Below are 42113 nucleotides of genomic sequence, written 5' to 3' on the forward strand. Positions count from 1 at the left end.
TGGGCCGCCCCCGTTGTTAGGTCCGGTCTCTGTGTGAGTCGTCGGGTTCCATTTCGTGGGTGCAGTGGCGAGCATAGTCGGCCGGGGTGAGGTAGCCCAGCGCCGAGTGGCGTCGCACGGTGTTGTACTCGACTTTCCAGTCGCCGATGACGACCTGGGCGTGCAGCAGTGAGTAGAAGCTGTTGATGTTCAAGCACTCGTCGCGCAGGCGGGAGTTGAACGACTCGACGTAGCCGTTGAGCCACGGCGAGCCGGGCGGGATGTACGACAAGCCGGTGCGGGTGCCGGCCCAGTCGGCGATCGCCTGGCTGATGAACTCGGGCCCGTTGTCGCTTCTGAGGACCGCGGGCGGGCCGTGCAGCTTGACGAGGTCGTCGAGATGGTCGGTGAGACGGTCGGCGGTGATGGAGCGTTCCACGAGGCCGCCGAGGCAGACCCGGGTGTGCTCGTCCACGATCGACGCGATCTTGATCGGACGCCCGGCCTCGTCGACGTCGAACTGGAAGTCGATGGCCCACACCACGTTCGGGGCGCACGCCTTGGGGGCGTCCGCGGTCGAGGAGCCGATGCGCTTACGGCGACGTTGCTGGGGCACGCGTAGGCCTTCCTCGCGCCATAGCCGCTGGATCTTCTTGTGGTTGACCTGCCAGCCCTCGCCGCGGGCGTCGTGGTACGCGCGCCGGTAGCCCCAGCGGGGGTGCTTCTTCGCGTAACCGCGCAGCCATTCACGCAAGGCGGCGTCGGGGTCGGCGACGGTATCGGCCTTGAGGGTGCGCCGGTAGGCGGACCTGGATAGCCCGGTCAGCCGGCACGCCATCCGCTCGCTCACCCGCATCTTCGCGATGAGGTGAGCGACGGCGGCGCGCCTCCTGCCCGGGCCTAGAAGTTTCCCTCTGCCAGCTCCTTCAGCGCCGCCTTCTCCAGCTCTGCTTCAGCGAGCAGACGCTTGAGGGTGGCGTTCTGCTTCTCGAGCTCCTTGAGGCGCTTGGCGTCGTCGGCCTTGAGCCCGCCGTACTGGTTGCGCCACCGGTAGTACGTCTGTTCCGACACGCCCAGCTCGCGGCACACCGCCGCGACGTCCGCGCCATCGGCCAGCATCCGGTCGGCCTGTCCGAGCTTGCGCACGACCTGCTCAGGCGTGTGCCGCTTCCTCGTGTTCGTCATGATGAGACCAGTCTTCCTGCCCGCAGCAGCGAGCATCAAGAGGACTCACACAACGACTGGACCTACATCACGGGGTCAGCCCAGCGAAGCTCGCGAACATCTCGACTCGTGGGATGCCAGAGGTGCCGGTGACTTCTCCGTGCAGCTCTTCGAGGCGGCGGTTGCTCGTGCTCGATGGAACGAGGCCACCGGAGATGCGACAGCGGCTGCGGAGTGGGCAGCCCATGCGCTTGAGCTCGCCGCGGTCGAATCTCCACTGAAGAACGTCCCGGGGCTCGCAGTTCAAGAACTCGATGACGAACTGGGCACCTGGCTGACCGACCTGGCGGGAGGGTCAGTCACGGCCCTATAGTCACTGCGCCATAAACGATCGCTTGCGGCACTTGACAGCGATCGGGGCTGATGCGCTGGAGGCGAACGGTGGCAGATAAGGGATCCTCTTACGGGGAGTCCGGCAGTTCCTCTTGCGAGCTCACGCTTCGACCGAGGCGCCAGCGAACACCGTTCGTCTCGACTTTCAGCGTGGGCATTGGACGTCGGCGGAAGAGGCTGGGTCGATACGTTACCTCGCCTTCGCCCTGCAGGTAGGCGCGCACAAGGTGGGCGAGGTCCCGTAGTTCTGCTTCTTTGTCCGCCTCGTCCTCGCCATAGTCAAAGTTTCTGCGGCTCACGCCCAAGTCAATGACGTGCGCCTCGAACCACTCGTGACTCGCCGCCAGGGAGGCATGGCGTTTCTGGTCGCTAGAAGCTGTGCGGTTGCTCAACCGCATGCCGTAGGCATAAGGGGCTTCATGGTCGTCTTCCTCCCTGACGAACGTGCATTCGTCGAAGATCTCATCCACCACGCGGTGGAGCACTGCTCGCATGTCAATGGGCACGGCTTCAGTATGACCGGCGGGAATCTATCCGGGAGGCCCTCCGGTTGTCCGATCCTCGCCCGGGACGCGAGTCGCCCGGCCAATTCCCATCGCCCGAGAGCGGAGACCGCCATCGAGCGGCGAAGGACTCCCGTCACTCACTGGCGCAAGCCACAAGCCGGTGACCACGAGAGTGATGCTCCGTTGGGGTATACCCCAACCGAACACCCTCTGCCTGTAGGCCGGACGGTTCCGGATAGAGTCCCCGACGGCCACTTTCCGGACACATCTGCTTACCTACCTGAGCCGCCCACCCTTGTAGGACAGAATCGCCCTATGCCCACCACGCAGCGCGTCGCCTACGTCCGAGTGTCCTCCGCTGGCCAGAACCTCGATCGGCAACTCGAGGCCGTCGGCGCCGCCGACAAGACCTACCGCGAGTACCAGTCCGCCGCCACCGCCTCCGAGCGCCCTCAGCTCCGCGAGGCCCTCGACTACGTGCGCGAGGGCGACACTCTCGTCGTCTCCTCGATCGACCGCCTCGCCCGCTCGCTCCGGGACATGCTCGAGATCATGGAGGAGCTCGAGCGGAAGGGCGTCACGGTCGAGTTCATATCCCAGGGCCTCACGATCCGGCCGGACGGGGGTGACCTCACCACGCGCCTCATCCTGCACATCATCACGGCCGTCGCGCAGTCCGAGCGCGAGATGCTCCGTGAGCGACAGGCAGAGGGGATCGCTCTCGCGAAGCAGATCCCCGGCAAGTACCGCGGCCGCGCGCGCAAGCTGTCCAGCGAGCAGATCAAGGAGCTGCGCACTCGGGCCCTCGATGGTGTCCCCAAAGCCCAACTGGCGCGTGAGTACGACATCAGTCGAAGCACGCTGTATTCCTATCTTGAGCAGCCGGCCCTCCCGCTTACGGTGTAGGGGGGGAGGAATTTCGAGATACTGGCCGGGTGGCGACGAATCGACTGTTCTACGGCGACAACCTTCCAGTGCTCCGCGAGCACATCGCGACCGAGTCGGTCGACCTCGTCTACCTCGACCCCCCGTTCAACTCGAATAGGTCGTACTCCGTCATCTTCGGTGAGCACGTCAAGCGGGATGCCGACGCGAACGCGCAGATCCAGGCCTTCGATGACACCTGGCACTGGACCCCCGAGACGGATCGGCTCTACCGCGACATCTTGATCGAGGCTCCCACTTCTGTCGCGGATGCCATGCAGGCGTTCCGGACCCTACTTGGCGAGAACGATGCCATGGCGTACCTCGTGATGATGGCGCCGCGGCTGGTGGAGCTCCACCGCGCACTCAAGCCCACGGGATCGCTGTTCCTACACTGCGATCCCACGATGAGCCACTACTTGAAGGTTCTGCTTGACTCGATCTTCGGTGCGGTCAACAGCCGCAATGAGATCGTCTGGCAGCGCACCGGGGCGAAGGCTCTGCAAACTGTACGTCTGGCCAACAACCACGACGTCATCCTGTACTACGCCAAGTCCGACCATGCGATCTGGAACAGCGATGAGGCGTTCGTTCCTTACGACCTCGATGCTCTCCCGGAGAAGACAGCGAAGAAGTACTCCCACATCGAGCCGGGAACAGGCCGCCGGTATCAGCTGGACAACCTCATCAACCCCAATGCCAACCGCCCGAACCTGACCTACGAGTTCCTCGGCGTGACGAGAGTGTGGCGGTGGACCAAGGAGCGCATGCAGAAGGGCTACGAGGACGGCATCGTGGTCCAGACGGCGCCGGGACGTGTCCCTCGGGTGAAGCGGTACCTGGACGAGCAGCGGGGACTACCGCTGGGTGATGTGTGGACAGATATTTGGCCGCTGAACAGCCAAGCAGCCGAGCGGCTGGGGTATCCCACGCAGAAGCCGCTCGCCCTGCTGGAGCGCATCATCAAGCTCACGACAGAACCGGGGGCCGTGATCCTCGATCCGTTCTGCGGGTGCGGAACGACCGTGGATGCCGCCCAGAAGCTTGGTCGATCGTGGGTTGGTATCGACATCACGTACATCTCGATCGACCTCATCATCAAGCGACTGCAGGCCACCTTCGGGCAGTCCGTGATGGATGACGTCGAGGTCGATGGCATCCCCTACGACATGCAATCCGCGCAGCGGCTGTTCGAGAAGTCCCCGTTCGACTTCGAGCGCTGGGCCGTCTCCATGCTCCACGCGCAGCCGAACGAGAAGCAAGTCGGCGACAAGGGCATCGACGGCGTCCGCCGCTTCATCATCGACTCGCAGAGCGTCGGCAAGGCCCTCGTCTCGGTCAAGGGAGGGAAGAACGTGCCCCCCACCCACGTGCGCGACCTTGCCGGCACCGTCCACAACGCCCGCGACGCGCAGCTCGGCGTGCTCATCACCCTCAACGACTCCCTGACCCGCGGCGCGCAGGAGGTCATCAACACCTCCGGCGTGTGGACTCATCCCGCCAACGGCCAGGACTTCCCCGTCCTCCAGCACATCTCCGTGCGTGACCTCATGGCGGGCCGCCGGCCTAACCTCCCGACCGCCCTGGCCCCGTACATCTCGGCGCAGCGCGGCGTTGAGCTCATCGATCAGGGGAAGCTGTTCGGATAGGGAGGACGTGCACTCGTCGCGCACCCGCGCTGTCTCGCTGGCATGCTGTCACACTCGACGGCTTCCAGCGCGACAACGACTCCCGCGGTCGCTGGGAGGTGCGATGGTGCTGGTGCGCTGTGGCGACGAGTCGGGTACGGCAGGCGCGTGCCCAGCCCCTTCCGTTGGAGAGCGTGGAGCGCGACCTCGGCGTGCCCCTGATCTGCCGAACGAGCAGTGTGGCCGCCGCGCTTGTCGCACCCGCTGCTTAGGGTCATTGCCATGACTGAACGCCTGACGGAGTACGAAGGGTCGCGGGTGGTCCCGCCACTGCTCCGCGGCGCCCACGGGTGGGCGGAAGAGCAGCCGGCAAAGTGCGCCTGTGGGAGTGAGCGGTTCCTGATCGGCTGGGCGGCCTGCTCGTGTCGCACCGACACACACGCCCCGGGCCACCGCACCTGGGAGTGCCGCACGTGCGGCCGACGCATCGCACTTGGCTGCCTGGGGCCGGCAGGGCTCGGTCCAATGGAGGGCTACGGCTGCAGAACCGGCCCGCGGCGCGCAGTAGCAGCGCAACGGCGCGTCCCAGCGCAGAGAGATCCGTGATCGAAGGAGGTGGGGCGTGCGGGGTGCCGTACCCCACGGGCGCGTCCCCGACTCTCAAGGATCGGCCGGCGGCTCCAGCTCGGTCCGGGGTCTGTGGTCCCGAGGGGGAGTGGATGGGGGAGTTGAGATTGCTCTAGGGCGCCCTGTTCTCGAGGTGGTGGCGGTGCTGGCCTGCTTCACGTCTGAGGGAAGAAGGCAGCTCGGCCCGGTGGGTTGACGCCGTGCTGTCCCGCGAGCTGGCGAGGTAGAGCCGGACCTCACCTCGGCCGAGACGGCGTGGCGTGTGGGTCGCCGACGGTAGGGTGGCTCCCCCTCAGGGGGGAGGAGGTGAGCGGGGAGATCGCAGAGGCGCTGGTTGTGGCGGTGGCACTGGTGACGGCGGTGCTGAATCTCGGGACGGCCGTGCTGCGGCTGCTCGAGGCGGAGCGAGGCCGGGTCCGTCGGGGGCGCGGCGGGCGGCACAGTCGATGAGTGAAGCGGGAGGGGGTGGCGAGTGTCGCTCCCTCCCGCTCCGCAGTCAGGGCCGGAAGTTGTCCACAGTCCGGCGCCGGCCCTGGACGACCGGATCGCACGGCAGGCGATCCTGGCAGTCACCATTTACAGAGCGGAGCTGCCATGAACGCCAACGATCCTGACTACGCCCACATCCAGGATGCCGAGGAGACTCTCGCCTGCCGCGAGCTATGGCGTGAGGAAGCGCTGCTGGCGAGGCTCGATCCCGATCAGATCGGCGACGAGCTCCCCGCAGACGTCCCGGCCGGCAGCGAGGGGGAGTGGCGCGAGTTCGTCGCGCTGTACGACATGCTCGAGGCCGGCGGGGAGCTTCCGGCAGCGCGAGCAGCGGAATCGGACCGCTCCGCGGGCTGCCCGTGATTCCTCGAGGCTTCGCCGAGGAATCCGGCGGCACGCCTTCGGCAGTGCCGAGCGGCCTTCGCTCCGCGAAGCACCACCCCTCTAGGGGCGTCCTGCGGGGGTACGTTGATGCGCCAGCTCAGGCGATCGTGTTCGCGACGAAGCTCCCGACCCCGGCAAGCACGGCCTCGAAGTCCTACAGCGTGCTGCGGGCCGTGAAGCCGGAGTCACCGAGAGGCAATTCGAGGAACGGCTGCTCCATGTTCATCGGCCCTGGCCCGTCTCCCTACCCGTGTCGCCGGAGCGCTGCTGCCTGGTGCGGTGATCCAGGCCGTGTTCCCTCAACTTGTTGGGCTGGTACCCGGACCAGAGGTCACCGTCCCTCGTCTGCACCACGGGGGCGGTGATCTTCTCTCCCTCCTTGCCGAGCTGCCGCTTGAACTGCGCGAGCAGCTCGGGGTGATCCTTCAGCGGGATCTCGTCGTACTCGACGCCGGCCTTGTCCAGGGCACGCTTGGTCGCGTAGCACCCGGGGCAGCCGTCGGTGGTGTAGACCGTGACCTCCGCATCGACCTTCGCGGCGGTCTCCGCGACGGCGGCGACCTTCTCGCTCGCCTGCTGCACGGACTCCTGGGCCGCGACCACGCTCTCGCGCCCCTGGTCCGGTCGCATCCCCTCGAGCGCCTGGGTGAGGGTCTGGTTAGCGCTACCGAGGAACTCCCGTGCGGCCTCCGTGTCCTCGGTGATGCTCGCCATCGCGCGACGCACGCTCAGACGCGCCTCCGCAACCTCCTCCATTCCCGTCGGGAGGGCCGCCTCCTTCTCGAGCGCACGGGTCACCACCCCCTGATCCAGGGGCGAGATGCCCGTCGACGCCCGGATGCTCTCAAGGTCGAACTCCGGCACGATCCGAGAGATGTTGCCGAGCTGCCGGCGGACCTCCTCGGGTGAGATCGGGGCTTCCCCGTAGGGGATCGCCGCGCGAGCGATGGCATCGTGGTAGACGCTCTCGAGCTCGTCGCTCCCCGGCGGCATCTCGCCCTCGGCGAAGGCGGAGAGGTTCTCATCCAGCATCTCGATCCACTCGCGCACGCGATCTGGGCGATCGACATCGAGATACGCGCGCACCATCGTCGTGGACTGCACCCAGTCAGAGGCAACGCGGGCGGGATCGATGACCTCGTCCAGAGAGTTCGTCGCCCACTCCGGGCCGTCGCTCGTCGCCTCTGTGCTCGGCGCGGAGACGCCGCTCGCACTCTCCGTCGTCAGCCGCTCGTGCTCCTCGCGCACTCCGCTCAAGGCGACGAACGTCTGCTCCTCCCTGCCGACCAGAGCGCCTGCACGGTCGAGCATGTGGTCGAGGTCTTCCGCGCTGATGCCGAGCCTCTCAGCCGCTATGTCAGCGCCGATCCCTTCCCCGTACGCGCCGTACAGCTGCCCGGACTCGGCGCCGGCCCCCGCCTCGAAGATGACCGGCGGGACCTCCGCGCCGTCCTCGAGCGGCCGGCTGAGTCGCACCTGTGCACGAACCCCCGTGAGCGACCCCTCCACGCCGAGCTCCGACGCGCGCTCGTCCTTCGCCCACTCCTGAGCGAACTGCAGCGCCATCCCCCGCTGCAGGTTCCTCTCCATGTTCTCGAGCTCCTCCAGCCGCGCCTCCGCGCGGGAAGCCTCAGCGGACTCGTTGTTCATCGGCTCGGTCATGATGGTTCCCCTTCGTCCAGTGCCGCTTCTTCTGCGGCCTTCTTCCTGATAGATGCCACCCCTGTGTCCCTCGGATCCTGTCAGGGGTGGCGCGGAGCGCCCTTGACGGGAGCCGAGGGACACAGACACTCGAGCATCAGGAAGACGGTCAACCCCTCACGGAGTCGCCGCCCCACTCTCATCGCTCTGATCGTCCTCGGCGTTCTTCGTCCGCGCCGACGGACGGCGCCGCGGTGCTCGACCGGGCTCCTCGAATGCGAGGTGACCGGTCAGCTCCTTGCGATCCCAGCCGGCCTTCTCCGCCCGCTTGAACGACGCGGCGTACTCGCGCTGTGCCTCCTCGAGCGACGCCCGCGCCTCGTGCAGCGCGCTCGCGCGGTCTGCTAGGTCTCGCGCCGTTCCGAGGCGCTGGTCCATCAGGGAGAGCACCTTCTCATCGATCGGGTGCGACTCCTGGTCCGGGGTGTGATGTGCCTCGCTCATGCCCCCACGCTACCCGCGCGCACGTCACCCTTCAAGCCCCCTACGGGCATGAACAGCCGGAGCAAGATGGGACGTTAGGTGCCCTAACGCGATCTTGCCCTTGCGCTGCGCGCTCGGTTCCCACCACACTGGTGGGAGCGCTCACCGTTGGTGATCCGTTGCACTAGGCCGATAGGAGTCCGCTGTGGCGGGAGATTCGTTCGCTGTCGCGAGACGCGGGATGCGTCGAGCGAACGCCGACGAGCCACGAACCCGGCGGGTCGTGGTGAAGCTGACCGATGCGGAGTTCGCCTTCTTGGAGGCGCTGTCGGAAGCGCAGGGAGTGTCCAAGCCCGCTGTCCTGATGCGTGCAGTACTGACGGGCGGTACGGATGCGGCTGCTCGGTACGAGCAGTTGCTTGAGGCGCTATCGCGGACCCGCTTTCAACTCGGTACGGTCGCGAACAACGTGAACCAGCTGGCCCACCAGGCGAACTCCTTCGCGCGGGGCGCGAACGAGCCCGTCAGGGAAGAAGACGTTCGCGCTGCTCTCGACAGCGTTCGCTCTGTGCTCGATCGCGTCGACGCGATCGCTGTCCAGATTGGCGGCGACGATGATCGGTAAGCACATCGCGGTGGGAACAGGGCCAGGCTCTTTGGTGTCCTATCTCTTCGGCCCGGGACGACACAACGAGCACAGCGACCAGCGACTGATAGCCGGATCACCGATGATCATGGCTGGCTTTGGCGGAGTCGACCTCCGAGGCGATGCGCAGGCCCGTTCCGCCCTGGCGCAGGAGTTCGATGAGGCATGGCGTCGAGTGCGACGCGAGCGCGGACTGCCGTTGATCCCGACCGAGGGAGAGCAGGCCCGGGGAGCCGCCAGGGCGGACCGCGTGTTCCACGCCGTGCTCTCGCTTAGCGAGCGAGAGGGAACGCTGCCCGACGCGAAGTGGGCCGAGCTCGCGCGTGAGTTCGTGGAGCAGATGGACTTCGTCGATTCCAAGAACGGTGGGGACTGCTCGTGGCTCGCAGTGCACCACGGCGCGTCACGCGACGGGAACGACCACCTCCACATTTCCGTGAACCTCGTGCGCTCCGATGGTCGGCGCTGGAACGACCGCCAGTCGAAGCGGCGCACTGCGCAAGCCGCAGCCCGCATCGCGGCCAAGCACTCTCTCGAAGTCACGTTCGACAACGAGATGACTTCCGGTATCGGCAATCTGTCGCGTCCCGAGTGGGAGCGTGCACGAGCACAGAACCGTGAACCCGATCGCCGCGTCGCGCGGCGGATTCTTGAAGGTGCCGCCTTCGTTGCGAAAAGCGAGGCCGACTTCGTGAGGACTGCGCGTGCTGCAGGCCTAGTGGTCTTGCCGCGGCGTGGAACGGCACGGCGGGCCTCCCCGGATGGATACAGCGTCAAGGTGCGTGATTCGAAGGGCGGCATCTTCTACTCACCCTCGAAGATGGACAAGTCACTGGGGCTCGAGGAGCTGCGTGCTCGGTACGGCTGGGGACTCCGCTCGCGTCTCGAGGCGATCGACGTGTGGCATGAGCGCACGTCGCGGCCAGCCGGCAGCGCCTTCCGCCTCCCGGTCGTGGACCAGATCAGCGCTCTGCGTAAGGAGCTGGTGACCGAGGGTACGGACGTGCGCTGGCGCCGAGCAGCTCGAGAGGCATCGACCGTTCTGGGTGCCTGGTCGGTGAATGCCGAAGCACCGCAGGACAAGTATCTGGCGCGTGCCTCCGATGCCCTGCTGAAGGCCGCGCAGCCGCAGCGCTCCAGCCCCCGCGAAGTGGTGGCCGGCGCCGCCCAGACGATGGTGACCGTGACGCAGGCCGCGAGCAAGAACGACACCGCCGCCCGACTGGCGCTGATGATGCAGATGCTTCAGCTGGTCGATGCGATCGCACGGGCTGCCGATGCGGAGCGGGACCTCGTGAAGGCTCGGCAAGAGCTGGGACACGCCTCGGTGAGTCTGCGCGCTGAGCACTCGATTCTTGAGGCGATGCACAAGCGCGAGACCCTGCCTGCTAGCTGGTCGGTCGTCAACGGCGACCCGGTAGCGCGAGTGATCCGAGACCTCCAAGAAGCAGAGCGGCCGTCCCGAGCAGAGGCGAAATCTCCACCGCCGCCGCCGCGCCGGCCCCTCAGTGCCACCGTCCCGAGAACCGTGAAGAACCCGCCACAGACCAGGTCCGACCGTGAGGCCGGACCGGAGAGATAAGGGGAACATCATGACCGAAGCCGAAGACGACATCGTCGGAGACCACTCTCGCGTGATGCGTGGGATGTCCGCGACGGGCATGCGACTGATGGAGATTATCCAGCGCCGCAGAGAGGAACAGCGGCGCCGCGAGGCTGACGGCCAACGCGAGGCAGCCGAGGCGCTGCGCGATCGCCAGCAGGCGCAGCGCGACGCCGCTCGGACGATCGCGGCGCAAGGGCTGGACCCGCAGTGGCGCGAGCGCGCCAGCGACAGCGAGATCGCCACCGCCTACGTGTACGCCGAGGCCTACGCGCAGACGGATCCACTGGCGAAGGTTGCGCACGACCAGCTCAGCGATCACCTGACCGCGCGCCACGAGAACGTGGCCGAGTTTGTGGACTCCAACCTCAGTCAGGGCGACCTCGATCGGGTTCCGGCTCCGGAAGGCACTCCGAGCCCGACACAGCAACGGTGGATGGATGCCGCCCGTGCCGCGGACGCGGCGGACAGGTACGGCGAACAGCTAGAGCAGCTGGAAGCCGCCGGCCCGGAGACTCAGGCGACGTCGGCCGGGGAGATGCCCCGCACGCTGGATGCCGCGGAGCTCGAGCGAATGGCAGATCAGACCATCTCCCAGCTCCTCGGCGAGGACCCCCACACCATGGTTCTCCGCTTCAAGAGCGGCGACCTCAACGAGGAGATGCAGTCCGCGAAGGCCAAGACGGTCATCCTGGACTCGGAGGCCCTGAAGCGATGGTCCGATCAGACCATCGGCGATCTCGCCGGGCCTCGCCCAGACTCGATCGTGGTGATTCCAGACCTTACGGAGCAGCAGCGGCTGCACCGCATCGGCCAACACCTCGCGAGCGTCGGGGACGAGGTCGCGAACCAGTGGGCCGACCTCACCGAGCAGTTCGGCCGCGACCGCGCTGATGCATGGCTGGAGGGCAACCTCACTGAATCTGAGCTGGCCCGCATGACCAAGTGGCAACTGTGGAACGAGGCGCAGCGCGAGATCGCCGAGGGCGCCACCATCCAGGACGCGATGGAGGAACTTGCCGAGAGAGAAGCCGACCTCGGCCTCGACCTTCAGCCGAACGACTACGGCGCCCGTTCCCCCGAGGACCTCGCCGGAGATCTCGCCGAGCATGAGGGTAAGGCGGCGATCGCTCTCGAGCGTGGGGACCTGGAACATGCGGGCCTGGGCCAGTTCGCGCACGAGAGGAGCGTGGGCGACCTCGAGCAGCGTGACCCCCAGGCCGCGAGCGTCCTCAAGGTCACCCAGCCCGGCCGCTCCCAGAGCGCTGCCACCCAAGTCGCGCGCGCGGCGCAGAAGAAGTCCGCAGAGCAGCGCAAGGCGCACACGAACGGCCAGGAACGCGGCCCCGCCCGCGATCACGGACGTAGCCGCTGATCCGGTGACCGGGCAGCGCCCGGATCGCCTATGAGCCCTCGTCGTACTCGGCGAACTCGCCCGCGGCCACGACCCGCTCGTCCGTGAACATGCCCGCAGGTGGAGGATCCGTGAGCCACAGGTGCGTGCTCATGTCTTTGTGCTCCCCGCCGTTGCCGCCCTCGCACATCTCGAAGGGGCCCTTGCTGCGGGTCAGCGACCCCATGGTCGGGTCTGCGAAGTCGCGCCACCAGACCGCCATCGCGTTCGCGTCCGGGCTAACCCGGTGAGCCTCGAAGCTTCGCCACAGCGCATCCAGTCGGGCGTGGGCCTCGGCGTGGCGCCACCACTGCCGACACCACCGAGTCTCCCGATCCAGCCGGCGGATCCAGTTCGGCGTGAGGTAGCTCGTCACGAAGTCGTGCACGTTCGCGAACCACAGCCCCCTCGCAGCTGGGTCATTGGGGTCACTCGCCTCGCCCAGAGCGGCCGCCGATGTCGGGTTTTCGGTCATATCTGCGGTCCCACCTTCTCGAAGTAGCCCTTCGACGCGGTCACCGAGTCTGCGTAGTCCTGCTCCCACCAGGGCGTGAGCTTGACATACGCCGGGGGGTTTCCGGAGCTGAACAACAGTGCGCGACCTTCGGGCAGGGCCCCCAGCTCGGACACCTCGAAGATCGCCTCGGTCTTCAACGACCTCGACGTCGAACGACCACCCTTGCCGGCCGAGACCGACCCGGAGCGGACGTCGCGGTTCCCGATCAGCTCGCGCAGCTCCCGCTGGAACGGGACCTCGCTGACCCCTCGGCCGACCATCTTCACGTTCGCGGCGGACCACATCTTCTTCATGCCCTCCTCGCCCCAGGCCTGGACGCCCTGCGTCCAGGACTGTAGGTACACCGAGAGGATCACGCCCCGGGAGCCGTAGTGCGAGTACAGGTCGGGGAGCTCCGGGATTCGCACGACGTTCGCCGCCTCGTCGAGAGACGCCATCAGCGGGCGGGGCAGCCGCATCCCGGGGGACGCGGCACCGTGCTTGTCTGCTGCATCGAGCACGGCCATCGTCAGGGCCGCGGTGATCGCCCGAGCGCTGCCCTCGCCCTCCTTTGACACCAGGTACAAGGTGTCCGAGGGGGATGCGACGAAGGCCGCCGGGTTGAACTCGGGCCGGGGATCTTCGGGGCCAGTGCGTTGGATCCACGGTAGGTACTTCGGGTTCCGCAGGAACGAAACCCACGGAGCGGCCGTGCCCACTACGCCGTCGCGCTGCTTTTCAGTCAGCTCTACGGTGGCCTGCAGCTGCGAGGCGGCATCCACGTAGCCCGCCTCGCGGAGGAGAGCCACCGGGTCCTGCCCGCCGGGGTCGCTCATCCATGTCAGAACCTTCGTGATCGGCAGCTCGCCCACGGCTGCCGCCAGCAGCAGGCCGGAGAGGTATTGCCGTCCCGCCGGCGAGAAGTACGCGTCCGCCCTCGCATCGCGCGGCGTGTTCGATGCGGCGAAGACCGCGGCGATCCGTTCCGCACTCTCGACGTCCGTGATGAACGACAGGGGATTCCACCACCAGGTGGGTTGCTCTCCCACGAGGTTTTGCACGTCGTGGACCCGCACCAGGCCCCGCTCTGAGCGGGGCCCCCGGGTCGCGTCGACCACGTCCCGCTTGTTGCTGGTCACGATCGCGGGTCCGTGGGTCTCCAGGACCTCCCGAACAACCATCGCGCTGGTCTTCCCCGCCCGGGGGCCCATGATCGCAATTCGCACCTCCTCGAAGCTGGACAGCAGCTCCACGCCACCGTGGACCATCGTCCCGAGCGGTACGCCGTCGCCCGCTCCCGACGCACCCAGTCGGGCTGAGGTCTCTCTCTGCCGGTCAGGATGCATCGCCGCGAGTTCCCGGGGCTGCGCCATGAATCGGGCCTTGTAGTCGTAGCGCGAGGACGTCCGCTGCTGCCGCAGCAGAATGATCGTCCCCAATATCAGCAGCGTGGCCAGCAGCAGCACTCCAACCACGAAGACTGGCCAAGAGAACGCCGATCCGTCCTCCTGGCCAAGCACGGTCGGCTCGCCGCGGCCCGGCGCCAGAGCGACCGCGAGGGCCGCGGCCGCCCCGATCCCGAGGGCTCCAACTACGACCCCGGCGAGGACCAACCCGGCCGAGCCGAGACTTCCTGGCTCCGTTAGCCGGTTCGGTGGCCGCTTCATGCCGCCGCCTCCCCGTCCTCGTTCACCTCGTCCCGCAGCGCGCGGGCTCGCATCTGCCGGAACCTCGACGCGGCCTGCGCCCAGGACCGGTTCGTGTCGTTCACATCGCGTTCCACTGCGGTCAGCACGGTCCGTAGCGGCGTGCCGGGCTTCTTTCCAATCTTCAGCAGGAAGTGCCCCATCCCCGGCGGCGCCGCGGCCTGACCTGTCTCCGGGTCCACTGTGGCCTCACTAGACCAGGAGGTGATCATCTCTTCCTCTGTGGCGGACAGGGCGAACACCGTTGCCAGGTTGCCCATCTCCTTCGCGGCGAGGCCCCCGAGAATCAGCATGCCCGCGCGCTCTACGAGCCCCCAGGCAACCTCGGTGTCCTCGACAGCGGACAGTTTCAGGTCGCTCATCGTGTGCGTGCACATGATCTGCGCGTTACCGATCGTCCGGTTCAGCCGTGAGATGTCGTCGACGAAGTGCACGAGCTTCGGGTCGGACTTCAGCATCCGCCACATCTCGTCCATCACCAGCACGTGATGGACCTCGGGGATTATGCCCGCCCGGGCGAGGCGTCGCGCGGCGGACACCGCGGCCGACCCGTACGCCCAGCACGTCACCTGGACCGCGGCCTGCAGGTCCTTGTCGCTTTGTTCGATCGAGGACAGATCGAAGGCGAACGGCCGGTCCAGCGCGATCGGCACGGTCGTCTGCCGGGAGAACAGATCACCGTACGGGCCGTCCGGACCCAACTTCTGCAGCACGTCCCGCAGATGCTGGGTCCGCTCCCGGAACACCGACTCTTCTCGGCCGTAGGCGTCCGCGGCCTTCACCATGTCCGGGTGCACCCCATCCAGCAGGCGCAGGAGGTCCGGGAACACCGGCTCACGGTCCTCGAGCTCGTCCCAAAGGATCCGCAGAGCCCTCGCGACGATCGTCTCTTCGTTCGGTGTCAATGGACGCCGGCCCGCCTGTTGCAGCAGTGCCATTGCGCTGCTGCGCTGGAACTGCCGCAGGTCCTCCATCGCCATCCGCCGCAGCTCGTCGGGCAGCTGATCCAGCATGCCCGTGAGCGGACCCCGGTCCAGCGGGTTGACCGCGTTGCGGCCTGGACCGACCTCGACCACCAGCCCCTGCTGGGCGCGGATCAGGTCCACATGGTCCGGCTTCAGATCACCGAGGACGAGCGGCAGGTACCCCCACGCCTCGTACACCGCGAGGATCCGCCGGATCACCGTGGACTTCCCCAGTCCTGGACGCCCCAGGATGAACAGGGAAGGGTTCGCGATCAGGTCCGCCAGGAAGTAGCTGATCGGGTCCGCGCAGATCGGGAAGCCCCGCGTCAGATGCAGACCGAGCGGGACACCGACCAGCGGAGAGACCGACCCCGCCGCGAACGGCCAGTAGCCGCAGATCTGCACTGTGGTGCCCAGGGCCTCCGCTGATGGCTCCACCGCCACAGTCCGCCCCGTGCCTCGACCTCGCCATCCGCGCGAGGTCGGGAACTCCAGGGACTCCTCCCGCAGCTCGCGCATCTGTCGCCACCACCCCAAGAAGCCGCGTCGCCCCCGCCGGTCGAGCCGCTTGCTCGCCGCGCGAACCTCCGCCCGGTTCAGCGTGAACCCACTCGAATCCATAGCTGTCCTCCCCTGCTCAGATCAGACCGTCGGTCAAGCTCGCCGGGACCCGGGTGTGCTCGGGCAGGACGATCCCCAACGGGAGTCCCGCGACGAACGCAGAGTCCGAGGAGTTCAGTGCCACGCGGAGCCGCAACCGCGCCTTCGCGGACTGCGAGGTGATCATCTGCCGGGCACCCTTCAGGTCCTCCGCCGTCGCGCGCGACAGGTCCCCGCTGCTGTTCAGGGCCGTGGCCGTGACGACCATTCCGAACAGCACTAGGCCCGCGCCGGCGGCTTCCTCATCGGCGGTCTGCTGGGACGCGCGCGCCGCCGCCGTGTTCGCCCCGCGCTTCGTGCGGCCGGTCGTCGAGACCATCGTCGCGTTCCGCTCTCGACGGTCAACCACCGAGGACGTCCTGGACGCCGGGATCGGCCGGTACAGCAATGTCACCCGCTTGCGCGCCACGCGCTTGTCCGGGGAGAGCATCTGCTTCAGCGACGTGTCATAGAACGTGCCGCGCGGGAGCCCGCCCAGGGTCCAGACCATCGACACTGCCCGGTCGTGGAGGTAGTGATCGAACGCGACCTCATGGAACGCCGGGCCCGCGTCGTGCCACGACAGCCCTGTCCCCTCCCCCGCGCGGGCACGCTCGATGTCGGCTGCGACCGACGGATCGTACGCCGTGCGCACATAGTCCGTGAGGTCCTGCGAGGTCGACGGGCGCACGTGCGAGCCCGCGCCTGTCGCGCCTAGTCCGTCCATGAGCTCTGGCAACCGGTTCGCGATGTCCTCGACCACGGCCGCCTTAGGCCGTGACTTCCCCTCGACCTTCCCGCTGAAGGTGATCGTCACTCGCGTGGAGATCGCCGGCATGCTCGCTCCGAAACCGCCCGCGACCTCGCCGGCCACGGCCTTCCCGAACTCTGACGCTTCGTCATGGACCGGCGTCAGGACACTCCGCCGCAGCCGCAAGCCCGAGTCCACCGAGGTTTCCACTGTGACTGACGCGCCCACGATGCCGTCCTCCTGCCCCAGCAGGGTCAGCCAGGCTGCCCACTGCGCGACCTGGCTGTCCACCACCTGCTGATCCACGACGTCGTTCCCCGTCGGGTGTGCCTCCAGTACCACGCTGTAATGGTCCGTGGACGGGATGCGGACCACCGCGAAGGGCAGACCGAAAGCAGTCAAGTGGTCGCTCACCTCCGACTGTGCGGCAATGCCCGGCAGTCGGAAGGTCCCATCCGCCGTGCGTCCCGCCGGCCCCGCAACCAGACGGTTCGCCCCGCTCGCTCGAGCCCGACGGCCCGCCAGACCCAGCCCCAAGCGCTGGTACAGGGTGCGGCCGTGACGCACCCTGATTGCGGCCGGAGCCATCAGCACCGCACACACCACCCCAGCCAGCAAACCGACCCACCATTCGGCCAGAACGAACAGGAACAGGGTGATCACTAGGGCGGCCAGGCTCGCCAAGAACAACGGTAGAGGGATCCCGAATAGCCCCTGCATGCCCGGGGCCGTGAGGTTGCCGTACCGGATGCGCGTCGTCGTACTCATTTCGTCATGTCCTCCACAGCTGCCCCACTCTTCTCTTCGCCCTCGCCCATCTCAGAGGAGATGGACTGCATGGCCTGCGCTCGTGTTCCCGCTGACCCCGAGTCACCTCCGGAGTTGCTGGCACCCTGAGCTGGGGCACCGTTCGGCGCTGCCGCTTCACTCCCCGATGGCGGCGTGGAGGGTTCACTGCCCGTCGACTGGGCCCCTTCGGCTTCGGCGCCACCTCCCGGCGTGCCCGTGCCCGGAGCGCCGCTCCCGGCCTCCGTGCCCGAGGTAGCCTCCGAAACGCCGCTCGAGTCGATACCTGACCCACTACCCGGCCCGCTGGCACTCGGGGTGCCCGAGGCTCCCTGCGCGGTCTCCTGCGGTGCCGCCGCCGCGACCCCAGAGGCACTGCCCGTGGTGGCGGCCGGCGCCGCAGAGCTGGCGCCCGCAGCCGCGCCACCAGTCCCGGCGCCCGCGGCCGCCGGCGCAGCCGCGCCACCAGTCCCGGCGATCGCCACCACTGCTGCGCCCGTCGCCGCGGCACCTGTTGCGGCCCCCAACGCCGCTCCACCGCTAAACGCGCTGGAGACGCCCCGGCCCGCCGCCGGAGCCACGAACTTCATCAGCGCGGGCAGGGCGACTACCGCCAGGACCAGTGTCATCGTCCCCAGGAGCAGAGCCATCCACTGCTGAGCGGGATCTTCCTGGTCCCCTGCGACCCCCTTCACCATCAGAGTGCCCAGCACGTAGATCACCGCTGCGACCGGCTTGTACACCAGCAGACCGACGATCCACCCCAGAGCCTTCTGGAAGCCCTCGTCACCGGACTTGAACAGCGTCGCGGCTGCTAGAGTCGGCAGGAAGGCGAGAATGATCGCGAGCAGCACATCGCGCAGCAGCAGGAACAGCACCTGTAAAGCCGTAACGACCAGCAGGATGATCGCCATGATCAGCATTGCGCCGATCCCCTGTGTCACCACGAACGGCCCGTTTAGCGCGTACGCCCCCTGCGCCGCCGCGATGAACGGCATCAGCGTGAGGACCGAATAGTCCATCGTCTCGCCCAGCGCAGTCTCCACTAGCCACGGCGAGAACTCGTCCCCCGCGCGAAGCAGGAGCTGGGTGCCCGTCACCGCGATGGCCTGCACGAACATGACGCGCAGGAACATCATGCCGATGTCTTTCACCGGGTCCACCCGCACCATCCACGCCATCCGGCCTGCCGCGATCAGCAGGCCGAGCACCGCGAAGAACGCCATGATCACCGAGGTGTACTCCTGCACCTGCACAATCGCGCCACCCACCGGATCCTCCGCGTCCAGCGACGCAGACGGCGTCCGCAACCAGAACGTCATGAAGTAGACCAAGGTGTCCACCACCCGCTCCAGAATCCCGTTCACCAGCTCCTCGATCTGTCCGGTGACGGCATCGCCCACGGCGCCCGTGGCCCCCTTCACCGCCTTGCATCCCAGCTCAAAGCGGCCGCACTCCTCGTCCATCTCAGCGCTCCCACACGATGAATCCGTCGAGGCTCTCGAGAGCGACAGGATCGGCGGTGTAGGTCTCCGCGGAGACCCGCCAGCGGTCGTCGACCCACTCGAGCACGACGCGCATGGAGACGTGCTGGGTCTGGCCATCAACCGAGACTTCAAGCGCGACATCCTGAACAGCGCGCGTCTCGGTGTACGAGTCGTATCGGAAGCCGACCACTCGGATTGTGGCCGTGCTCTCGCCCTCCGACTCAGTCTCGCCTTCCGCGAGGTCCCATGCCTCCTCGGTCAGCCAGGCTCGAGCGAAGTCGCCATCGGCGGAACTCGCCAGGACGACGTATGGTGCGGCGAATGCGGCGCCGGCGGGTGAGTGCTCGTAGCAGGTCCAGAGCTCACCTTCGCGCGTGTAGGGGCCGTACTCCTCCGAGGTGGGTATGCCGCTGCCGGCCACATCCTCCCAGGCGTCCACCGCGGGTGCTTCAGTCGGCAGCTCCTCATTGCCCTCCTGGACCTTGCACTCCCCGGCGACGATCTCCTCCCCGGAAGACGGATCGGACGAGGGTGCCTCGCCACCGCCGTCGCTGACCTCACCGGTCGGTGCAGGCTCGAGTGTCGGTGTGGGAGCCTCCTCCCCACCGCCGGTGCACGCGGTCGTCGCTACGACCAGGAGGATCGCCGCGACTCCCGTGAGAGCCCCCTTCAGGTGTGTGCTGCGCATGACCAGTCCTCTCCCTCTGCAAGCAGTACCTCAGATGAACGCGCCGACGATGACGCCCGCCGCACCGAGCAGCACCATCGCGACGATGACGACCACCAGGCCCTTGCCGGCCCGGACTTCCTGACCCGTGAACACGCTGAGGGCGAGCCACCCGATCACTGCGAGGAACGCGACGCCGCAGACGATCGCGACGCCCCAGGCGACATAGTTGATGAACGTCGTCAGCCCCGACATGCCCGGGATCGGCTCCGGCGCCGGATCGAAGTCCACGCCGGCGACGGGGTTGGCGAAGGCCGTCCCGGACCACATGAACAGGACCGCCGCGGCGACGATTGCCAAGGCAATCACTGCCCGCCGGGTCCACTGGCTCTGCATGATCATGCTGCTCATTAGCTGTTCTCCTTCTTCTGATGGGTGCCACGATGTGTGGCGTGATGGCGGATACGCGAGAGCGTCCACCTGATCCGTGCTGGCACCGCGACCTCCGAGGGAGGAGCGATCCGCAGGGACTCCTGCCACGGCACATGCCACCCGCGCGGGGACATTGCCGTGAGGGCCTTGATCTCCGTGATCTGTGCCTTCACCAGATGCGGCGCATCATCGACGAGACACACACCCAGCAGCGGCAGCCCCTCGTCATACGCGCCCGCGTGCCAGGAGGTCAGGACTTCACGGAGGGACTCCAGACCGGAGTGGTGAGTACGGGCGAGTAGCAGAACACTCCCGGTCGCGGACTCCGGCACCCAGATCTGGGGGCGGGGCCAAATGTGGCCGGCATCCTCAGCCAGGGCCTCCCCCAGCAGCTCTGCGAGGGTCGACCCGCCGGCACCGCCGTGAGTGCCCACGATTCGCACGGACGCCGTTCCGGCGCTCGTCGACAGCGGCAGCAGCGAGGGCTCCGCCACGGCCCGGCGCGCGAGAGGCTGCTTCGGCCCCGAGGTCTCGACACCCTCGCCAAGCACCACGTCGCGCTCGACCGCAGGCTCGATCGCCTCCGGCGGGGATTCGACCCCCACGCGGTCTATGAACGGGTTGGTACTCAATTGCGGCTTCCCCCTACCAATGCGTCACTATGAGTGTGATGCAAGACTCCCCGACGCCACGTTACGCGACGACCCGGAACCTACCCTAACGTTCTTAGAGCCTAACATGCACTATTGCTCTGCGCTACGCCTACAGAGCGCTAATGGTGTACAGTGTGCCAGGTGAGCACTAGAAGGGGGCTTAGGGGCTCCTCTGTTATCCTTTTTCGCATGTCTGACATGCGCGAGGAGCCCCTGCGGGATCTCCCAGAGGTCCTGACCCCCGAGCAGTGCGCCGAGATTCTGCAGGTCAGCGCAGCCACGATGCGCGCCCTGATCAGTGACGGGACCGTCCCCGCATTCCGCCTGGGACCCCGCACTACTCGCGTATTCCGCGAGGAGCTGATCCGCGCGATTGCGGCCGCCCGAATCCAGGGGGACCCCGATGGACAAGAGCACCGAGAGAGGTAGCCCCTCTCCCGCGACGGGCGGCTTCGACCCCGCCACGGTCCCGCCCTACCCCGTCATCATCCTCACCGGAGCTGACGACCCCGACAACGTCACCGTAGACGGCGCCCCCATCACCGGCACCGACGCCTACGACCGTGCTCTCGCCACTTGCGCGCAACGCGCCACAGAACTCGGCGGTGCCGTCCGTGTCCGCGGCATCTCCGCGGACGGCACGATCTGGCCCATGGTGGTCACCTCTACCGGTGAGCTTCACGACCTCTCCGACCACCCCGACTCCCCGAGCCGCCCCAAAGGTCGTCCCCTCTCCCGCCGCGCCCTCCTCATCGGAGGAGCCGCTCTTCTCCTCGGCGGCGGAACCGTTGCAGGGGTCCTTCGATACCGCACGCTCACCGCGGCGGTGCCGCCCCCACCCCCACCCCTATACCCGGGTGCCGGCGCTAACCTTCCCGTCCTGCCCCCCGCCGGTATCGACACTGTCGCGCAATGGGCCGTGACGATCGAACCCGACGCCACCCCTGTTCAGCTCACCGACGGCAGGATCGTCCTCATCACCTCCGGCGGCGCGCTGGTGATCCTCGACGAACTGACCGGGCAGCTCCAGTGGACCGGAAGGTCCACGGGCCGTCTCGACACCGTCCGCGAGCTCACCGTCGCCGATCATCCCGTCCTAGCCAGCTATAGCACCTCCGAGGCATCGTTCTGGCCGCTGGACAATCCCTCCACGCCCTCACCTCAAACCCTCGCCCTGGAGACCAGCAACGTCGAAGCTCTCATCACCTCCGGGCCGATGCCCGCATGGGTCCTCGAACCTCAGACGGTCACGTTCCTAGCCAGGGACGTCCTCGCGACCGTGGACGTGCCCGTGCCCGCACAGGCCGCCGGAACCCACGACGGCATGGTTGTCGCCGTCGGTCCGACCGGGTGGATCGCCATCACCGATCAGAACGCCGCCAGCACCTCCCCCCTTGCCGGAATCCCCGCCGACTATGAGCTACTGCAGGCGCGCGTCCTCGGTCCCGACCACCTCGCCTCACTCTGGGTCAACGAGAGGGGCGACGTCGCGACCCTCACCCTCCACGAACTGCCCGGTGGCGACCTCGCCGCGCATCTCGAGGACCTCGAAGCGCCCAGCCACAACGACCTCAACGAACCCCGGCGCAGCCCTGACGAATCGACCTGGGTGTGGGGCTACTTCGTCATCCGGCCCAACACCGAGACGCCGCTCGCAGCACTCACCGGATTGCCCGGGCCTGACCCCGAGGACGATCGCCCGGGACCCCTCGAGGTCACCGCGCTCACCAACCTCGCGCTCTGGGGAACCGTCGACCAGACGCCCGCCAGGTACGACCTCGACACGGGCGCCATCACCTATCACGACCTCGACGCGGCTCTCCCCGTCGCCGAATCCACCGACGGCACTCTCGCGTATGTCATCGCGACTCGGCTCGACCAGACCAGCCTCTACGCACTCCCCGCGACCAGCCCTACCGCTTCGGACGGAGGCCAAGGATGATCACTCGCCGCCAGGTCTTCACCACGCTAGCCTTGCTGACCCTCGCGACTAGCTGCAGCCGGCAGCCGGAGCCCGCTCCGAGCCCGCTCCCCACCCCTGTCCGCGGCCCCTCGGACGCGGGAGGCGAGACGGGCGAGAACGACGAGGACCACGTGACGTACGCGGCCGCCCCCACCGACGCGGCGGACAGCCAGAGCGCAGGCGATCACGCGACCGCGACCCTGGAGGCACTCTGGGCGACGGACAAGACCCAGGACCAGTGGTACGCCGATCTCGCTGCGCTAATGACCCCCGAGGGTGGCGAGCCATTCGCTTATACGCAGATCGAGAACATCCTGCCAGGGAGGATCGCCGGCCACGCCGACGTCACCTTCCTCGACGAGGGCAACACTGCCGAGGTCTCCGTGCCCTCGGACCAAGGCACCTGGACCCTCACCTTGTACCGGCAGCCCGACGGGTGGCTGACCGAGTCGATCCGCTTCCCCAAGGAGCGCTGAACGATGAACAAGCCCGTCCTCGCCGCCGTTGCCGTCGTCCTCACGCCACTGCTCGTCATCGTCATCGTCCTCGCCCTCGCGTCCAACAACATCGCTAACGGGCAGCAGTGCGGGATCGGCGCTGTCGGAGAGCGCATCAGCAGCAGCTCTCGTGAGATCGGTCAGTGGAACACCACCCAGGTCTCCAATGCGATCGCCATTATGAACGCTGGCGCCGATCTTGGCATGACCCAACGGGACCAGGAGATCGCCGTGACCACCGCGATCGGGGAATCCACCCTGACCGTCATCGACCACGGCGACGCGGCTGGCCCCGACTCCCGCGGCCTGTTCCAGCAGCGTGACAATGGCGCCTGGGGCACCTATGAAGACCGCATGGACCCCCACACCTCGGCGACGATGTTCTATGAGGCTTTGAAGAAGATCGACAACCGCGACTCTTTGTCGATCACCGAGGCCGCCCACCGGGTCCAGGGCAATGCCGACCCCAACCATTACGCCGCCTATGAGGACGAAGCCCGCGAGCTCATCGCCGCGATCCGCGGGGGCCAGGACCCGGACGATGCCGAGGGCGAGGGCTCCCCCGCCGTCGGCACCGGAACGAACTGTGCTGGCCCTGCTGGCGGCGAGGGCATCCCCGACCAGAACTCCCTCGGCGACCCCTCAACCGACATTGCCTGCCCCGAAGGCACGACTGACCTTGGGGTCCACGACGGAGCCTTCAAGGGGGCGCGCGTCCCGATCCGACTCTGCTCCATCACTGGCACCGTCTGCACAGGCTCCGACTGCCGGGAAGGAGACCTTGGCGGCCTCGCCCGCGGAGAAGTCGTCATCAACGCCCGCTACGCCCCCTACTTCCAGGCATGGCTCGCCACCCTCCGCAGCCAGGGTTACGACCCTGTCTTCTCCAGCAGCTTCCGCTCCTGGGCCTCCCAGGCCAGGATCTCCGGCGGGGGTTCCAACGCAAATGCCGCCGTCAAGGGCAGGAGCCACCACCAGACCGGGGGAGCCGTTGACGTCTCCGGCCTCCCCGGCAGCTACAACAAGAACCAGTGCACCGGGAAGACGTCTGACGGGGCGTGCATGACCAGCGGTGACCTCTGGGCCGCCATGCACGCAGCCGGGCTCCAGCACGGCCTCAGCGTCCATGACCAAGAGTTCTGGCACTTCGAGTTCCTCCTCTCCGGAGAGCACCGAGGCCGCACCAACCCATTCACCACGCTCTGATAACACGCTCTGATAAGGGGAAAAGCACCATGAGTAGCGCCAGCATCACCGTTGACCGCACGGGAACGAACTACCTCTCGATCGATGGATCTCCCTTCACGCCCACCCCGGGCTCCGGCCCTGCCTCTCAGAAGGCCGCGATGGACGCCCTCCGGGATCATGCCGCCCGCACCAATCAGCCCGTCAGACTGCACGTCACCGAACAGGACGGCGCCGTCTTCCACCTCAACATCACTCCCGACGGCCAGATTTGGACCGCCCCCGAGCCCGAACCCGCACCCATCGAAACCCCCACCGGGTCGCAGGAGCCCGAGCCCCTGACCATCCCCCGAATCGACCAGAGCACCCCTTCCGCGGAGCAGGGCTTCCCTGTCGACGAGCACCACACCTTCCGTGAGGTGCAGTCCGACGTCCACTCCTCCATGACTCCTGTCCCGCAGCGCGAGTACCAGCAGGCCACTGAACCCATCACGCCGCCTCCGGCGGTCCCCGCCGCCGAGCCGCAGGCCTCCGATCCCGTCGACGCCGATCCCCGTTGGATCGCGATAGCCCAGGAGCCCGCCACGCGCGGCTTCCGAGGCACCCTCAACGGCATGGGCCTCAAGCTCACCCCCACCGACGCGGAGCTCGCCGAGCGCCGCGAGAGCCTGCGCCAGGAGATCGCTCGCGAAGAGGAGACCCGCCGCGCCGATGAGCAGCTCGCCCAGGAAGAGGCTGTGAAGGAGACCCGCCGTACCGCCCGCGAACGCGCCGCGGCTGAGCAGGACCGTGCCGAGCGCGCGGTCATCCAGACCAACTACGGCGAGCCCAAGACCGTTGGCTTCATGAACGACAAGGGCGGCGTGGGCAAGACCACCGACGCCCTCTGCATCGCCGCGGCCGCCGGCCGGATCCGAGGCGGCGACGTCATCGCCTGGGATGCCAACGAGACCCGCGGCACCATGGGCTTCCGCGCCCTCAAAGATCACCACAGCCGGTCCGTCGTGGACTTCCTGGACCAGGCAGCGACCGAGTTCACCACCGTGGAGGGATCCCGGCGCACCACGCTCTCCCGCTACACGCGCGGCCAGGGCGACAACAAGTTCGCCGTCCTCGCCTCCGACGAGTCCCGCAAGAAGCAGGACCAGGTCGACGGCGAAGCATTCCGCACGGTCCACGAGATCGTCGGCCGGTTCTACTCCTTGATCATCGTCGACACCGGCAACAACCACGAGGTCTCCCACTTCAAGGCCGCCCTCGCAGCAACGGACCAGCTCGTCATCCCCGTCTCCCCCGGTGAAGACGGCGCCTACGCCGCCGAGCTCATGCTCGACAACTTCATCGGCTGGGGCTACGGCGACCTCGTCAAGAACGCAGTCGTCCTCCTCCACGACTCCGCCACCCAGCATGGCGACGCCCGCGCGATCGCCGCGAAGTTCGAGAACCGCGTACGCGCGATCCTCCCTGTCCCCTTCGACCCCATCCTCGACGCCGGCGGCCAGATCGACTTCGACGCACTCGCGCCCGATACCCGCGCCGCCTACCAGACCGCCGCCGCAGCCATCTCCCACGGCCTCGCCGAGCACAGCGACGGAGATAGCCGATGAACCCCCCGACACGCCGCACCGCGTCCGCGTCTTTCAGGAAAGCGCCCCATAGTGTCGTGCCCATGGAGAAGAACCGAGGCGGCCGCCCCAGCAAGGGTCCCCGCGTCTACGTGAACTCGCCGATCGCGAAACCGGCTCATGACCTCCTCGAGCGCTACTTGGAGCTCACCGGAGCTGGGAAGGGTCCGACCGTGGCACGGATCTTCGAAGCCCACCTCGCAGAATTGGAGCAGGAGATCGACGCCCTCGAGGCCGCGGCTGACGCCGACGGAGGGCAGAACCGCATCGATCTGGGCGATCTCAGAAAGTCCGCATAAAGACTTCACCCCCGCAACCTGTTGGCGCAGGTCCGGGGGTGGTGAAAAGTCTTGGGGGCCAGTTGGCGCTGGTGATCCCCGGGGCTGAACGAAAGGAGTTCAAGTGGTACCCCCAGAGTACGGGGGTCGCCTCGCCGTAGGCAAGTACGGCGAGCCCGGCGTGTCTCCGCACACCCCGACGACCCTCCCCCCAGAGACCTCGTGGTCGCTCACCGCTCCCGTCATCGCCGGCCAGCCCCGCATGCGCCTGGCCAAGCCCCAGCGTGAGAACCGCGTCAGCTATCCCGCGAGCACGGAGCGTGCCCTCAGCCCGGCCCTGCCTGCCAAGCCCGCCGCCGTCCGTCTCTACAGTGACGCCGGACAGTGCAACGTCCTCGCCCTCGATTTCGACGCGAAGGACCGCACCACCGAGCAGATCGACGACGTCGCCTACGACGTCTTCCAGGCCGAGGCGCTGCTCGACCAGGCAGGCGCCTGGTTCCTCACCGACCACGCCCACGGCGGCTCTCACGTCTACGTCCTCCTCGAGCACGCCCTTCCCTTCATCGAGGCACGCGAGCTCGTCGAGGCCATGGCCCAGCGCTGGGAGACGCTCGACCCCTCCCCCCACCAGTCGATCGCACGAGGCTGCATCACCGTCCCCGGCAGCGCCCACAAGCTCGGCGGCCACCGACAGCTCACCATCAGTGAACGCTCCCTCCGGGAGCGCATCAACGGGCTCCGCACTCCCGCCCGCGCCGTCCGCCAGCTCCGCCTCAACCTCCGCGACGAGATTCGCCTCGTCCAGGCCAAGCGCGCCGCGACCGTCGCCGCCGAGCCCCACAGCACCCCCGTCGTCTACAACGCCGGCGCCGGCCGCGTCATGGGCCACAAGTACCTCGCCCTCGCGCTCGAGGGCGACTGGGCCGCCTACGGGTACGACAGCCCTTCGGAGGCACGCTGGGCCGTGCTCTGGTCCGCCATGGCCACCGGCCTCAGCCGCGAGGACGTCGCCACGCGTATGAACGACGGCCGCTGGCCCGGTCTCTGGGCACTCCACGCCCACCGTCCCCGCCCCTGGCGAGCCTTCGCCGATGACTGGTCCCGAATGGAGGCCCTGTTCAGAGCCAAGAACGACGAGCAGGAAGACTCCGGCCACACATCTGACACAAGCGCCAACTCTCACACGGGGGAGCCCTCGGTCCACGACAGCCACGGCTCCATCCGCGCCTGGCGCAGCCTCCTGCACGAGGTGGAGACCCGGGAGTTCCCCGGAGCTCGTGGCTGGACCCGCCGGCTCCTCCTCCGCGCCATCGCCAAGCAGTCCCACGAGATCGGCTCCACGCTCACCGCGACCGGTGTCCGCGGTCTCTCCCTCGCCACCGGGCTCAGCATCCAGACGGTTGCGGCCCTCCTCCGCGAGCTCTCCACCCAGCACGACCCCTGGATCACCCTCATCGCCCGCGCCCACGGCCGAGAAGCCGCTGCCTACGCTCTGCGCATCCCCGACCGCTACGCCGACGCGGCTGCCACGGTGCGCTGGATCCGCGGGAAGGCTCACGCTCTCCGCCCCGTCTTCGAACGCCTCGGCGCCCCCGCCGCGCTCACCTACGAAGCGATCGAGCACGGTCACGGCTCCTCCCCCACCACCATCCAGGCCCGCACCGGCCTGTCCCGCACCGCCGTCACCGACGCCCTCGCCACCCTCACCGGATGGAACCTCATTGACGGCAACCCCGACGAGGGGTACTGGCTCACCAGCGACGACACCCACCTCGAGCGCCTTGCCGAACGCCTCGGCGTGACACACGCCCGCGCCACCAAGCTCGCCACCTACCGCGAGCACCGACGCATCTGGTGGGCCTACCTCGCTCGCCACGACATCGCTCTCCACGCCGCCGACCTCGAAGCTGACCGCGAGATCCTCGCGCTCCTCGACGAGATGCGCCTCAACGACCTCGACCCACCTCCACACTCTGCCAGCACGCCAGCACGCCAGCAGCCGTTGCAAGGAGTCGCATGACCACCCGCCAGGCAGGCAAGCTTCGCGCTCACGTCGCACGTCGTCGGGTGAGCATCCGAGTCCTCCACACCCTGTGGCGACCTCTCCGCATCAGCGCCCCCGGCGCGCTCCCGCGCACTACGGCGTGGGCACTCGTTGGCGGGCTCTACAGCGTCACCTGGCTCACCGCCACCGTCGCAGCGATCATCCTCGCCTTCTACCCCCACACCGGCGCTGCCGGCACCCGGGACTCCTGGGCGCTCCTCAACAGCATCATCCCCGCTCTCGGCCTCACCATCGCGGGCATCGCCGTGCTCCAGATGCTCGCCCGCATCACCAACACAGCCCCGACCACCATCGGCGTCGGGAAGCGCGCACCATGGCAGACCAGTGCCAGCGTGTTCCTCATCGCGCTATTGATCTTCCAGGCACGAGGAACGATCACCCTCGCCCTCGAGGCGATTCCCGGCCTGCCCGACCAGAACTCCTTCCCCTGGACGCTGCCCAGCGACCCCGCGGCCGAGCTGATGCTCATCCTCGACAGCATGCTCAGCGGCGCCGTCGAGGAGATCATCGTCCTCGCCGTCCCCATCGTTGCGCTCCGCTCCGCCGGCCACCGCTGGCCCAGCATCCTCATCACCGCCGTGATCCTCAGAACCGCCTTCCACGTCTACTACGGCGTGATCGCGGTCCCCGGTCACCTCGTCTGGGCCCTCGCCCTTGCCCTGCTCTACATCGTCAGCGGCCGCATCTGGCCACTCTTCGCCGCCCACATGGTCAACAACGCCATCGCCTCCACCTACTACGTCCTCGACCTCAACGACCCCAGTGCGGCAGCCGCCTTCATCGGCCCGGCACAAGGCGCACTGCTCGTCGCCACAACCCTTGGACTCGTCCTCACGATCCTTCTCAGCAGCGGCCTCTACAGCGCCCGACGACTGAACGCACAGCGAACCATCTCGGGGGTACACCAACGCGACACCACCCAGGACTGACAGCACGCCAGCGTGCCAGCATGGTGGCGTCGCGACGACAGGATCAACCAACGAGGAACCCTGCGATCGACTAATTCGGCTCACTCAGCCTGGCGGCCCTCGTGACTCTGGCACTCCTCTAGCTGGCCCGAACCGTGACTGCATCAAGGGCTATTCCACGCCGAGCCAGCCTGACAGCATCCCAGCAGCATGGCTTGCCAGCACGCCAGCACGCCAGTACGCTGGCGACCATGAAGACGATCGCCGTAGTGAACCTCAAAGGTGGCGTCGGGAAGACCACGGCCACCATCCTCATCGCCACCCAGCTCGCCAACCTCGGACACACCGTGACCGTGCTCGACATGGACCTCCAGGGGTCCGCCACCGACTGGGCGCGCATCGCCGACGAGGACGGGACCCCCCTGCCGTTCGACGTCCGCCCGGCCAACCACGCCAGCCTCCGCAACTACAAGCCCACCACCGACTTCACCGTCATTGACACGCCCCCCACCGACCCCAGCGTCGTGGACGCAGCCGTGAAGGCCGCAGACCTCATCATCGTCCCCACGCCGCCCGGGTTCATGGACACCGACCGCGCCTGGAGCACGGTCGAGGTGACCGCTTCCCAGGTCCCCACGTACGTGCTCCTGTCCCGCTTCGACGGACGCACCAACGACGCCGCCGACTTCGCCTCGCTCCTCGATGAGCGAGGGGTCGGGCGCTTCGAGACCGTCATCCCCGCCAGCGTCTCCATCGGGCGACTCCGCGGCACCGTCCCCGACCCGAGCAAGTTCCGCTTCGACCACCTCACAACCGAGCTCCTGGAGGTGCTCTGACGATGGCCACCAAGCCTGCAAACCGGTACGCCGCCCGTCCTCGAACCGACGCCCGCTCGACGGGAAGCGCCAAGGACGCCTTCATCGACCCGTCCTCACAGGTCGCCGACGAGATCAGCAAGCTGACCATCCGGCTGCCGAAGTCACTCCACAAGGACGTGAAGGCCTCCGCTCTGACCGAGGACGTCAGCGTCCAGGAGTGGATCCAAGACGCCATCAAGCAGAAGCTCGCCCGCAAGACAGCTAGCTGAACTGCCAGCGTGCCAGCAACCCGGCCCATTCCTCATGCTGGCACGCCTGCATGCTGGCTTCCCAGCAAGCTCGTGCCTCATCTCGAAGGGAGTCCGCCATGGACCGCACACCCCGCCTGCCGAACTGCGACCGCGTCCCCCGCTGGCTACAGGCCCGTCGGTACAGTGACTCACGTCTCTGTAACCGGCCTGGGGGATCCACGTGGCACGCCGTACCCGCAGAGCGAGCGACGATCAGCTCGCCTTCGACTTCGACACGCTCTGGGCCGAGCCTGAGGCCGACCGGCTCGAGGAGGACACCGATGAACAAGTACGCGAATCTGCTGCAGCAGCAGTGGACGGCCGCGGACCCGACCTACGTCAGCAGCCTGGACGATCCGACGACGCACTTCGCCCAGATGGGGGAGAGGGTGCAGGAGGAGATTCTGGAGCTCCTGCCGAGCCTCGAGGGGACCGACCCGGCGGCGGAGAGCTACCTGCAGAAGGTCGGCCGGCTGAACGCAGCCCGGCAGCAGGCAGAGGAGATCGTCCTGGCGGAGTATCAACCCCCGAGCGTGACCCCGGAACCGGACGAGCCGGAGGACTGGGACGAGATGAGCCACGACGAGCAGGAGACCTGGATCCGGCAGAACGTCCCGACGGGGGAGCAGCAGGACGAGATGCTGCAGGCGCTGGAGGCACGACGCCTGAACCGGACGATCGTGCTCGGAGCGAGCAGCGAGCCGAGGACCGGCCCGGAGGACTGACCCCTCCCGCGTTCACCCCCACCTCGCAGGACGATCTCGCCCCCTCCGGAGCTGTCGCCCGCTACGGCGCGAACATGGCCGCGCTGCGCACCCTCGCAGCGCTGCGCGAGAGCGGACAGCCAGCCACCCCCGAGCAGCAGGCCACCATCGCCCGCTACGGCTCCTGGGGAGCCGTCCCCGAGGTGTTCGACCAGCGCCGCGCCGACTGGCACGATCGCCGCGTGCAGTTGCTGGACCTCCTCGGCGAGGACGCCTACGCCGCCGCCCGCCGCACCACCGTCAACGCCCACTTCACCGACCCCACGATCGTCGCGCCCATGTGGCAGGCCATGACCGACCTCGGCTTCGAGCAGGGGAGCGTGCTCGAGCCCGGCTCCGGCATGGGCACGTTCATCGGCCTGGCGCCCGAGGGTGCCCGCATGACCGGTGTGGAGCTTGACCCCACCACCGCCGAACTCGCCTCCCACCTCTACCCGGCAGCGACGATCCGCGCCGAGGGCTTCGAGACCAGCCCGTTCCCCAACGGCAGCTTCGACGCCGCGATCGGCAACGTCCCCTTCGGAGACTTCAAGCTCTACGACCGCGCCCACAACGCCGGCGAGCACTCGATCCACAACCACTTCATCATCAAGTCCCTCGACCTCGTCCGGCCCGGGGGAGTGGCAGCCTTCGTCACCAGCGCCTACACGATGGACGCCCAGAACCCCGCAGCGCGCCGGGAAATGCACCAGCGCGCCGACCTCATCGGCGCCGTGCGCCTGCCCAACAAGGCACACCAGCGCGCCGCCGGCACAGACGTCCTCACCGACGTGCTGCTGTTCCGCAAGCGCCACGAGAACGACGCACCCCGCAGCGACGAGTGGACCCGCACCACCGCGCACAACGTCCCCGTCCTCAATCGCGGCGTCCCCAACGGCACCACGAGCTTCCGCGTCAACGACTACTTCCTGCAGCACCCTGAGCAAGTTCTCGGAGACTTCGTCACCACCACCGGCGTGCGGGGCTCCTTCCAGCTCGGCGTCACTCTCCCCACGTCTGCCACCCTGGCCGAGCAGCTGCCCGCAGCGCTCAGCCGCGTCACGGACCGTGCCCAGTCCGCCGGCCTCGTCATGGACAGCGCCGAGCCCGTCGCGCCCTCCCTCGACCTCGCCGCAGAGCCTCGCGAGCCCGTCGCCGCGCCGGACGTCGAAGAGGCACCCGCCTCGATCCGCTGGGACGGCCACATCGCCACCGCCGGCGATGACTTCGTGCAGTACGTCAACGGGCAGCCCGAACCTCTCGACGTGCCCAAGTCCCCGGCCACGCGCCGCGAGCTGCGCTCCCTCCTCACCCTGCGCGACGCCGGCACCGCACTGCTCCAGACCGAGGCCCGCACCGAGGGAGACAGCCCCGACCTGTCCGCGCAGCGTGCCGCTCTCCGCGATGCCTGGCAGCACCACCAGGACACCTACGGCCCCATCAACCGCTTCCGCCCCTCCTGGCGCACCAGCAAGACCGGCACCGAGTACATGGTTCGGAACTACCCCTCCGCCACCAAGGTGTTCCGCGGTGACCCCTTCGCCGCGTTCGTCAACGCCCTCGAGAAGTTTGACCCCGAAACCCAGACCGCCCGGCCCGCGGACCTCCTCGAGCGCCGCACTGTCGCCCGCCGACACACTGCCCAGGGCGCCGACACCATCCACGACGCCCTCGCCATCAGCCTGGACACCTACGGCCAGGTCAACCTCGACGAGATCGCCCGCCTGCGCGGCCTCTCCCCAGACCAGGCCCGCGAGGAGCTCGGCACCCTGGTCTACGACGACCCCGCCACCGAGCGGCTCGTCCCGGCCGCCGAGTACCTCTCCGGCAACGTCCGCGACAAGCTCGACCAGGCCCGAGAAGCCGCCGAGAGCGATCCCGACCGCTACACGGTCAACGTCCCCGCGCTCGAGGCCGTCATCCCCACCGACCTCACGCCCGCCGACATCGAGCCCCAGGTCGGCGCCGCCTGGATCCCCGCAGCCGACCACCAGGAGTTCATCACCACCCTCCTCGGTGCGCGCCCCGGCCAGATCACCATGGAGAGCACCGGCGATGGCCGCTGGCTCACCTCCCAGCGCGGCCTCGGGAACATGGCCTCCGCGACGATCACCTGGGGAACCGACCGTCGCAACGCGCTCGAGCTGTTCAAGGCCATGGCTGAGCAGCGTTCCATCCTCGTCCACGACACCCAGGAGGACGGCAGCACGGTCCTCAACCCCACCGCGACCGCCGCCGCCAACGCGAAGGCTGACGCACTGCGGGACCGCTTCCGGGAATGGGTATGGGAAGACCCCAACCGCGCTGCACGGCTCGCCCGCACCTACAACGACTCCTTCAACTCCCTGGTCCTGCGCGACTACACCGAGGCCGGCGAGCTGCTGACGTTCCCCGGCATCGCCGAGACGTTCACGCCCCGCGAGCACCAGCGCACCGCGGTCGCCCGCATGATCAACGAGCCCGCCGTCGGCCTGTTCCACCAAGTCGGAGCCGGAAAGACCGCCGAGATGGTCATGGGCTCCATGGAGCTGAAGCGACTCGGCATGGCCGCGAAACCCGCGATCGTCGTGCCCAACCACATGCTCGAGCAGTTCTCTCGCGAGTTCATGGAGATCTACCCGCGCGCGACCATCCTCGCTGCCAGCGGCGACGACCTCTCCAGCGACAAGCGGCGGCAGTTCATCGGGCGCCTGGCCAACAACGACTGGGACTGCGTCGTGATGACCCGTGGAGCCTTCCAGAAGCTCGACCTCACGCCCGAGAACAAGGCCCAGTTCATCCGCAACGAGCTCCGCGAACTCCTCGAGAGCAAGCAGAACGCCTCCGGCGCCGGCAGTGACCTCACCGTCAAAGAGATCGAGAAGAAGATCGCCCGCGCCGAGAACAATCTCAAGAAGACCCTCGATCAGAACTACGACCCCGGCATCAGCTTCGAGGACACGGGGATCGACTACCTCTGCATCGATGAGGCCCACGACTACAAGAACCTCGCCACCGACTCCAACATCATGGGCGCCTCGATCAAGGGATCCGACCGCGCCAACGACATGAAGATGAAGGTCGACTACCTCCGCTCCGTCCACGGAGAGCGCGTCGCCACCTTCGCCACCGGCACCCCGATCGCCAACAGCGTCTCCGAGGCGTACACGATGCAGCGCTACCTCCGCCCGGACCTCCTCGACGCCGCCGGCGTCCGCTCCTTCGACACCTGGGCCGCCACGTTCGGGAAGACCGTCATGAGCGTCGAGATGGCCCCCGAGGGCAACAAGTTCCGCACCGTCCAGCGGTTCGCGCAGTTCCAGAACGTCCCCGAGCTGCTACGCATGATGCACACCTACGCCGACGTCAAGCTCGCCGACGACCTCAACCTCCCCACCCCCGACCTCCGCCGGCGCGAGGACGGGACCCGCGGCCCCGAGATGGAGATGGTGCCCGCCTCCGCGATCACCCTCGACTACATCCAAGACCTCGGCGACCGCGCCGACGCCGTCCGCAAGGGCCTCGTCAGCAACTACGAGGACAACATGCTCTGGATCAGCTCCGACGGCCGCAAGGCAGCCCTCAGCCCCGAGCTCGTCGGCATGGAGGACCCCGCCGCGAACAACGGCAAGGTCGCCCGCGCAGCCGCAGCCATCGCAGACACCTACCACCAGCACAAGGACACCGAGTACGCCACCGACTCCGGCGGCACCGCCCCCGGCGCCCTCCAGATCGTGTTCTGCGACTTGCACGCCTCCCAGGACTCCGCCTACGACGCCTACGACGACCTCCGCAACCGCCTCGTCGACGCCGGCGTCCCCTCCGAGAAGATCCGCTTCATGCAGTCCGCCAAGAACGACCGCGACAAGGCCGCGATCTTCGCCGACGCCCGCAACGGCGACATCGCCGTCCTCATCGGCTCCACCCAGACCATGGGCACCGGCACCAACGTCCAGCGCCGCGCAGTCGCCCTCCACCACCTCGACTGCCCCTGGCGCCCCGCCGACGTCGAGCAGCGCGAGGGCCGCATCATCCGCCAGGGCAACGCCAACGACGAAGTCTCCGTCCACCGCTGGGCCACCCAGAAGAGCTTCGACGCCTACATGTGGCAGACCGTCGACCGGAAGTCCCGCTTCATCAACCAGGTCATGCGCGGCAGCCTCGACATGCGCACCATCGAGGACATCGGCCAGAACTCCCTGGACTACGCCGAGATCACCGCCCTCGCCGCCGACAACCCCCTCCTCATCGAGAAGACCAAGCTCACCACCGAACTGCAGCGCCTGGGCCGTCTCGAGCGCGCCCACAGCACCGAGCAGCAGAACCTCCGCATCCGCATTCCCCAGATGCGCGACAGCATCGAGACCATGCGCACCCACCAGCACACCCTCGCGCAGCTCGCCGAACGCACCCAGGACGTCTCCGGCGACAAGTTCACCATCCAGCTGCACGACCAGACCTACCGCGAACGCGCCAAAGCCGGCGAGGCCATCGCCCACTGGGCCCGCGACACCCACTTCCACGCCGAACACATGAACGACCGCGACCTCGGCCAGATCGGCACCCTCGCCGGCCACCCCATCCACGCCACCGTCATCGGCACGGTCAACAGCGGCCAGCCACCCCACAACCCCCGCATCCACCTCCACGTCCCCGGCACCCTCGAGGACCACGCCGTCAAGATGACTGCCGCCGACCTCGCCACCACCGACCACCGCGTCATCACCAGCCTCGAATCCCGCATCACCGCCATCGGCCGCGACGCCGCCGGCTTCGAGCGCCAACTTCCCCAGCGCGAGACCGAACTGGCCGAAGCCGAGAAGAACCTCGGCCAGCCCTTCAAGCACGCCCACCTCCTCACCCTCACCCGCGAACAGCTCGCCACCGTCGACCAGAAGATGGCCGCCCGCGACGACGACCACGCACCCGAGGAACCCACCGAACCCACGCTCCCTGCAGCACCATCGGTCAGCACGCCACCACGACAGCACGACAGCATGCCAGCACGCCAGCACTGGCGACAGCCCACCCCCGCCAACGACCAGGGCTACGGCCGCTGACAAGGAGAACGCATGGAACCCACCCCGTATAGATCCCACCACCAGTTGGGGGAGAGAGTTCGAGAGGTGACTGCCGGGGAACCATCTCGCCTCGAGGTCAGTTTTCCCGAGTCGCCCCCCGACCTCACTGCCGTTGAGATCGCCGCAATGCTCGAGGTGATCACCTACCTCCACGACCTAGCACTGAGTGAAGAATTCCCAGGCCTCATCGTCGGCGAAATTCCCGACTTCCGGCACCCCCGGCGCAGCCTGCGCACCATCCCCGAAGCAGCGCTGCGGATCCGGAGCATCCAGTACGGCAGCCCGATCGTCGTCGAGCTCATCGTGCCCGCCGTCGCCGTAGCATCCGCCTTCGGTGCGCTCCTGGTGCAGGCCGGGGCGACGGTGCGGACATACCTGCAGGAACGAGGAGAGACCGGCCGCGAGGAGATCCGCCAAGAGGCCGAGACCAGACGCGAGAGGATCCGCCAGGACGCGGAGGTCGAGCGAGAGAGGATCCGCCAGGGAGAGCAGCGGCAGCCAGCCGCCCCGCCCGCACCTAAGGTTCCAAAGAGCCTCCTCCCCACGGGGTCCTCACGCATGCCAAGGAGTGCCGGCGTTGGCCACGGCGCAATGCAACCTGCACCGCCCCCGACTGCTAAAGAGCGCGCCCGGGCCCCTCAGACCCTCCTCGCAGAGATCACGAACGCGACTCCTCCTGAGGAGTGAAAGACCGACCAGTAGATCCAGCGGCGAAGATCTATTCTCGGGCTTTCCAGGACGTACCCATCGGACGCGCATCGCGACCACCCACGTGCCGCAACCACCGGCCTCGAAGGCAAGGACGCTTGCGTCCGCGGCAGCCATGACCCGATTGACCGTAAAGGGGGGCTCAACTACGCTTCGTTCGATGCAGTCCAAGGAGAAGCGCACATGACATACGAGGTCACGGTCCAGGCCACCCGTACACCCCAGGGATGGGACCTCACTCCCGAGGGTGCAGACGGCCCCGTCGCTCGAGTTCGCACGCTCGACAAGGCGCGCCCCGCAATCCTCGAGCACCTCGCTGCCGCCGACCCCGATGCCGATCACTCCGAGGCCACCCTCGTCATCCTCCCTGCAGCCGGAGAGCTCGGCGCAGACGTCCGTGCAGCCCGGACGGCCACCGTCGAGGCTGCAGCCGCCCAGGAGGCCGCCGCACGCGCCACTCGAGACCTCGTGATCCGCCTCGATGCCGCCGGCTACCGCTCCGCCGACATCGCCGGCCTCCTCGGTGTCAGCCGCTCCCGCGTCTCCCAACTCCTTCACGAGGGCCGCGCCGCGACCTGACTCGAACAGACGGTTTAGCCCCCCTTGACTCTTAGAGTTGAGGGGGGCTAATCTGCCTGCATGGACGAGATCACGAACCCCCTCACCGACGAGACCGACTTCCTCTCCGACGACCCGTGGGCGCAGGAGCTCGACCGCCAGGCCGAGCGCCGGCCCGCCGCGGCCGAGGCCGACTTCGACGACGAGCCCTACCTGGACCTGGAGGGCTGACCCATGAGCACCGACCACTACGCCGCGATCTTCCCCATCCATCACCCCGCCCCCGAGAGCCGGCACCACCGCGCCGCGCTCAACCAGCTCTCCAGCATCGTTCCGGACACCATCACCATCACCGGCGAATGGAGCGGCCACACCTGGACGGACCCCGCCGGCAAGCAGTGGTGGGTCATGAGCGCCCCCGCCGAGGGCCAGGACAGTGCCGACGCGCTCCCCGCCCTGCACGCCGCAGCCGAGCGCATCCACCCGGCCCTGCACACCTGGACCCAGCCGCACAGCCGCCCCAAGCCCGACCGCCTCGAGCGCCTCCGAGGCCTCCTCGCCACCGGCACCGCCGTCGAGGACGCGATCCGAGCCTGCGGCTGGGCCCGCACCCAGACCGCCGGCGCCGCCGCCCGCCGCGCAGGGAACATCACCCTCGCCCGCACCCTCGAGGAGGTCGCGTGATGGCCCTCGTCGACCGCGAGAAGATGACCGACGCGACCGGTGCCGTCCACCTCTACCGGCCCGTCCCGAACAACACCCCGGGCGTCCCGCCGGAGTACCCGCACCCCGACGCGATCCACCATGCGCGCACGTCCGGGCGAGGCCTGCACCCGTGCTTCCACCTCCGCCCCCTCGCCGAGGACCTCGCCTACTACGAGGAGCGCGGCGAAGAGCCGGACATGCCCGTCGACGGCGACCAGACCGCACGCTGGCGCGCCCTGCAGTGCTGGGACGACCAGATCGGCCGCCAGCCCGACAAGAAGAAGTTCACCGGCACTGAGCCGTGCGAGAACCCGGAGTGCCCGCACCCGAAGCCGCACTGCGCCGGCCAGTGGTTCAGCGACGACTGGCCCCGCTTCCGGGACATCGCCCACGTCCTCTACCCGGGCGGCAGGGTGCCGTGGCCGCTCGGCTACCGAGGCCCCCGCATCTACAGCGGCGGCTGGGACCAGTGGCAGCCGTTCAAGGACTACGCCCCCGAACCGGAGCCCGCGACGGCATCCGTGCCGGAGCCCGCGCCCGAGCCGGAGCGCACCCCCGAGGCTCCCGCGCAGACCCCCGTTCAGCTCGACCTCTTCGATGTCCTGGAGGCCCTCTCGTGAGCACCCCGACCCGCCCCACCGTCCTGGACTACCTCCTCCGCGCCGGCGACGCCTTCATCGAGGCCCTCGAGCTGTACGGCCCGGCCTCCACCGCGGCCGACGAGGCCCGCGCGCAGCGCCTCGCTACCTACGCCGACCGCTGCGCGCTCCTCGCCGCCCGCACCGCCGGCCGCGACCCTGCCCTCCTCGAGGGCGCCGTCGAGGTCCGAGACATGGCCTCACGCGCCCAGATCCTCCTTGACGCGATCCACCGCACCCGCGCGACGACCGCACCGAAGCGCGTCGCCTGACCCTCCAAGGAGCCCCTGTGAACCCGAGCCGCCCCATCAACCCTGACGACTGCGAGCGGATCGTCACCCGCCCGCAGTCCGGCGACGAGGGTGCTGGGTCGCCGATGGTTCTGGTTAGTCGTGTTGCCGAGCGATGAAGCCAGCCATGCCGGGGACCGTGAACGCCACGATCCCGTGATCCGGTGCGTAGATCAGTCCCTTGTGGATCAGGTTCGCACGTGTCGGACCTAGGCTGCTACCCGCCCGATTGAGTCGGTTCGCCACTTCGCCGGAGCCGACTCCGTCGTCGCCCTCAGGGCACATGGCTCGGAGGTACTGCTTCTCTGCCGCGGTTGTCCGATCCCACCGCGCACGGAAGAAGCCGTTGTCCAGCTGGCCCTGGCCGGTGGCTACTCCGAGTTGGGCATCAGCGAACTGAATTGGTGTCTCGGTCGCAACGTTCCAGGTCTCCTGACCGAACTGCTGGATGAAGTATGGGTAGCGCCCGGAAGCGTTCACGACGTGATCCAGAGCCTCGGCGCTCCAGTCGACCGCCTCGTCGCGAGCAGGCTTGAGGATTGCCTCCCTCGCGGCGCCGAGATCGAGCTTCTCGATGACGTTGTAGCGGAACCGCTCGGAGTAGGACTTCGCCTCCGCCAGCGTCTGGGGCAGGCTGGGAAGGCCCGCGAGGCCAAACAGCACGGGCAGGTCGCCCGTGGCTGCAGATTGCATGACGGCGGCCAGAGTCTGAACCTCCTCGGGGCTGAGATCCTGCGCCTCATCGATGAGCAGGGCCAACCCCACGCCGTCATCGCCCGCAGCCAGCGAGACGTCGCGGATGATCTTGCTCAGATCGGTCAGCAGAACTCCGCTGTCAGCTGCCCCGCCCGTTGCTTCGCTGAGATCAATGCCGAAGTTCCAGTTCCCGGCGGCGTCGTACGAGGCCTTGAAGGACAGCGCCGTCTTCAAGGCGCGTAGGAGTCTCTTTCCGGCGGAGGGCCGAACCAGGTCAGACAGCGGCCCATACAGCCCCTCGCCGATCATCTCGCGCAGGGTGCGGCCCGAGCCCGCCTCGACCTGCACTGTGATCCAGTCGCGTGCATCCGCGTCGCGACGAAGGCGCGAGAGCAGCACCGTCTTACCGACTCCGCGAAGGCCATACAGGATCATCGGCTGATCGGTCTTGCCGCGCTCGGCTCGCTGCAACGAGACACTCCAGTCATCGATGACTTTGTCGCGTCCGACCAGGGCGGACGGCTTGCGTCCAGCGCCGGGGGAATAGGGGTTTCGAACTGGGTCCACGGTAGCGCTCCTGAAATATAGTGAAGTCTAGTCGAGTGTAGCGAATCGCTAGACATAACTAGACTTCGGTAGAGATCGAGGGCCGTAATGTCGGCTGTGTCGGATGCATGTACTACGCACGACTCCAGGGACGCCGCATGTACGGGGCAGGCTCCACCCCTTGGGACTGCCGCACGAGGGTTCGGGTGCCGCCACTGAGCGACGAAAGAACTCCGCCGGTTACCGGCATAGGTCACAGGCGATGTCTCGGCGACAGGTGTCGCGTGTGGGTATACCCGAGTGAGCAGATCTGTGTCAGATCGCCCGTTTTAGACCCTGTGGGACGGGGGAGCCTACGGTGCCGTAGCTGTCACGCAGGGTAGTGCTCAACATGGCAGATGTGTCTAGTTGAGGTGTCGCCAACTCGCGCAGCAGTCCCGTCTATGGATGACAGGTGTGAGAAGTTGAGCCATGGACTGGTACAGGACACCGGGGTGGACCCTCGCGGAGCAGGAGCACTTCGAGCGCAAGCTCGCCCGCGCGAAGAAAGAGAACAGGGCCGAGTATCTGCGCATCAAGGGACTCTCGCTGGAGGATGCCGGAGTCACTGATGCGGCGCGCACTCTGTTCGTGAGGTCGTGTGTGGAAGCGGGCAAGAACTACTTCACTCAGAGCTCCGCGCTAGAGCACTTGGCTGACTCTGTGGCCGAGGACGATCCGATGGAAGCTGAGCGGCTGCTGCGCCGGCTCATCGAGGTGAACCCGACGCTCAACGGCACGACTCATATGGCGGAGGTCCACCTCGCTGGGCTCCTTATTCGGCGCGGTACGCCAGAGGCCTTGAGCGATGGGCCGCCCCCGTTGTTAGGTCCGGTCTCTGTGTGAGTCGTCGGGTTCCATTTCGTGGGTGCAGTGGCGAGCATAGTCGGCCGGGGTGAGGTAGCCCAGCGCCGAGTGGCGTCGCACGGTGTTGTACTCGACTTTCCAGTCGCCGATGACGACCTGGGCGTGCAGCAGTGAGTAGAAGCTGTTGATGTTCAAGCACTCGTCGCGCAGGCGGGAGTTGAACGACTCGACGTAGCCGTTGAGCCACGGCGAGCCGGGCGGGATGTACGACAAGCCGGTGCGGGTGCCGGCCCAGTCGGCGATCGCCTGGCTGATGAACTCGGGCCCGTTGTCGCTTCTGAGGACCGCGGGCGGGCCGTGCAGCTTGACGAGGTCGTCGAGATGGTCGGTGAGACGGTCGGCGGTGATGGAGCGTTCCACGAGGCCGCCGAGGCAGACCCGGGTGTGCTCGTCCACGATCGACGCGATCTTGATCGGACGCCCGGCCTCGTCGACGTCGAACTGGAAGTCGATGGCCCACACCACGTTCGGGGCGCACGCCTTGGGGGCGTCCGCGGTCGAGGAGCCGATGCGCTTACGGCGACGTTGCTGGGGCACGCGTAGGCCTTCCTCGCGCCATAGCCGCTGGATCTTCTTGTGGTTGACCTGCCAGCCCTCGCCGCGGGCGTCGTGGTACGCGCGCCGGTAGCCCCAGCGGGGGTGCTTCTTCGCGTAACCGCGCAGCCATTCACGCAAGGCGGCGTCGGGGTCGGCGACGGTATCGGCCTTGAGGGTGCGCCGGTAGGCGGACCTGGATAGCCCGGTCAGCCGGCACGCCATCCGCTCGCTCACCCGCATCTTCGCGATGAGGTGAGCGACGGCGGCGCGCCTCCTGCCCGGGCCTAGAAGTTTCCCTCTGCCAGCTCCTTCAGCGCCGCCTTCTCCAGCTCTGCTTCAGCGAGCAGACGCTTGAGGGTGGCGTTCTGCTTCTCGAGCTCCTTGAGGCGCTTGGCGTCGTCGGCCTTGAGCCCGCCGTACTGGTTGCGCCACCGGTAGTACGTCTGTTCCGACACGCCCAGCTCGCGGCACACCGCCGCGACGTCCGCGCCATCGGCCAGCATCCGGTCGGCCTGTCCGAGCTTGCGCACGACCTGCTCAGGCGTGTGCCGCTTCCTCGTGTTCGTCATGATGAGACCAGTCTTCCTGCCCGCAGCAGCGAGCATCAAGAGGACTCACACAACGACTGGACCTACATCACGGGGTCAGCCCA

Annotated in this window: 39 protein-coding genes; 25 read left to right on the top strand and 14 right to left on the bottom strand. The window is 67.8% G+C overall.

Annotation, left to right across the window (positions count from 1 at the left end):
- Positions 1-16: 16 nt before the first annotated feature.
- Positions 17-1164 (bottom strand): IS3 family transposase gene (locus V1260_RS15325; RefSeq protein WP_329747683.1). Its coding sequence is split into 2 segments (ribosomal slippage): positions 17-894 and positions 894-1164, totalling 1149 coding nucleotides; the frame shifts between segments, so codons are not numbered across the junction.
- Positions 1165-1604: 440 nt separating this feature from the next.
- Positions 1605-2042, bottom strand: a complete 438-nt coding sequence (locus V1260_RS15330) for a hypothetical protein (protein WP_329747684.1) — start codon at positions 2040-2042, stop codon at positions 1605-1607.
- 315 nt (positions 2043-2357) lie between these two features.
- On the opposite strand from V1260_RS15330, the gene V1260_RS15335 reads away from it, so the two are divergent.
- The 3 genes from V1260_RS15335 (at position 2358) to V1260_RS15345 (ending at position 6073) form a co-directional block, all read left to right on the top strand.
- On the top strand, positions 2358-2948 hold the full coding sequence (locus V1260_RS15335; RefSeq protein ID WP_329747685.1) for a recombinase family protein: 591 nt from the start codon (positions 2358-2360) through the stop codon (positions 2946-2948).
- A 29-nt stretch (positions 2949-2977) separates the two neighbouring features.
- Positions 2978-4615 (top strand): DNA methyltransferase, encoded by a 1638-nt coding sequence (locus V1260_RS15340; RefSeq protein WP_329747686.1) that lies wholly within the window; start codon positions 2978-2980, stop codon positions 4613-4615.
- A gap of 1200 nt (positions 4616-5815) precedes the next feature.
- On the top strand, positions 5816-6073 hold the full coding sequence (locus tag V1260_RS15345; protein WP_329747687.1) for a hypothetical protein: 258 nt from the start codon (positions 5816-5818) through the stop codon (positions 6071-6073).
- Between the two features lie 243 nt (positions 6074-6316).
- Here V1260_RS15345 and V1260_RS15350 read toward each other — a convergent pair whose 3' ends face one another.
- Together V1260_RS15350 and V1260_RS15355 are read right to left on the bottom strand one after the other, a co-directional pair.
- Positions 6317-7756, bottom strand: a complete 1440-nt coding sequence (locus tag V1260_RS15350; protein ID WP_329747688.1) for a glutaredoxin family protein — start codon at positions 7754-7756, stop codon at positions 6317-6319.
- A 156-nt stretch (positions 7757-7912) separates the two neighbouring features.
- A complete protein-coding gene (locus V1260_RS15355; protein ID WP_329747689.1) occupies positions 7913-8239 on the bottom strand; it encodes a hypothetical protein in 327 nt (108 codons plus the stop codon).
- A 262-nt stretch (positions 8240-8501) separates the two neighbouring features.
- Between V1260_RS15355 and mobC the strand changes: the two genes are divergently transcribed.
- From mobC to V1260_RS15370, 3 genes are read left to right on the top strand one after another with little or no spacing between them, the layout of a single operon-like run.
- A complete protein-coding gene (gene mobC / locus V1260_RS15360; protein WP_329747690.1) occupies positions 8502-8843 on the top strand; it encodes a plasmid mobilization relaxosome protein MobC in 342 nt (113 codons plus the stop codon).
- The gene (locus V1260_RS15365) at positions 8833-10446 is read left to right on the top strand and encodes a relaxase/mobilization nuclease domain-containing protein (protein WP_329747691.1); all 1614 of its coding nucleotides are present in this window, start codon (positions 8833-8835) and stop codon (positions 10444-10446) included. Before mobC ends, V1260_RS15365 begins: the two co-directional genes overlap by 11 nt.
- A gap of 10 nt (positions 10447-10456) precedes the next feature.
- Complete coding sequence (locus tag V1260_RS15370; RefSeq protein ID WP_329747692.1) at positions 10457-11842, top strand: hypothetical protein; 1386 nt, start codon at positions 10457-10459, stop codon at positions 11840-11842.
- Positions 11843-11870: 28 nt separating this feature from the next.
- Here V1260_RS15370 and V1260_RS15375 read toward each other — a convergent pair whose 3' ends face one another.
- The 8 genes from V1260_RS15375 to V1260_RS15410 form a co-directional block, all read right to left on the bottom strand.
- Entirely contained in the window at positions 11871-12335 is a 465-nt protein-coding gene (locus V1260_RS15375; RefSeq protein WP_329747693.1) for a DUF4913 domain-containing protein, read from the bottom strand.
- Entirely contained in the window at positions 12332-14023 is a 1692-nt protein-coding gene (locus V1260_RS15380; protein WP_329747694.1) for a type IV secretory system conjugative DNA transfer family protein, read from the bottom strand. The genes V1260_RS15375 and V1260_RS15380 overlap by 4 nt, the downstream gene beginning before the upstream one ends.
- Positions 14020-15546 (bottom strand): hypothetical protein, encoded by a 1527-nt coding sequence (locus tag V1260_RS15385; RefSeq protein ID WP_329747695.1) that lies wholly within the window; start codon positions 15544-15546, stop codon positions 14020-14022. Before V1260_RS15385 ends, V1260_RS15380 begins: the two co-directional genes overlap by 4 nt.
- Before the next feature lie 118 nt (positions 15547-15664).
- A complete protein-coding gene (locus V1260_RS15390) occupies positions 15665-17185 on the bottom strand; it encodes an SCO6880 family protein (protein WP_329747696.1) in 1521 nt (506 codons plus the stop codon).
- Positions 17182-18669, bottom strand: coding sequence for a hypothetical protein (locus V1260_RS15395; protein WP_329747697.1), 1488 nt, complete (start codon positions 18667-18669; stop codon positions 17182-17184). Before V1260_RS15395 ends, V1260_RS15390 begins: the two co-directional genes overlap by 4 nt.
- A 1-nt stretch (position 18670) precedes the next feature.
- The gene (locus tag V1260_RS15400) at positions 18671-19378 is read right to left on the bottom strand and encodes a hypothetical protein (protein ID WP_329747698.1); all 708 of its coding nucleotides are present in this window, start codon (positions 19376-19378) and stop codon (positions 18671-18673) included.
- 30 nt (positions 19379-19408) lie between these two features.
- Positions 19409-19768, bottom strand: coding sequence for a hypothetical protein (locus tag V1260_RS15405; protein WP_329747699.1), 360 nt, complete (start codon positions 19766-19768; stop codon positions 19409-19411).
- Positions 19768-20394, bottom strand: a complete 627-nt coding sequence (locus V1260_RS15410; RefSeq protein ID WP_329747700.1) for a DUF6668 family protein — start codon at positions 20392-20394, stop codon at positions 19768-19770. Before V1260_RS15410 ends, V1260_RS15405 begins: the two co-directional genes overlap by 1 nt.
- 246 nt (positions 20395-20640) lie before the next feature.
- Between V1260_RS15410 and V1260_RS15835 the strand changes: the two genes are divergently transcribed.
- The 18 genes from V1260_RS15835 (at position 20641) to V1260_RS15495 (ending at position 38758) form a co-directional block, all read left to right on the top strand.
- Complete coding sequence (locus V1260_RS15835; RefSeq protein ID WP_442878168.1) at positions 20641-20871, top strand: helix-turn-helix domain-containing protein; 231 nt, start codon at positions 20641-20643, stop codon at positions 20869-20871.
- The gene (locus V1260_RS15415; RefSeq protein WP_329747701.1) at positions 20846-22384 is read left to right on the top strand and encodes a hypothetical protein; all 1539 of its coding nucleotides are present in this window, start codon (positions 20846-20848) and stop codon (positions 22382-22384) included. The genes V1260_RS15835 and V1260_RS15415 overlap by 26 nt, the downstream gene beginning before the upstream one ends.
- Positions 22381-22881 carry a hypothetical protein gene (locus V1260_RS15420; protein WP_329747702.1) on the top strand — a complete coding sequence of 167 codons (501 nt, stop codon included), beginning with the start codon at positions 22381-22383 and terminating at the stop codon, positions 22879-22881. The genes V1260_RS15415 and V1260_RS15420 overlap by 4 nt, the downstream gene beginning before the upstream one ends.
- Positions 22882-22884: 3 nt before the next feature.
- Positions 22885-24108, top strand: coding sequence for a hypothetical protein (locus V1260_RS15425; protein ID WP_329747703.1), 1224 nt, complete (start codon positions 22885-22887; stop codon positions 24106-24108).
- A 29-nt stretch (positions 24109-24137) separates the two neighbouring features.
- Positions 24138-25694 (top strand): MinD/ParA family ATP-binding protein, encoded by a 1557-nt coding sequence (locus V1260_RS15430; protein WP_329747704.1) that lies wholly within the window; start codon positions 24138-24140, stop codon positions 25692-25694.
- A gap of 62 nt (positions 25695-25756) precedes the next feature.
- On the top strand, positions 25757-26011 hold the full coding sequence (locus V1260_RS15435) for a hypothetical protein (RefSeq protein ID WP_329747705.1): 255 nt from the start codon (positions 25757-25759) through the stop codon (positions 26009-26011).
- A gap of 103 nt (positions 26012-26114) precedes the next feature.
- Positions 26115-28013, top strand: coding sequence for a hypothetical protein (locus V1260_RS15440; RefSeq protein ID WP_329747706.1), 1899 nt, complete (start codon positions 26115-26117; stop codon positions 28011-28013).
- A complete protein-coding gene (locus tag V1260_RS15445; RefSeq protein ID WP_329747707.1) occupies positions 28010-28987 on the top strand; it encodes a CPBP family intramembrane glutamic endopeptidase in 978 nt (325 codons plus the stop codon). Before V1260_RS15440 ends, V1260_RS15445 begins: the two co-directional genes overlap by 4 nt.
- 230 nt (positions 28988-29217) lie before the next feature.
- A complete protein-coding gene (locus V1260_RS15450; RefSeq protein WP_329747708.1) occupies positions 29218-29802 on the top strand; it encodes a ParA family protein in 585 nt (194 codons plus the stop codon).
- 2 nt (positions 29803-29804) lie between these two features.
- Entirely contained in the window at positions 29805-30053 is a 249-nt protein-coding gene (locus V1260_RS15455; protein ID WP_329747709.1) for a toxin-antitoxin system HicB family antitoxin, read from the top strand.
- Between the two features lie 302 nt (positions 30054-30355).
- A complete protein-coding gene (locus V1260_RS15460) occupies positions 30356-30799 on the top strand; it encodes a TnpV protein (RefSeq protein ID WP_329747710.1) in 444 nt (147 codons plus the stop codon).
- A 74-nt stretch (positions 30800-30873) separates the two neighbouring features.
- Entirely contained in the window at positions 30874-35856 is a 4983-nt protein-coding gene (locus tag V1260_RS15465; protein WP_329747711.1) for a helicase-related protein, read from the top strand.
- Between the two features lie 12 nt (positions 35857-35868).
- Positions 35869-36564 carry a hypothetical protein gene (locus V1260_RS15470; RefSeq protein ID WP_329747712.1) on the top strand — a complete coding sequence of 232 codons (696 nt, stop codon included), beginning with the start codon at positions 35869-35871 and terminating at the stop codon, positions 36562-36564.
- Positions 36565-36768: 204 nt separating this feature from the next.
- Entirely contained in the window at positions 36769-37164 is a 396-nt protein-coding gene (locus V1260_RS15475; RefSeq protein ID WP_329747713.1) for an antitoxin HicB, read from the top strand.
- Between the two features lie 60 nt (positions 37165-37224).
- A complete protein-coding gene (locus V1260_RS15480) occupies positions 37225-37374 on the top strand; it encodes a hypothetical protein (RefSeq protein WP_299306098.1) in 150 nt (49 codons plus the stop codon).
- Positions 37375-37377: 3 nt separating this feature from the next.
- Positions 37378-37827, top strand: coding sequence for a hypothetical protein (locus tag V1260_RS15485; RefSeq protein WP_329747714.1), 450 nt, complete (start codon positions 37378-37380; stop codon positions 37825-37827).
- Entirely contained in the window at positions 37827-38468 is a 642-nt protein-coding gene (locus V1260_RS15490) for a hypothetical protein (RefSeq protein ID WP_329747715.1), read from the top strand. The genes V1260_RS15485 and V1260_RS15490 overlap by 1 nt, the downstream gene beginning before the upstream one ends.
- A complete protein-coding gene (locus V1260_RS15495) occupies positions 38465-38758 on the top strand; it encodes a hypothetical protein (protein ID WP_329747716.1) in 294 nt (97 codons plus the stop codon). The genes V1260_RS15490 and V1260_RS15495 overlap by 4 nt, the downstream gene beginning before the upstream one ends.
- A 114-nt stretch (positions 38759-38872) precedes the next feature.
- On the opposite strand, the gene V1260_RS15500 is transcribed toward V1260_RS15495, so the two are convergent.
- Positions 38873-40039 (bottom strand): ATP-binding protein, encoded by a 1167-nt coding sequence (locus tag V1260_RS15500; protein WP_329747717.1) that lies wholly within the window; start codon positions 40037-40039, stop codon positions 38873-38875.
- A gap of 450 nt (positions 40040-40489) precedes the next feature.
- Between V1260_RS15500 and V1260_RS15505 the strand changes: the two genes are divergently transcribed.
- The gene (locus V1260_RS15505) at positions 40490-40903 is read left to right on the top strand and encodes a hypothetical protein (protein ID WP_329747718.1); all 414 of its coding nucleotides are present in this window, start codon (positions 40490-40492) and stop codon (positions 40901-40903) included.
- On the opposite strand, the gene V1260_RS15510 is transcribed toward V1260_RS15505, so the two are convergent.
- Positions 40883-42030 (bottom strand): IS3 family transposase gene (locus tag V1260_RS15510; RefSeq protein WP_329747683.1). Its coding sequence is split into 2 segments (ribosomal slippage): positions 40883-41760 and positions 41760-42030, totalling 1149 coding nucleotides; the frame shifts between segments, so codons are not numbered across the junction. The two genes, V1260_RS15505 and V1260_RS15510, sit on opposite strands and share 21 nt — an antisense overlap.
- Between the last annotated feature and the right edge of the window lie 83 nt (positions 42031-42113).

The sequence above is a fragment of the Brachybacterium sp. J144 genome, from assembly GCF_036321705.1.
Taxonomy (GTDB): Bacteria; Actinomycetota; Actinomycetes; order Actinomycetales; family Dermabacteraceae; genus Brachybacterium.

Excerpts from the sequence above, each read along its gene's own strand:
- V1260_RS15335 (WP_329747685.1), top strand. The coding sequence starts at position 2,358 with ATGCCCACCACGCAGCGCGTCGCCTACGTCCGAGTGTCCTCCGCTGGC.
- V1260_RS15345 (WP_329747687.1), top strand. The coding sequence starts at position 5,816 with ATGAACGCCAACGATCCTGACTACGCCCACATCCAGGATGCCGAGGAG.
- V1260_RS15350 (WP_329747688.1), bottom strand. The coding sequence starts at position 7,756 with ATGACCGAGCCGATGAACAACGAGTCCGCTGAGGCTTCCCGCGCGGAG.
- V1260_RS15355 (WP_329747689.1), bottom strand. The coding sequence starts at position 8,239 with ATGAGCGAGGCACATCACACCCCGGACCAGGAGTCGCACCCGATCGAT.
- V1260_RS15365 (WP_329747691.1), top strand. The coding sequence starts at position 8,833 with ATGATCGGTAAGCACATCGCGGTGGGAACAGGGCCAGGCTCTTTGGTG.
- V1260_RS15370 (WP_329747692.1), top strand. The coding sequence starts at position 10,457 with ATGACCGAAGCCGAAGACGACATCGTCGGAGACCACTCTCGCGTGATG.
- V1260_RS15375 (WP_329747693.1), bottom strand. The coding sequence starts at position 12,335 with ATGACCGAAAACCCGACATCGGCGGCCGCTCTGGGCGAGGCGAGTGAC.
- V1260_RS15380 (WP_329747694.1), bottom strand. The coding sequence starts at position 14,023 with ATGAAGCGGCCACCGAACCGGCTAACGGAGCCAGGAAGTCTCGGCTCG.
- V1260_RS15385 (WP_329747695.1), bottom strand. The coding sequence starts at position 15,546 with ATGCGCGAGCTGCGGGAGGAGTCCCTGGAGTTCCCGACCTCGCGCGGA.
- V1260_RS15390 (WP_329747696.1), bottom strand. The coding sequence starts at position 17,185 with ATGAGTACGACGACGCGCATCCGGTACGGCAACCTCACGGCCCCGGGC.
- V1260_RS15395 (WP_329747697.1), bottom strand. The coding sequence starts at position 18,669 with ATGGACGAGGAGTGCGGCCGCTTTGAGCTGGGATGCAAGGCGGTGAAG.
- V1260_RS15400 (WP_329747698.1), bottom strand. The coding sequence starts at position 19,378 with ATGCGCAGCACACACCTGAAGGGGGCTCTCACGGGAGTCGCGGCGATC.
- V1260_RS15405 (WP_329747699.1), bottom strand. The coding sequence starts at position 19,768 with ATGAGCAGCATGATCATGCAGAGCCAGTGGACCCGGCGGGCAGTGATT.
- V1260_RS15835 (WP_442878168.1), top strand. The coding sequence starts at position 20,641 with ATGCGCGAGGAGCCCCTGCGGGATCTCCCAGAGGTCCTGACCCCCGAG.
- V1260_RS15415 (WP_329747701.1), top strand. The coding sequence starts at position 20,846 with ATGGACAAGAGCACCGAGAGAGGTAGCCCCTCTCCCGCGACGGGCGGC.
- V1260_RS15420 (WP_329747702.1), top strand. The coding sequence starts at position 22,381 with ATGATCACTCGCCGCCAGGTCTTCACCACGCTAGCCTTGCTGACCCTC.
- V1260_RS15425 (WP_329747703.1), top strand. The coding sequence starts at position 22,885 with ATGAACAAGCCCGTCCTCGCCGCCGTTGCCGTCGTCCTCACGCCACTG.
- V1260_RS15430 (WP_329747704.1), top strand. The coding sequence starts at position 24,138 with ATGAGTAGCGCCAGCATCACCGTTGACCGCACGGGAACGAACTACCTC.
- V1260_RS15435 (WP_329747705.1), top strand. The coding sequence starts at position 25,757 with ATGGAGAAGAACCGAGGCGGCCGCCCCAGCAAGGGTCCCCGCGTCTAC.
- V1260_RS15445 (WP_329747707.1), top strand. The coding sequence starts at position 28,010 with ATGACCACCCGCCAGGCAGGCAAGCTTCGCGCTCACGTCGCACGTCGT.
- V1260_RS15450 (WP_329747708.1), top strand. The coding sequence starts at position 29,218 with ATGAAGACGATCGCCGTAGTGAACCTCAAAGGTGGCGTCGGGAAGACC.
- V1260_RS15455 (WP_329747709.1), top strand. The coding sequence starts at position 29,805 with ATGGCCACCAAGCCTGCAAACCGGTACGCCGCCCGTCCTCGAACCGAC.
- V1260_RS15460 (WP_329747710.1), top strand. The coding sequence starts at position 30,356 with ATGAACAAGTACGCGAATCTGCTGCAGCAGCAGTGGACGGCCGCGGAC.
- V1260_RS15465 (WP_329747711.1), top strand. The coding sequence starts at position 30,874 with ATGGCCGCGCTGCGCACCCTCGCAGCGCTGCGCGAGAGCGGACAGCCA.
- V1260_RS15470 (WP_329747712.1), top strand. The coding sequence starts at position 35,869 with ATGGAACCCACCCCGTATAGATCCCACCACCAGTTGGGGGAGAGAGTT.
- V1260_RS15475 (WP_329747713.1), top strand. The coding sequence starts at position 36,769 with ATGACATACGAGGTCACGGTCCAGGCCACCCGTACACCCCAGGGATGG.
- V1260_RS15480 (WP_299306098.1), top strand. The coding sequence starts at position 37,225 with ATGGACGAGATCACGAACCCCCTCACCGACGAGACCGACTTCCTCTCC.
- V1260_RS15485 (WP_329747714.1), top strand. The coding sequence starts at position 37,378 with ATGAGCACCGACCACTACGCCGCGATCTTCCCCATCCATCACCCCGCC.
- V1260_RS15490 (WP_329747715.1), top strand. The coding sequence starts at position 37,827 with ATGGCCCTCGTCGACCGCGAGAAGATGACCGACGCGACCGGTGCCGTC.
- V1260_RS15505 (WP_329747718.1), top strand. The coding sequence starts at position 40,490 with ATGGACTGGTACAGGACACCGGGGTGGACCCTCGCGGAGCAGGAGCAC.